51 protein-coding genes, 1 pseudogene and 1 riboswitch (2 of these 53 cut by a window edge) are annotated in these 57,011 nt (G+C 70.9%); of the genes and pseudogenes, 16 read left to right on the top strand and 36 right to left on the bottom strand.

The window, feature by feature from the left end:
* The 3 genes from ACWCXB_RS02535 to ACWCXB_RS02525 form a co-directional block, all read left to right on the top strand.
* A protein-coding gene (locus tag ACWCXB_RS02535) for an aldo/keto reductase (RefSeq protein WP_450718140.1) crosses the window boundary here: on the top strand, window positions 1-715 show its 3' portion. 332 nt of this gene lie to the left of the window's left edge; 715 of the gene's 1,047 nt are visible here — the last part of the coding sequence; the start codon falls outside the window, past its left edge; its stop codon occupies window positions 713-715.
* A 172-nt stretch (window positions 716-887) separates the two neighbouring features.
* Complete coding sequence (locus ACWCXB_RS02530) at window positions 888-2,045, top strand: PQQ-dependent sugar dehydrogenase (RefSeq protein ID WP_450718138.1); 1,158 nt, start codon at window positions 888-890, stop codon at window positions 2,043-2,045.
* Window positions 2,046-2,059: 14 nt separating this feature from the next.
* Complete coding sequence (locus ACWCXB_RS02525; RefSeq protein ID WP_450718136.1) at window positions 2,060-2,236, top strand: DUF6191 domain-containing protein; 177 nt, start codon at window positions 2,060-2,062, stop codon at window positions 2,234-2,236.
* A gap of 86 nt (window positions 2,237-2,322) precedes the next feature.
* Here the strand turns inward: ACWCXB_RS02525 and ACWCXB_RS02520 are convergent, their stop codons facing one another.
* The 5 genes from ACWCXB_RS02520 to ACWCXB_RS02500 form a co-directional block, all read right to left on the bottom strand.
* Window positions 2,323-5,358: a helix-turn-helix transcriptional regulator gene (locus ACWCXB_RS02520; RefSeq protein WP_450718206.1), complete on the bottom strand. Its 3,036-nt coding sequence runs from the start codon at window positions 5,356-5,358 to the stop codon at window positions 2,323-2,325.
* A gap of 97 nt (window positions 5,359-5,455) precedes the next feature.
* Window positions 5,456-5,626, bottom strand: coding sequence for a hypothetical protein (locus ACWCXB_RS02515; RefSeq protein ID WP_450718134.1), 171 nt, complete (start codon window positions 5,624-5,626; stop codon window positions 5,456-5,458).
* A gap of 179 nt (window positions 5,627-5,805) precedes the next feature.
* The gene (locus ACWCXB_RS02510; protein WP_450718132.1) at window positions 5,806-6,372 is read right to left on the bottom strand and encodes a GNAT family N-acetyltransferase; all 567 of its coding nucleotides are present in this window, start codon (window positions 6,370-6,372) and stop codon (window positions 5,806-5,808) included.
* Window positions 6,373-6,428: 56 nt separating this feature from the next.
* Window positions 6,429-8,732 (bottom strand): MMPL family transporter, encoded by a 2,304-nt coding sequence (locus ACWCXB_RS02505; protein WP_450718130.1) that lies wholly within the window; start codon window positions 8,730-8,732, stop codon window positions 6,429-6,431.
* 187 nt (window positions 8,733-8,919) lie between these two features.
* Window positions 8,920-11,013, bottom strand: coding sequence for a phosphocholine-specific phospholipase C (locus tag ACWCXB_RS02500; protein WP_450718128.1), 2,094 nt, complete (start codon window positions 11,011-11,013; stop codon window positions 8,920-8,922).
* A 193-nt stretch (window positions 11,014-11,206) separates the two neighbouring features.
* On the opposite strand from ACWCXB_RS02500, the gene ACWCXB_RS02495 reads away from it, so the two are divergent.
* Window positions 11,207-12,115 (top strand): hypothetical protein, encoded by a 909-nt coding sequence (locus ACWCXB_RS02495; protein WP_450718126.1) that lies wholly within the window; start codon window positions 11,207-11,209, stop codon window positions 12,113-12,115.
* 275 nt (window positions 12,116-12,390) lie between these two features.
* Here the strand turns inward: ACWCXB_RS02495 and gatB are convergent, their stop codons facing one another.
* The 4 genes from gatB to gatC are packed head-to-tail and all read right to left on the bottom strand — an operon-like array spanning window position 12,391 to window position 15,960.
* Window positions 12,391-13,905 carry an Asp-tRNA(Asn)/Glu-tRNA(Gln) amidotransferase subunit GatB gene (gene gatB / locus ACWCXB_RS02490; protein ID WP_450718124.1) on the bottom strand — a complete coding sequence of 505 codons (1,515 nt, stop codon included), beginning with the start codon at window positions 13,903-13,905 and terminating at the stop codon, window positions 12,391-12,393.
* 16 nt (window positions 13,906-13,921) lie between these two features.
* Complete coding sequence (locus tag ACWCXB_RS02485; RefSeq protein WP_450718122.1) at window positions 13,922-14,161, bottom strand: hypothetical protein; 240 nt, start codon at window positions 14,159-14,161, stop codon at window positions 13,922-13,924.
* The gene (gene gatA, locus ACWCXB_RS02480; protein ID WP_450718120.1) at window positions 14,158-15,657 is read right to left on the bottom strand and encodes an Asp-tRNA(Asn)/Glu-tRNA(Gln) amidotransferase subunit GatA; all 1,500 of its coding nucleotides are present in this window, start codon (window positions 15,655-15,657) and stop codon (window positions 14,158-14,160) included. Before gatA ends, ACWCXB_RS02485 begins: the two co-directional genes overlap by 4 nt.
* A gap of 6 nt (window positions 15,658-15,663) precedes the next feature.
* Window positions 15,664-15,960 (bottom strand): Asp-tRNA(Asn)/Glu-tRNA(Gln) amidotransferase subunit GatC, encoded by a 297-nt coding sequence (gatC, locus tag ACWCXB_RS02475; protein ID WP_355363428.1) that lies wholly within the window; start codon window positions 15,958-15,960, stop codon window positions 15,664-15,666.
* Window positions 15,961-16,290: 330 nt separating this feature from the next.
* Here gatC and ACWCXB_RS02470 point away from each other — a divergent pair, with 330 nt between their 5' ends.
* Window positions 16,291-17,373: an endonuclease/exonuclease/phosphatase family protein gene (locus ACWCXB_RS02470; RefSeq protein WP_450718118.1), complete on the top strand. Its 1,083-nt coding sequence runs from the start codon at window positions 16,291-16,293 to the stop codon at window positions 17,371-17,373.
* Between the two features lie 45 nt (window positions 17,374-17,418).
* Window positions 17,419-17,619, top strand: a pseudogene (locus ACWCXB_RS02465) (hypothetical protein); the annotation flags it as partial.
* Here the strand turns inward: ACWCXB_RS02465 and ACWCXB_RS02460 are convergent.
* The 5 genes from ACWCXB_RS02460 to ACWCXB_RS02440 all read right to left on the bottom strand — a co-directional run bounded on the left by ACWCXB_RS02460 (window position 17,550) and on the right by ACWCXB_RS02440 (window position 24,006).
* Window positions 17,550-17,732 (bottom strand): hypothetical protein, encoded by a 183-nt coding sequence (locus tag ACWCXB_RS02460; RefSeq protein ID WP_450718116.1) that lies wholly within the window; start codon window positions 17,730-17,732, stop codon window positions 17,550-17,552. The pseudogene ACWCXB_RS02465 and the gene ACWCXB_RS02460 overlap by 70 nt on opposite strands.
* Before the next feature lie 29 nt (window positions 17,733-17,761).
* The gene (locus ACWCXB_RS02455) at window positions 17,762-19,885 is read right to left on the bottom strand and encodes a putative bifunctional diguanylate cyclase/phosphodiesterase (RefSeq protein WP_450718114.1); all 2,124 of its coding nucleotides are present in this window, start codon (window positions 19,883-19,885) and stop codon (window positions 17,762-17,764) included.
* 240 nt (window positions 19,886-20,125) lie between these two features.
* Complete coding sequence (ligA, locus tag ACWCXB_RS02450; RefSeq protein WP_450718112.1) at window positions 20,126-22,309, bottom strand: NAD-dependent DNA ligase LigA; 2,184 nt, start codon at window positions 22,307-22,309, stop codon at window positions 20,126-20,128.
* Window positions 22,310-22,321: 12 nt separating this feature from the next.
* The gene (locus ACWCXB_RS02445) at window positions 22,322-23,320 is read right to left on the bottom strand and encodes a methionine synthase (protein ID WP_450718111.1); all 999 of its coding nucleotides are present in this window, start codon (window positions 23,318-23,320) and stop codon (window positions 22,322-22,324) included.
* Entirely contained in the window at window positions 23,317-24,006 is a 690-nt protein-coding gene (locus ACWCXB_RS02440) for an SDR family oxidoreductase (protein ID WP_450718110.1), read from the bottom strand. Before ACWCXB_RS02440 ends, ACWCXB_RS02445 begins: the two co-directional genes overlap by 4 nt.
* A 211-nt stretch (window positions 24,007-24,217) precedes the next feature.
* On the opposite strand from ACWCXB_RS02440, the gene ACWCXB_RS02435 reads away from it, so the two are divergent.
* A complete protein-coding gene (locus ACWCXB_RS02435) occupies window positions 24,218-25,024 on the top strand; it encodes an alpha/beta fold hydrolase (RefSeq protein ID WP_450718108.1) in 807 nt (268 codons plus the stop codon).
* On the opposite strand, the gene mnmA is transcribed toward ACWCXB_RS02435, so the two are convergent.
* The gene (gene mnmA, locus ACWCXB_RS02430; protein WP_450718106.1) at window positions 25,009-26,145 is read right to left on the bottom strand and encodes a tRNA 2-thiouridine(34) synthase MnmA; all 1,137 of its coding nucleotides are present in this window, start codon (window positions 26,143-26,145) and stop codon (window positions 25,009-25,011) included. The two genes, ACWCXB_RS02435 and mnmA, sit on opposite strands and share 16 nt — an antisense overlap.
* Before the next feature lie 85 nt (window positions 26,146-26,230).
* Between mnmA and ACWCXB_RS02425 the strand changes: the two genes are divergently transcribed.
* A complete protein-coding gene (locus tag ACWCXB_RS02425; RefSeq protein ID WP_450718104.1) occupies window positions 26,231-26,917 on the top strand; it encodes an N-acetylmuramoyl-L-alanine amidase in 687 nt (228 codons plus the stop codon).
* A 112-nt stretch (window positions 26,918-27,029) separates the two neighbouring features.
* Here ACWCXB_RS02425 and ACWCXB_RS02420 read toward each other — a convergent pair whose 3' ends face one another.
* The 3 genes from ACWCXB_RS02420 to ACWCXB_RS02410 form a co-directional block, all read right to left on the bottom strand.
* Window positions 27,030-28,193: a cysteine desulfurase family protein gene (locus tag ACWCXB_RS02420; RefSeq protein WP_450718102.1), complete on the bottom strand. Its 1,164-nt coding sequence runs from the start codon at window positions 28,191-28,193 to the stop codon at window positions 27,030-27,032.
* Window positions 28,194-28,304: 111 nt separating this feature from the next.
* On the bottom strand, window positions 28,305-28,580 hold the full coding sequence (locus ACWCXB_RS02415) for a DUF4190 domain-containing protein (protein WP_450718100.1): 276 nt from the start codon (window positions 28,578-28,580) through the stop codon (window positions 28,305-28,307).
* 16 nt (window positions 28,581-28,596) lie between these two features.
* The gene (locus ACWCXB_RS02410; protein ID WP_450718210.1) at window positions 28,597-28,758 is read right to left on the bottom strand and encodes a hypothetical protein; all 162 of its coding nucleotides are present in this window, start codon (window positions 28,756-28,758) and stop codon (window positions 28,597-28,599) included.
* Window positions 28,759-28,867: 109 nt separating this feature from the next.
* Between ACWCXB_RS02410 and ACWCXB_RS02405 the strand changes: the two genes are divergently transcribed.
* On the top strand, window positions 28,868-29,551 hold the full coding sequence (locus ACWCXB_RS02405) for a TetR family transcriptional regulator (RefSeq protein WP_450718098.1): 684 nt from the start codon (window positions 28,868-28,870) through the stop codon (window positions 29,549-29,551).
* Here the strand turns inward: ACWCXB_RS02405 and ACWCXB_RS02400 are convergent.
* The 11 genes from ACWCXB_RS02400 to ACWCXB_RS02350 all read right to left on the bottom strand — a co-directional run bounded on the left by ACWCXB_RS02400 (window position 29,548) and on the right by ACWCXB_RS02350 (window position 41,190).
* Window positions 29,548-30,075 (bottom strand): hypothetical protein, encoded by a 528-nt coding sequence (locus tag ACWCXB_RS02400; RefSeq protein WP_450718096.1) that lies wholly within the window; start codon window positions 30,073-30,075, stop codon window positions 29,548-29,550. The two genes, ACWCXB_RS02405 and ACWCXB_RS02400, sit on opposite strands and share 4 nt — an antisense overlap.
* Window positions 30,076-30,255: 180 nt before the next feature.
* On the bottom strand, window positions 30,256-31,119 hold the full coding sequence (locus ACWCXB_RS02395; protein WP_450718094.1) for a thioesterase family protein: 864 nt from the start codon (window positions 31,117-31,119) through the stop codon (window positions 30,256-30,258).
* A gap of 91 nt (window positions 31,120-31,210) precedes the next feature.
* Window positions 31,211-31,870: a trimeric intracellular cation channel family protein gene (locus ACWCXB_RS02390; protein WP_450718092.1), complete on the bottom strand. Its 660-nt coding sequence runs from the start codon at window positions 31,868-31,870 to the stop codon at window positions 31,211-31,213.
* Between the two features lie 151 nt (window positions 31,871-32,021).
* Complete coding sequence (locus ACWCXB_RS02385) at window positions 32,022-33,197, bottom strand: ABC transporter ATP-binding protein (protein WP_450718090.1); 1,176 nt, start codon at window positions 33,195-33,197, stop codon at window positions 32,022-32,024.
* A 14-nt stretch (window positions 33,198-33,211) separates the two neighbouring features.
* Entirely contained in the window at window positions 33,212-34,330 is a 1,119-nt protein-coding gene (locus ACWCXB_RS02380; RefSeq protein ID WP_450718088.1) for an ABC transporter ATP-binding protein, read from the bottom strand.
* The gene (locus ACWCXB_RS02375) at window positions 34,327-35,325 is read right to left on the bottom strand and encodes an ABC transporter permease (RefSeq protein WP_385411935.1); all 999 of its coding nucleotides are present in this window, start codon (window positions 35,323-35,325) and stop codon (window positions 34,327-34,329) included. The genes ACWCXB_RS02380 and ACWCXB_RS02375 overlap by 4 nt, the downstream gene beginning before the upstream one ends.
* A 116-nt stretch (window positions 35,326-35,441) precedes the next feature.
* The gene (locus tag ACWCXB_RS02370) at window positions 35,442-37,208 is read right to left on the bottom strand and encodes an ABC transporter substrate-binding protein (RefSeq protein ID WP_450718086.1); all 1,767 of its coding nucleotides are present in this window, start codon (window positions 37,206-37,208) and stop codon (window positions 35,442-35,444) included.
* Window positions 37,209-37,362: 154 nt separating this feature from the next.
* Window positions 37,363-38,361 (bottom strand): ABC transporter permease, encoded by a 999-nt coding sequence (locus ACWCXB_RS02365; RefSeq protein WP_450718084.1) that lies wholly within the window; start codon window positions 38,359-38,361, stop codon window positions 37,363-37,365.
* Between the two features lie 353 nt (window positions 38,362-38,714).
* Window positions 38,715-39,500 carry an enhanced serine sensitivity protein SseB C-terminal domain-containing protein gene (locus ACWCXB_RS02360; protein ID WP_450718082.1) on the bottom strand — a complete coding sequence of 262 codons (786 nt, stop codon included), beginning with the start codon at window positions 39,498-39,500 and terminating at the stop codon, window positions 38,715-38,717.
* Between the two features lie 112 nt (window positions 39,501-39,612).
* Window positions 39,613-40,377 carry an enhanced serine sensitivity protein SseB gene (locus tag ACWCXB_RS02355; protein WP_450718080.1) on the bottom strand — a complete coding sequence of 255 codons (765 nt, stop codon included), beginning with the start codon at window positions 40,375-40,377 and terminating at the stop codon, window positions 39,613-39,615.
* 129 nt (window positions 40,378-40,506) lie between these two features.
* Window positions 40,507-41,190 carry an AAA family ATPase gene (locus ACWCXB_RS02350; protein ID WP_450718078.1) on the bottom strand — a complete coding sequence of 228 codons (684 nt, stop codon included), beginning with the start codon at window positions 41,188-41,190 and terminating at the stop codon, window positions 40,507-40,509.
* Between the two features lie 128 nt (window positions 41,191-41,318).
* Window positions 41,319-41,416, top strand: a riboswitch (glycine riboswitch).
* 150 nt (window positions 41,417-41,566) lie between these two features.
* Here ACWCXB_RS02350 and gcvT point away from each other — a divergent pair.
* From gcvT to ACWCXB_RS02330, 4 genes are all read left to right on the top strand, one after another.
* On the top strand, window positions 41,567-42,682 hold the full coding sequence (gene gcvT, locus ACWCXB_RS02345) for a glycine cleavage system aminomethyltransferase GcvT (RefSeq protein WP_450718076.1): 1,116 nt from the start codon (window positions 41,567-41,569) through the stop codon (window positions 42,680-42,682).
* 66 nt (window positions 42,683-42,748) lie between these two features.
* The gene (gcvH, locus tag ACWCXB_RS02340; protein WP_385411919.1) at window positions 42,749-43,123 is read left to right on the top strand and encodes a glycine cleavage system protein GcvH; all 375 of its coding nucleotides are present in this window, start codon (window positions 42,749-42,751) and stop codon (window positions 43,121-43,123) included.
* Window positions 43,124-43,147: 24 nt separating this feature from the next.
* Window positions 43,148-44,407 carry a serine hydroxymethyltransferase gene (gene glyA / locus ACWCXB_RS02335; protein ID WP_450718074.1) on the top strand — a complete coding sequence of 420 codons (1,260 nt, stop codon included), beginning with the start codon at window positions 43,148-43,150 and terminating at the stop codon, window positions 44,405-44,407.
* Between the two features lie 157 nt (window positions 44,408-44,564).
* Window positions 44,565-45,932: an L-serine ammonia-lyase gene (locus ACWCXB_RS02330; protein WP_450718072.1), complete on the top strand. Its 1,368-nt coding sequence runs from the start codon at window positions 44,565-44,567 to the stop codon at window positions 45,930-45,932.
* Window positions 45,933-46,189: 257 nt separating this feature from the next.
* On the opposite strand, the gene ACWCXB_RS02325 is transcribed toward ACWCXB_RS02330, so the two are convergent.
* Complete coding sequence (locus ACWCXB_RS02325; RefSeq protein ID WP_450718070.1) at window positions 46,190-46,405, bottom strand: EF-hand domain-containing protein; 216 nt, start codon at window positions 46,403-46,405, stop codon at window positions 46,190-46,192.
* Window positions 46,406-46,500: 95 nt separating this feature from the next.
* On the opposite strand from ACWCXB_RS02325, the gene ACWCXB_RS02320 reads away from it, so the two are divergent.
* Window positions 46,501-47,142, top strand: a complete 642-nt coding sequence (locus tag ACWCXB_RS02320; protein ID WP_450718068.1) for a GNAT family N-acetyltransferase — start codon at window positions 46,501-46,503, stop codon at window positions 47,140-47,142.
* A gap of 150 nt (window positions 47,143-47,292) precedes the next feature.
* On the opposite strand, the gene ACWCXB_RS02315 is transcribed toward ACWCXB_RS02320, so the two are convergent.
* From ACWCXB_RS02315 to ACWCXB_RS02290, 6 genes are all read right to left on the bottom strand, one after another.
* Window positions 47,293-48,468 carry a YncE family protein gene (locus tag ACWCXB_RS02315; protein WP_450718066.1) on the bottom strand — a complete coding sequence of 392 codons (1,176 nt, stop codon included), beginning with the start codon at window positions 48,466-48,468 and terminating at the stop codon, window positions 47,293-47,295.
* Window positions 48,468-49,295: a polysaccharide deacetylase family protein gene (locus ACWCXB_RS02310; protein WP_450718064.1), complete on the bottom strand. Its 828-nt coding sequence runs from the start codon at window positions 49,293-49,295 to the stop codon at window positions 48,468-48,470. Before ACWCXB_RS02310 ends, ACWCXB_RS02315 begins: the two co-directional genes overlap by 1 nt.
* Window positions 49,296-49,649: 354 nt before the next feature.
* A complete protein-coding gene (locus ACWCXB_RS02305; protein ID WP_450718062.1) occupies window positions 49,650-50,165 on the bottom strand; it encodes an ATP-binding protein in 516 nt (171 codons plus the stop codon).
* 262 nt (window positions 50,166-50,427) lie between these two features.
* Window positions 50,428-51,195 (bottom strand): enoyl-CoA hydratase/isomerase family protein, encoded by a 768-nt coding sequence (locus ACWCXB_RS02300; protein WP_450718060.1) that lies wholly within the window; start codon window positions 51,193-51,195, stop codon window positions 50,428-50,430.
* A 111-nt stretch (window positions 51,196-51,306) separates the two neighbouring features.
* Window positions 51,307-52,557, bottom strand: a complete 1,251-nt coding sequence (locus ACWCXB_RS02295) for a L,D-transpeptidase (RefSeq protein WP_450718058.1) — start codon at window positions 52,555-52,557, stop codon at window positions 51,307-51,309.
* Between the two features lie 202 nt (window positions 52,558-52,759).
* Window positions 52,760-53,986, bottom strand: a complete 1,227-nt coding sequence (locus ACWCXB_RS02290) for an Ig-like domain-containing protein (RefSeq protein WP_450718056.1) — start codon at window positions 53,984-53,986, stop codon at window positions 52,760-52,762.
* Window positions 53,987-54,211: 225 nt separating this feature from the next.
* On the opposite strand from ACWCXB_RS02290, the gene glgX reads away from it, so the two are divergent.
* Window positions 54,212-56,587, top strand: a complete 2,376-nt coding sequence (gene glgX / locus ACWCXB_RS02285; RefSeq protein ID WP_450718054.1) for a glycogen debranching protein GlgX — start codon at window positions 54,212-54,214, stop codon at window positions 56,585-56,587.
* A 70-nt stretch (window positions 56,588-56,657) separates the two neighbouring features.
* A protein-coding gene (locus tag ACWCXB_RS02280; RefSeq protein WP_450718052.1) for an ABC transporter ATP-binding protein crosses the window boundary here: on the top strand, window positions 56,658-57,011 show its beginning. The gene runs 1,590 nt beyond the window's last position; 354 of the gene's 1,944 nt are visible here — the first part of the coding sequence; the start codon lies at window positions 56,658-56,660; its stop codon lies beyond the right edge, outside the window.

Below are 57,011 nucleotides of genomic sequence, written 5' to 3'. Positions count from 1 at the left end.
GCGGCTCGGGACCGATGTGATCGACCTCTACCAGCTCCACCGGGCGGATCCCGAGATTCCGGTGGAGGAGACGTGGGGAGCCATGGCGGAGCTGGTGTCCGCGGGGAAGGTGCGGGCGCTCGGGTTCTGCGCGGTGGGGGCGCGGGCGACGCGGAGGCCGGGTGCGGGACCAGCGGGATCGGCGGGATCGGCGGCGCCGAGGGGGCGGACGGGAGGGCCGTACGAAGGAACGATCCGCCAGTTGGAGCGGGTGCAGCAGGTCTTCCCGGTCAGCGCGGTGGAGGCGGAGCTGTCGGTGTGGTCGCCCGAGGCACTGTCGGAGCTGCTGCCGTGGTGCGAGGCGCGCGGGGTGGGCTTCCTCGCCGCGATGCCGCTGGGCAACGGCTTTCTGACGGGAACGCTCACCCCTGGCGAGGGCTTCGAGCCGGATGATCTGCGGGCACGGCATCCCCGCTTCACCGCCGAGATGATGGCGGCGAACCAGCCGCTGGTGGCCGGGCTCCGGCGGGTCGCGGAGCGGCACGGTCCCGGGACGACTCCGGCGCAGGTGGCACTGGCCTGGGTACTGGGGCGCGGACGGCACGTGGTGCCGGTGCCGGGGGCCAAGCGGGAGTGCTGGGCCGTGGAGAACGCGGCGGCCTCGGATCTCGAGCTGACCGTGCGGGATGTCGCCGAGATCGCGGGACTGCCGCCGGCCAGGAGATCCTGGGACTAGGAACCCGTCGTACGCGGTGCGTCGCACTCCTCGTCGTACTCGTCTTCGGGTTCGTGTGCGGAGATCGGGAACCTCGGGCGGTGCTGCGGTGTATGAACAGTAGACGTGCGGCTCACGGAGATCGCGCAGACCGCTCACCCGCGAAGGGACAAGATCAGTGCAACGTCCAGCTGTGACGGCCGTGCTGGCCGCTGCCACCCTGCTCCTCGCCGCCGGGTGCTCGGCCGACGGCGGAGCGGACCAGGCGGGTGGCCGCCAGGGCGCGCCTTCGAGCCCGGCCTCCCCGTCCGCCACGGCCGACGGCCCCGCTGCGAAGGCCCCGCCGGCGAAGGGGTCCGTGAAGGTGACGGCCACGCTGACCGAGGACCTGAAGTCGCCGTGGGGCCTGGCGGCCCTGCCCGACGGCGATCTGCTGGTGTCGTCGCGCGACGAGGGCACGATCACGCGGATCGATGTCGACACCGGCAGGAAGACCGGGATCGGGTCGGTGCCGGGCGTCGCACCGGCCGGTGAGGGCGGCTTGATGGGTCTGGCCGTCTCCCCGTCGTTCGCCTCGGACCATCTGGTGTACGCGTACTTCACGACGGAGTCGGACAACCGCATCGCCCGCATGCTGTACGACGAGAGGAAGCCGGCCGGGCAGCAGCTCGGCGCGCCCGACACGATCCTGCGGGGCATCCCGAAGGGGGTCATCCACAACGGCGGCCGGATCGCGTTCGGCCCGGACAAGATGCTGTACGCGGGCACGGGCGAGACCGGCGACAGAGGGCTCGCACAGGACAAGGATTCGCTGGGCGGCAAGATCCTCCGGATGACCCCGGACGGGCAGCCGGTGCACGGCAATCCGTCGGCGGACTCCGTGGTGTATTCGTACGGGCACCGCAACGTGCAGGGCCTCGCCTGGGACTCCGAGAAGCGGCTGTGGGCCGCCGAATTCGGGCAGGACACCTGGGACGAGCTGAATCTCATCGAGCCCGGCAAGAACTACGGCTGGCCGGAGGTCGAGGGCAAGGGCGGCGGGTCCGGCTTTGTGGACCCGGTGGCCCAGTGGCGGACGAACGACGCGTCGCCGAGCGGAATCGCCTACGCCAAGGGCTCGATATGGATGGCTGGCCTGAGGGGCGAGCGGCTGTGGCGGATCCCGCTGGCCGGTGCGGAACCTTCCGCGGATCCCCAGGCGTTCCTCCAGGGAGAGTACGGCCGACTGCGTACGGTCCTGCCGGTCGGCGGGGCGGGCGGCGGCGCGGTCTGGCTGGTCACCAGCGAGACGGACACCAGGGGCACACCCGAGGCGGGGGACGACAGGATCCTGCGGCTCGAGGTGAAGTGAGAGGTGGGTGGCTCGTGTTCAACCTGATCGAGGAGCTCTTCGCACCCGGCCGCAAACACACCGAGGACGAGCGCAACCGGCTGCAGCTGACGCGGGTGGATGTCGGCGACGGCGATCCGGGGCACGGTGAGATAGACCTGGCCTCCGGGAAGGTCCTCATACGCACGCGGCGCGAAGCACCGCAGGCCTGATCGGCCTGGCCGGGGCCGGGGCGGGACTCCGCCCCCGCCCGGGCAGCCGCACCGCTGGAACGGCTCGGCGGCGGCGCGCCGCGCGTTCAAGCCGTCGCGGGGAAGAGGCGGAGCCGGTGGGCGAGGGCGGCTGCTTCGCCTCGGCCGGTCACGCCCAGCTTGGCCAGGATGTTGGAGACATGGACGCTCGCGGTCTTGGGTGAGATGTAGAGCTCTTCGGCGATCTGGCGGTTGGTGCGGCCCGCCGCGACCAGGCGCAGCACGTCCTGTTCCCGTGGCGTCAGCCCGAGGTCCTCCGCCGGGGCGGGCGCAGGGGCCGGGACGGTCTCGGGGCCAGGCCCGGTGAGCCGTAGCCGAAGGCGGGCGCGCTGGGCGAGCTGGGTGACGGCTTCGGCGAGCGGGCGGGCGCCGAGGTGTTCGGCCGTCTCATGCGCCTGGTACAGGAGTTCGGCCGCGCGTTCGCGCTCCCCCGCGGCCAGGAGCGCCTCGGCGGTGCGGTGACGGACGCGGGCCACGTCGTAGGGACGGTCGACCATGGTGAAGGCGTCCAGCACCGTGGTCCAGGTGTCCGCGGTGCCCCGGCCCTCGGCTCGTAGGAGTTCGGCGCGGAGCCACTGCTCGTAGGCGGTCCAGACCGGCGCGCGGGTGGGGAGGGCCTTGGCGGCGCGCCGGATGCGGGCGACGGCTTCGGCGCGGCCCTGCGCGGCGGCGGGCAGCCCGCGGGCGTCGGCCTCGGCGGTGGCGGCGGCGAGCAGCAGCGGCCAGGCGTAGCGCTGGGTGCCGGGCGGGAAGCCGGCGGCCACGGCCCGGTCCAGTTCGGCGCGGGCGTCGAGTATGCGGCCCTCTCCCGCGGCGACGCCGACAGCGATGCGGGCGAGGGGTATCGACTGCTGCGGCTGCGGGTCATGCGTGCCGAAGTGGTCCTGGGCGGCGGCAAGCCGAAGGGCGGCCTCGGCCATGTCGCCCCGGGCGAGCGCCAGATAGGCGAGCCGCCCGGCCCCGGCACCGCGCGGCTTGGCGCTCTGCCCGACCCGCTCGGCCTGCCCGGCGGCCTCCGCCGCCTCGTCCCAGCGGCCGAGTGCGTACAGCGATTCGGACAGATTGCCCCACACCCACGCTTCGACGTCCAGCAGTCCGAACTTCCTGGACAGGACGAGGCCTTCTTCGAGGATGCGGACCGCTTCCCCGGAGCGGCCGACGCCTTCGAGGCTGGAGGGGAGGTTCACATGGCTACGGCCCACCAGGGCGACGAAGCCGAGTTCGGCGACGCGGTCCTTGACCTCGTACAGATCGGCGAGCCCGGCGTCGATGTCGCCCGCGTCGACCGTCAGGCCGCCGAGGGTGATCCGGGCGGTCATCTCGATCTCACGGGCACCGACCATGCGGGCGTACTCGACGGCCCGTTCGGCGGCGGCGAGGGCGTCCGGCCCCGGTTCGTGCAGCATGGACCAGCCGGCGACGCCGGCGAGGACTTCGGCGTGCACCTCGGACGGCGGGAGTCCGCGCATCAGCTCCTGCGCGGTGGCGAGTTCCTTCCAGCCGTCGCCGCGGCCCTGGCTCTGTATCAGCCGGGAGCGCTGGACCCAGAACCAGGCGGCGCGCAGCTCGTCGTTCTCCTCCTCCAGCAGCCGCAGTGCCCGCTTGGTGATCTTCAGGGCGCGTTCCCGCTCGCCGCACAGCCGGCCCGCGACCGCCGCCTCGGCCATGAGGTCGAGGTAGCGCAACGGGGTGGTGACCGGGTCGCAGCCGCACGGAGGGTAGACCTCGGCGTAGTCGGCGGGCCGCAGTCCGGCGCGTACGTCCTCGGGGGCGGTGTCCCACAGCTCCATCGCCCGTTCCAGCAGCCTCAGTTGCTCGGAGTAGGCATGCCGGCGGCGGGCCTCGACGGAGGCGTGGAGGACGGCCGGAAGGGCCTTGGCCGCGTCGTGGGCGTGGTACCAGTAGCTGGCGAGCCGGGCGGCGCGCTGGTCGGCCGGGACGAGCGCCGGGCCGGCTTCCAGTGCCTCGGCGTAGCGGCGGTTGAGCCGGGAGCGTTCGCCGGGGAGCAGATCGTCGCTGACGGCCTCGCGGACCAGCGAGTGGCGGAAGCGGTAGCCGTCCCCGTCGGCGGTGGCGAGCAGGATGTTGGCCCCCACGGCGGCGCGCAGTGCCTCGATCAGCTCGTCCTCGCCCAGTCCGACGACGGCGGCCAGCAGCGGGTACTCGACGGTGGAGCCGCCTTCGGCGACGACCCTGGCGACCCGCTGGGCGTGCTCGGGCAGCCCTTCGACGCGGACGAGCAGGAGATCGCGCAGGGAGTCGGTCAGTCCGGAGCAGGAGCAGCCGTCGTTCGCGGCGACGGCGAGTTCCTCGACGAAGAAGGCGTTGCCGTCGGAGCGTTCGAAGATGTCGTCGACGAGGGACGGGGCGGGCTCGTCGGCGAGGATTCCGGCCATCTGACGGGCGACCTCGTCGCGGCTGAAGCGGGGTACTTCGATGCGCTGGACGGTGCGCAGCCGGTCGAGTTCGGCGAGGAGGGGCCGCAGGGGGTGCCGGCGGTGGATGTCGTCGGCGCGGTAGGTGGCGATGACGACGAGCCGACCGCGGCGCTGGGTGCGGAAGAGGTAGGCGAGGAGATGGCGGGTGGAGGCGTCGGCCCAGTGCAGGTCCTCCAGCACGACCACGACGGCGCGTTCGGCGGCCAGGCGCTCCAGGAGGCGGACAGTGAGTTCGAAGAGCCGGGCCATGCTCTCCTCGTCGTGCCTGCCCGGTTGGCGCGACGGATCGCCCACCTCGGGGAGCAGCCTGGCGAGTTCCTCCTCCCGCCCGGCGGCCGCAGCGGCGAACTCGTCCGGCAGCTGCCGGCGCAGGCTGCGCAGGGCGGTGGAGAAGGGGGCGAAGGGCAGCCCGTCGGCGCCGATCTCGACGCAGCCTCCGATGGCGAAGACGGCCTCCCTGCGGCAGGCCTCGTCGCGGAACTCCTCGATGAGCCGCGTCTTGCCCACCCCGGCCTCGCCGCCGACGAGAAACGCCTGCGGCTCGCCCGCGGTGGCGCGGGCGAGCGCATCGGTGAGTGCGGTCAGTTCGCCGGTGCGGCCGACGAAGACGGGGCTGACGGACCTGATCTCCACGTCGCCGAGCATCGCACAACCGTCCGGACCGGCGGCACCTGTTATCGGGGTGGTGACGGCACCGGTCGTCGGCACGACGGTCGTCGGGGTGGCCGTCATGGCACGGGCCTCAGGCGGCCCGCTCGAACCGGCTCCGCGTACTCACCTGCCCCTCGGGGTCGTTCTGGGCGGACCGGCGGGCGGACCGGCGGGCCCGGCGCACCTGGCGGGCCCGCCGCTCTTCGTCGGCCCGGCGGATCAGCTCGGCCTGGTTCAGCTTGTGGATCTCGTAGTGGAACATGCGGTTCTCCTGGTGACGAGGTGTCGGCGGCTCGTACGAGCCTCGCGTTCTGCGATGCCTCAACTCTCGTCTCCCAGGGGGTGCGACCACATCGGGAGAGTGCCGCATCTTCGCGGCCCGGGGGCCTTAGACGGCGGGGGCCGGTGCAACGGTCCGTCCTAAGGCACCCCCGTCGAACCTTAGGAACGGTCCTTCGCAGCGCGCCGTTCGCGCCATTCGGGGGCGAGGACGGACCAGACCTCCATGTCGTGGCGGATGCCCTGCCAGGGGAAGCTCTCGCGCAGGACTCCGTCGAGGGTGAAGCCGAGCCGCTTGGCGACGCCGATGGAGCGGTGGTTGGCGGAGGAGGCGAGCCATTCGACGCGGTGCATGCCGCGCTCGTCCACGGCCCAGTCGATGAGGTGCTCGACGGCCCGGCTGACCAGCCCACGGCCGGCCGCGGACGGCTCCAGCCAGACGCCGACCTCGCAGGACTCGGTCTTCGTGTCGAAGATCCGGAAGAGCACACCGCCGACGATGGTGCCGTCGAGCCGGATCACACAGAGCCGGCCGGTGTCGGCGGCCTGCTTGTCGGCGTAGCTCTGGAGGAAGGAGCGGGCGGTTTCGGTGTCGGTGACCGTCACCGTGAAGGGCACCCAGGGTCCGGCGTACTCGCGTGCCCGCTCGACATGGGCCAGGAACTCCTCGGTCTGCCAAGGGCCGATGGGCTGCAGCTCAGCGCCTTCTCCGAGGGGTATGGAAAACATGCCTCTCCTTCACAGTGGTGTCGGACTCACGGTGGTGCGGGACCCGGTGGTGTCGGCTACCGCGCGAGCGGACTGTCCTCGTTCACACGCATTGCGGGGATCTTCGCATGGGTACGCGTGCGGTTCTCGGGAGTTTCGATGCTGATCCGCGGCAGCCGCCGGTCCAGCCAGCGGGGCAGCCACCAGTTGGCGCCGCCCAGCAGGTGCATCAGCGCGGGCACCAGGAGCGTGCGAAGGACGAAGGCGTCCAGGGTCACGGCCGCGGCGAGCCCGATGCCGAACATCGAGATGACCCGGTCGCCGCTGAGGACGAAGGCGAGGAAGACGGAGATCATGATGACGGCCGCGGAGTTGATCACGCGGCTGGTCTCGGCGAGGCCGACCCGGACGGCCCGCCGGTTGTCCTTGGTCTCCAGCCACTCCTCGTACATCCGGCTGACGAGGAAGACCTGGTAGTCCATGGAGAGCCCGAAGAGGACCGAGACCATGATCACGGGCAGGAAGGGCTCGATCGGCCCGGCGTTGCCCAGGCCGAGCAGTTCGCTCCCCCAGCCCCACTGGAAGACGGCGACGACGACGCCGAAGGCGGAGGCGACGGCGGCCACGTTCATCAGGGCGGCCTTGAGCGGGATGCCGAGGGAACGGAAGGCCAGGAGCAGCAGCAGACAGCCGAGCGCGATCACGACGCCGACGAACAGCGGCAGCTTGCCGACGATGATCCCGGCGAAGTCGTCGTAGCTCGCCGTCACTCCGCCGACATGGACGTCCAGGGAGGTGCCGCTCTCGGCCGCGGGCAGGACGTCGGTGCGGAGCCGGTCGACGAGTTCGCTGGTCTCCTGCGACTGCGGCGACGTCTTCGGTACGACGGTGAGGAAGGCCGTGTCGGCGCTGCCGTTGTAGGTGACGGGCCCGACGGACGCGATGCCCGAGGTGCCCCGGAGCAGGGTGGGAAGCCCCTCCAGCGCCAGCCGGTCGTCTGCGCCGTCGAGCTCGGCGACGAGGGTGAGCGGGCCGTTGACGCCGGGCCCGAAGCCCTCGGCGATCAGGTCGTACGCCTTGCGGGTGGTGCTGGACGCGGGGTTGTTGCCCTGGTCGGAGGTGCCGAGATGGAGCGAGAACGTCGGCAGCGCGAGCACCAGCATCACCACGGCGGCGAGCGCGCCCAGCCGCTTCGGGTGGCGCTCGACGAAAACGGACCAGCGGGCTGCGAAGCCGGTCGGGAGCTCGGGCCGGGGGCCGCGTCTGGCGAGCCGGCGGCGCTCGGGGCGGCTCAGTGCACGCATCCCGATGAAGGACAGCAGCGAGGGCAGCAGGGTCACGGAGGCGGCGACGGTGAGGAGGACCGTCAGACAGGCGGCGATCGCCACTCCGTTGAGGAAGGAGAGGCGCAGGACCAGCATGCCGAGGAGTGCGATGCAGACGGTCGCTCCGGCGAAGACGACCGCTCGCCCGGTGGTCGCCACGGCGTTCTCGGCGGCCTCGGCGACGGGCAGTCCGCGTCTGAGGCCCTTACGGTGCCGGGTCACGATGAACAGGGCGTAGTCGATGCCGACGCCGAGGCCGATCAGCAGACCCAGCATCGGCGCGAAGTCGGCGACGTCCATGGCGTGGCCGAGCAGCACGATGCCCGCGTACGCGGTGCCGACGCTGACCAGTGCGGTGGCGATGGGCAGCAGGCTGGCGGCGAGCGATCCGAAGGCGAGGAAGAGGACGACGGCGGCGACGGCCACGCCGACGATCTCGGCCATGTGCGCGGAGGGCGCTTCCGTCAGGGCGGTGACGCTGCCGCCGAGCTCGACCTGGAGCCCGTCGTTCTCGGCGGCCTTGGCCGTGTCGACGACGGCCTGAGCCTGCTTCACGGGGATGTCGTCGGCCTGCTTGTCGAACGTGACGGTGGCGTAGGCGGTGCGCCCGTCCTCGCTGATCTGCTCGGCGTCGGACGAGCGAGCGGCACGCTGATGACCACTCTTATCCGCTTTACCCGCTTTGCCGTTGCTGCCCGCCTTCTTGGCTTTCTTTGCAGCCCCGGCATCGGCCTCGTACGGACCCGTGACCGAGGCGACCCCGTCCAGTCCGGCGATCTCGTCGAGCGCGCGGGACATGCGCTGCTTGACGGCGGCGGCGCGGACCGTGCCCTGCGGCGTGTGCCAGACGATGGTGTCGCTCGCGCCGCCCTGCCCGTGGAAGGCGTCCTCGAGGAGCGCGACAGCCCGGCCCGATTCGGTGCCGGGGACCTCGTAGTCGTTGGAGTACGCGGCGCCCGCGAAGGACGCCGCGGCCGAGACGCCACCGAGGGTGAGCAGCCAGAGCAGGACGGCGACAAGGCGGTGCCTGATGCACCACCGGGCAATGGCTGCCAACGGACGAGCTCCCCTGATGGTTCGTGGGTCTTTACTGGGAACTGCCCGCAAAGAACACATGACCTGCAGGGAATCACTCTGTCAGGCGATAATGATCGTTAGCGTTCCTTTGCCCGGTTCGTGGCGATACTCACAGGGGCGCGCGGAAGCAGGGGGCTCACATCCCGCTCCCGCGCACCCCGGGGCGTCAGCCGGAGACGCTCGGGCGTCCGTTCTCGATGTGGCCCATCAGGCGCCGGCGGAAGCCGGTGTCGCCGTCCGCGGTGACCTCGATGTCGTACCAGCCGTGTGCGTCGGCCGCCGAGTGGACGACGGTGCGGCTGCGGCCGGGCTTCACGGTGAGCTCGCGGGTCCAGTCCCGCAGATCCTCGTCGTCGACGTAGCCGAGCGGGCGAACAGTGAAGGTGACGGCCCGGTCGCCTTTGTTCCGGAGCGTGAGGTGCAGATCGCGGTCGTGGTGGTCGATGCGCGAGGTGACCTCGGCGCCCGCGCCGGCGGCGCGGCCTGAGAACTCACGGCGGAAGCCGTTCGGCCCGGTGATGGTGAAGCGGTACGCCTCCCCGGCCGGCACGCTCCACTGTGCGGTGCCCCTGACGTCCTTGTGCTGCGGTACGGGGAACTCACCGGCGTACGGGTAGAGCGCGAAGTGCGCGCTCGCACGCCCCGTGTTGCTGAGCGCGACCGTCACCCTGCCGTCGCCGAGCCGCGCCGAGGCGTCCGGCTGGTACGGCAGCGGGCGCGCGGGCCGGCTGCCGGGCTCCTGCACGGGCATGTGCTGCACCAGCGGCGGCTGCGGCCGCCAGCGGCCCGTGAACGCCGGGATCGCGCCGGGCTGCTCCACGTCGGGCAGCGGCCGGCCGCGCCGGAAGTCGAAGGCCGAGGTGAGATCGCCGGTGACGGTACGCCGCCAGGCGGTGATGTTGGGCTCCTCGACTCCGGTCCACTTCTCCAGGAAGCGGATCACCGAGCTGTGGTCGAAGACCTCGGAGCAGACGTAGCCGCCGACGGTCCACGGCGAGACGACGAGCAGCGGCACGCGGATGCCGAGGCCGGTGGGCTTGCCCTGCCACCGCTCCTCCGTGTTGTCGGCGGGCGGCACCGGCGGCGGCACGTGGTCGAAGAAGCCGTCGTTCTCGTCGTAGTTGATCAGTACGACGGTGTGCCGCCAGACGTCGGGGTGCGAGCCGAGGGCGTCCAGCACCTTGTAGACGAGGGTGGCGGAGGCGATCGGCGAGGACGAGCCGGGGTGCTCCGAGTCGATCGCGGACGGCACCAGGTACGACACCTCGGGCAGCGTGCCCGCCGCCACGTCCGCGCGGAACTGCTCGGCGAGCGATCCGGTCTCACCGCGGCGCAGCCCGCGCTCGAAGAGCGAGCGCTCCTGCTCGGTGAGCGTGGCGACGCCCTCCTCCAGTGCCGCGAGCAGCCGGGCCCGCTCGGCGGTGTCGGAGGTGTCGCGGACCTTCGCGTAGAAGGCCTCCATGAAGGTGAAGTCGCCGGCCTTGGCGAGGGCCTTCCGCGCGATCTTCTTGAAGGTGGTGAAGAACTCGATGTTGTTGTCGGTGAAGTTCTCCCACTCCTGGTACGTCTTCCAGGTGCGCCCGGCCTTCTCCAGGCGCTCGGCGTACGTCGGCCATGCGTACCCGGGGTGGCTGCCCTCGGCGTACGCGGCGTTGGTCACGGCGCGGCTGCCGTCGGCCTCGAAGCCGGTCCAGCCGCTCCACAGGTGGTTGCGGTTGGGGCTCGTCGACGTGTGGATCGAGGAGTGGTACGCGTCGCAGATGGTGAACGTGTCCGCGAGCTCGTAGTGCAGCGGGATGTCACGGCGGTCGTAGTACGCCATGGTCGCGGCGGTCTTGGCCGAGACCCAGCCGTCCATCCAGCCGTCGCGCCAGGCCTTGGCGCCGCCGCTCCAGGAGTGGTCGAGGTCCCCTATGTACTGCAGGTCCTTCTGCTGCGCCTCGGCGGCGTCGCGCACCGGGAAGGGCAGGACGGTGCGCAGTGGGCCGGGCTGCTCGAAGACCGCCTTGCCCGAGGGCAGTTCGACGGCGTTGCGGTCGCTGAAGCCACGAACACCGCGCAGGGTGCCGAAGTAGTGGTCGAAGGAGCGGTTCTCCTGCATCAGGATCACCACGTGCTTGATCGCGCGCAGACCGCCGGACAGCGGCTCCGCGGCGAGCGCGGCCTGCAGGGAGGGCGGCAGCAGGGACCCGGCCGCCGCGGCACCGAGGGCGCCCCCGCCGAGTGCGAACAGCCGTCGCCGTGAGATGTCCGTGGCCAAGTGATCCTCCTGAGTCGCGCGTTACCGCCCGGAAGCTAGTGAGAGCAGATGGCGGAGGAAAGACCCATGGACGACAGCCGAATGAACGTCCAAGAGGACCTCCGGGGAGTCCAGTCGAGATCGCGCCACTGATCGAGGGGTGCAAAGATCCGGAAATGGCAGCGTTGTCAGCGTCACCTGGCAGCATGGACACATGACCAATACGGGGGCATCGAAGACCATCACCGTCAGGACGCCCGCGGAAGCGGCCGGGCTCGCGGAGCAGCTGCACGATGCCCCGGAGGGGCACTTCGACCGCCCACCGGTCGCGGTCGTGGCGTACGAGACGGGGGCGCCGCCGGTGGAGCGGCGCGAGGCCTTCCGCGAGGTGTACGACGCGATCGTGGCCCGGATCGGCGAGCCGACGCTCTACGGGGGATCGGTGCAGGGGCCCAGCATCCGCTGGCGCGACGACCGCCGGCTGGTGCTGCTGTCCGGGGACCGGCTCGGCGCCCGGCTCTCGGTCCACCGGCCGGAGGCGCTCGAGGCCGAGGAGTACCGGAGCTTCGAATGGGGCGGCGCCTGGTCGGCGGCCGAGCCGCACGACTTCGATCTCCTGCCGTACTGCTGGCAGTTGTACCGGGGCGGGCCGGGTGAGCGCCCGGTGGCCCGCCCAGCTGCCCGGCTCGCGGGGTGCTGGGAGCATCTGGAGTCCGCCCTGGAACTGATGCTCGCGGCCTGGGTCGAGCAGCTCCCGGTGCAGGTGCCGGGCGACTGGGCGGGATTCACGATCCTGTCCGGCCGGGACTGGGGGCGCCATCTGGTCGTTTCGTACAGCCCGGACGAAGGACTGGGAGTGGCCGTCGACGACCGGGACGCGGATCAGGGGCAGGAGCGCGAGCGGCTCATGCGGGAGCGCGGCTGGCAGACGAGCGACCGCGGCTGGTGGCAGTCGGCGTTCCTGGAGGCGGACGAGCGCTCGGCGGGCGCGGCCGCGCGGCTGACCGTCGCCGAGCTGCGGGCACGGGGTGCGGTCTCGCCGGACGAGCTGGTGACGCGGGACGTCGGGGTCAACGACCGGGGCGAGCTGTGGCTCCCGGGCCTGGGGATACGGACGTACTGACACCCATCGCCCGAGCGGGGTGGGCTTCTGGCTGATGAGCCTGGTGATGCCGCTGCTCCCCGCGATCGGCCGGCCGTACGGTGTCGCGCTCGCAGCCGGTGTGCTGACCGACCGTGTTCTCTACGGTCGGCCGACCGAGGCCGCCAGGTCCTGAGCCGGGACCCGGGCCCCGGGGTCGGGGACCCGGAAAGCCGAGGGGCGGGACACCTCTCGGTGCCCCGCCCCAACGCCCGTACAGCCGCGTACCGCTGTACGGGTACGGGTACGGCTGCGGATCAGCCCTCGGTCACGCCGAGCTTCTCCAGGATCAGCTCCTTGACGCGGGCCGCGTCGGCCTGGCCGCGGGTGGCCTTCATGACCGCGCCGACCAGCGCGCCGGCCGCCGCGACCTTGCCGCCGCGGATCTTGTCCGCGATGGCGGCGTTGCCGGCGATCGCCTCGTCGACGGCCGCACCGAGCGCGCCCTCGTCCGAGACGACCTTCAGGCCGCGCTTCTCCACGACGGTGTCGGGGTCGCCCTCGCCCGCGAGGACACCCTCGATGACCTGACGGGCCAGCTTGTCGTTGAGCGAGCCGTCGGCGACCAGGGCGGACACCCGGGCGACCTGCTCCGGGGTGATGGCCAGCGCGTCGAGCGAGACGCCCGACTCGTTGGCGTTACGGGCCAGCTCGCCCATCCACCACTTGCGCGCGGACACGGGGTCGGCGCCCGCGTCGACCGTGGCGACGATCAGGTCGACCGCGGCCGCGTTGAGGATCGCCTGCATGTCGTGCGCCGAGATCCCCCACTCCTCGCGGAGGCGGTTGCGGCGCACGCGCGGCAGCTCGGGCAGCTGGGCCTTCAGCTCCGCGACCCACTGGCGGGACGGGGCCACCGGGACGAGGTCGGGCTCCGGGAAGTACCGGTAGTCCTCGGCCTCCTCCTTCACCCGGCCGGAGGTCGTCGAGCCGTCCTCCTCGTGGAAGTGGCGGGTCTCCTGGACGATCGTGCCGCCCGACGAGAGCACCGCCGCGTGGCGCATGACCTCGAAGCGGACCGCGCGCTCGACCGACCGCAGCGAGTTGACGTTCTTCGTCTCGGAGCGGGTGCCGAACTTCTCGGTGCCGTTCGGCCGCAGCGACAGGTTCACGTCGCAGCGCATCTGGCCCATCTCCATACGGGCCTCGGAGACACCGAGGGCCCGGATGAGCTCGCGCAGCTCGGCGACGTACGCCTTGGCGACCTCGGGGGCACGCTCACCGGCGCCGACGATCGGCTTGGTGACGATCTCGATGAGCGGGATGCCGGCGCGGTTGTAGTCCAGCAGCGAGTGCTGGGCACCGTGGATTCGGCCGGTGGCGCCGCCGACGTGCGTCGACTTGCCGGTGTCCTCCTCCATGTGGGCGCGCTCGATCTCCACACGGAAGACCTCGCCGTCCTCCAGCTGGACGTCCAGATAGCCGTTGTAGGCGATCGGCTCGTCGTACTGCGAGGTCTGGAAGTTCTTCGGCATGTCCGGATAGAAGTAGTTCTTCCGGGCGAAGCGGCACCATTCGGCGATCTCGCAGTGGAGCGCGAGACCGATCTTGATGGCCGACTCGACGCCGACGGCGTTCATCACCGGCAGCGAGCCGGGCAGGCCGAGGCAGGTGGGGCAGGTCTGCGAGTTGGGCGCGGCGCCCAGCTCGGTCGAGCACCCGCAGAACATCTTGGTCCTGGTGCCGAGTTCGACATGGACCTCGAGACCCATGACGGGGTCGTACGACGCGAGGGCGTCCTCGTACGACACCAGGTCGGTGGTGACAGTCACGGTGAAACTTTCCCTCTCAGCCGAGCAGGACGTCGTCGTCGCCCAGCCGCTTCAACTCGCGGTAGAGCAGCGCGATGCCGGTCACGATGGCGGCGGCGGACACGGCGGCGTCGATCAGCCGGAGCGTGTCGTGCTCCATGCGGGCCTTCTTGGCCTGCTTGACGACGCTGATCGCACCGAAGGCGGTGGTGCCGATGGACAGGTACGTACCGGTCTTGGACTTCTTGAAGCCCTTGGCCTTCTGCAGCGTGCTCACAGTGACGGTGCCTCCTCCAGCAGCGGATGCCCCCACTTTTCCACGAAGGCGGCCTCGACGGCGGCACCCACCTTGTAGAGGCGGTCGTCCTTCATGGCGGGGGCGATGATCTGCAGACCGACCGGGAGGTTGTCCTCCGGGGCCAGGCCGCAGGGCAGCGACATCGCCGCGTTGCCGGCCAGGTTGGTCGGGATGGTGCACAGGTCGGCGAGGTACATCGCCATCGGGTCGTCGGCGCGCTCGCCGATCGGGAAGGCGGTGGTCGGGGTCGTCGGGGAGACGATCACGTCGACCTGCTCGAAGGCCTTCTCGAAGTCCTGCTTGATGAGCGTGCGGACCTTCTGGGCACTGCCGTAGTAAGCGTCGTAGTAGCCGGACGACAGGGCGTACGTGCCGAGCATGATGCGGCGCTTGACCTCGTCGCCGAACCCGGCCTCACGGGTGAGGGCGGTGACGTCCTCGGCGGACTTCGTACCGTCGTCGCCGACGCGCAGGCCGTAGCGCATGGCGTCGAAGCGCGCGAGGTTCGAGGAGCACTCGGACGGCGCGATCAGGTAGTACGCCGAGAGCGCGAGGTCGAAGGACGGGCAGTCCAGCTCGACGATCTCGGCGCCCAGCTCCTTCAGCAGTGCAACGGACTCGTCGAAGCGCTGCACCACACCGGCCTGGTAGCCCTCGCCGCGGAACTGCTTGACCACGCCGACGCGCATCCCGGCGACGGAGCCGCTCCGCGCAGCCTCGACGACCGGCGGGACCGGCGCGTCGATGGAGGTCGAGTCCAGCGGGTCGTGCCCGGCGATGACCTCGTGGAGCAGGGCCGCGTCCAGGACCGTACGGGCGCAGGGCCCGCCCTGGTCGAGGGACGAGGAGAACGCCACCATGCCGAAGCGGGAGACGCCGCCGTAGGTCGGCTTGACGCCGACGGTGCCGGTGACGGCGGCGGGCTGGCGGATGGAGCCGCCGGTGTCCGTGCCGATGGCGAGCGGGGCCTGGTACGAGGCGAGGGCGGCGGACGAGCCACCGCCGGAGCCGCCGGGGACACGGGTCAGGTCCCAGGGGTTGCCGGTCGGGCCGTACGCGCTGTTCTCGGTCGAGGACCCCATGGCGAACTCGTCCATGTTGGTCTTGCCGAGGATGACGACGTCGGCGGCCTTCAGCCTCTTGGTGAGGGTCGCGTCGTACGGCGGGATCCAGCCTTCGAGGATCTTGGAGCCGACGGTGGTCGGGATGCCCTCGGTGGTGAAGATGTCCTTCAGCGCGAGCGGCACACCGGCCAGCGGGCCGAGCTTCTCGCCCGCGGCGCGCTTGGCGTCCACGGCACGGGCCTGGGCCAGGGCGCCCTCACGGTCGATGTACAGGAAGGCGTTGACCTTCTCGTCCACCGCCTCGATCCGGGCGAGGTGCGCCTCGGCGACCTCGACGGCCGTGAGCTCGCCGGAGGCGATCTTCGCGGCGATCTCGGCCGCGGTGAGCTTGATGATGGTGCTCTCCGTCATGACTGTTTAGTCCTCCCCCAGGATCTGCGGCACCTTGAAACGCTGCTGCTCCTGTGCCGGGGCGCCGGAGAGCGCCTGCTCGGGGGTGAGCGACGGACGGACTTCGTCCGGGCGCATGACATTGGTCAGCGGCAGCGGGTGGGAGGTCGGGGGTACGTCTTGGTCGGCGACCTCGGAGACGCGGGCGACCGCGCCGATGATGTCGTCGAGCTGTCCGGCGAAGTGGTCGAGCTCTTCGCCCTTCAGCTCCAGACGCGCCAGCCGGGCGAGGTGGGCGACCTCCTCGCGCGTGATGCCAGGCATGCAGCGATCCTCAGGGGTGAGTGTGATGGTTTTGGCCCAATCCTATGGGCCAGGCCCCGCTGCCCGCGAAACGCTTTCCCCCACGCACCGGCGCGGGCCCTTCCCGGCCGCCGCCCGTCCGGTGCCTGACCGGCGCGGGACCGGCGCGGGACCGGCGCGGGACCGGCCCGGAACGGTGCCTGACCGGCGCGGCGCCCGCGTTCTGCCGCTCTCCCGAGACCGGTCATGTCCCGTTCATGTCCAGGGCGCCGTCACCTGTCTCACTGGCTCAAGTTGTCCACACAACTTCTGGCGCCGGGGCCACCCCGGGGCGGAGAGGACCGGAGTCAGGTGTCCCCACTCGGAACCGCCGCTGCCGAAGGCAGCAGCACACTCTCGCTGCTCTCACCCACCAGCCGGCAACACGAGGGCGACCGGCTGACCTTCCGCTGGACCACGGACGCGCTCCACTCCGACGACTCCTGGCTGGGCGTGTCGTCCCACGGCAAGGTCGGCGGCACCGCGCCCGCCGGTCCGGGCGCGCACCCGGCGCGGATCACCGTCGCCGTGAAGGGCAGCGCGGGCGGGACCGACAACGTGACCGTGCAGGTCCCGGTCCGGGCCGCCGCCGGGCGGGCCCGGCTGACGGTCGCCTCGCTGAACCTGTGGGACGCGGGCCGGAACGTCGACGACGCCCACGAGAAGCTGCTGCGGCTCGTCCTCGGGCAGCGGCTCGACGCCGTGGCACTCCAGGAGACCGGGGGCACCGCCGCCGGGCCGCTCGCCGAGGCGCTGGGGTGGTACGCGTACGACACTCCGGCCGGGGTGGGGCTGATCAGCCGCTTTCCCCTCGACAGGACGTCGGCTCCGCTCACGGACCTGCCGGCGCTGGCGGCGACCCTCCGGCTGCCGGATGACCGGACCGTACGGCTGTGGGCGGCCCAGCTCGACGAGGGCGCGTACGGGCCGTACGCCCGCAAGGCAGGACTGAGCCCCGCCGAGGTCGAGGCGACCGAGCTGAGCAGTGTCCGGTACCGGCAGGCAGGCGCGCTGCTCGCCGCGATGAAGTCCGACCTCGCGGCCGGCACGACGCCGGTGGTCCTCGCGGCCGGCCTCGCCTCGCCGTCGCACCTGGACCGCAGGGGCAGGGGCGGGGTCCGCTGGCCGGTGACCGTCGCCCTCGCCAGGGCCGGGCTGACCGACGCCTTCCGCGAGGAGCACCCGCAGGCGGCGCGCGAGCCGGGCTTCACCTGGTCGCCCGTGCGCCCGGACGAGCCGCAGGACCGGATCGACCAGGTCCAGTACGCCGGGCCGCTGCTGGTCGAGGGCGCATACACGCTCTGCACCGGCCGGCCGCGGCCGGTCCCGGACGCCGCCGGCAACGGCTGGCCGTCCGACCACGCCGCGCCCGCCGTCACCTTCTCCCTCCGCTGAGCCGCACAGCCTCCGTCCCACGCCGAACCGGAGGACTCCCACGCCATGGCGCAGCTGAGCCGCCGCGCGTTCGTCGGCGCGTCCGCCACGACGTCGCTGCTGCCGCCGACGGCCTTCCCTGGGCGGACGCCTCGGCCGCCTCCGGACCCCGCGGCTGCCGAATGCGGTCAAGCAGTTCACGGGCACCCGTTCACGGTCGCTCCAGGCGCGTCGAAGACGTACACCTGGGACACATCCGAGACCGACGGGCGGTACGACTTCACGGTGATGGGCCCGGACGGTTCTGTACGCCGCTTCTCGGGCCCGGTCGCCCGCCAGGGCAGCGAGGCGGTCGCGTCGGCGCCCTCGGTGGCGGGCACGGTGCGCGCGGCGGTCCGAACCGGGCGCCCTAGTTCACGACGTGCCCCGACGGGCTGTCCGCGTCCGTCGGCGTGGCGGCCGGGAGCTCTCCCACAGGGCGGCGCCAGCCGTGCTCGCCACGGGCGCGGAGCCAGGCCGTGGTCTCCTGCGGTGGCATGGCGGCGGCGACCAGCCAGCCCTGGACGGCGTCGCAGCCCAGGTCGCGCAGCCGCTCCCAGGTCTCATCGTCCTCGACGCCCTCCGCGACGACGAGGAGGCCGAGCGAGTGGGCGAGGTCGACGGTGCAGCGGACGATCTCGGCGTCCTCCGCATCGACCGCGAGACGGGCCACGAACGAGCGGTCGATCTTCAGCTCGCTCACGGGGAGCCGGCGCAGATGGACCAGCGACGAGTACCCCGTGCCGAAATCGTCCAGCGACATCTTCACCCCGTGGCCCGTGAGCCCGGCCAGGGTGTCCGCGGCGCGCTGCGGGTCCTCGAGCAGCACATGTTCCGTTATCTCCAGCTGGAGCGCCCCCGCCGGGACGCCGTGGCGCGCCAGCCGTGCCGCGACCGCGCCCGCGAAACCCGCGGTGTGGACGTCACGCGGCGACACGTTGACGGCGACCGGCACGAAAAGGCCCTGGGCCCGCCACTTGGCGACCTGGCCGAGCGCGGTCTCCAGCACGTATTCCGTCAGATGGGGCATCAGCCCCGAGGACTCGGCGATGGCGATGAACTCGTCGGGCGGGACCCGGCCGCGGTCCGGGTGCACCCAGCGCACCAGCGCCTCCAGGCCCGCCACATGGCCGTCGAAGCCGACCTTGGGCTGGTAGTGCAGCTCCACGTCGCCCGCGTCCAGCGCCCGGCGCAGATCGCCGAGCAGCCCGAGCCGGTCCGGCGTGTTCGAATCCCGCTTGGATTCGTACACCTCGACACCCGTACGGTCCCGCTTCGCCTGGTACATCGCCACATCCGCGCGTCTCAGCAGACCTTCGGCGTCCAGGGCGTGGTCCGGGAACACGGCGAGGCCGGCGCTCGCCTCGAGAACCAGTGTGAGCCCGTCGAGGTCGAGCGGCGAGGAGAGCTGGCCCACCAGATGCCGGGCGACACGCTGCGCGCTGGTGGTGGAGTCGGCCGTCGGGAGGAGCACGGCGAACTCGTCGCCGCCGAGCCGTGCGGCCTCCGCCCCGCGCGGCAGGGCGAGCCGTAGCCGATCGGCTATCTGGAGCAGCAGCCGGTCGCCGGCCAGATGGCCGAGGGTGTCATTGACCGAACGGAAACGGTCGAGGTCGATCAGCACGAGCGCGGACCGGGCGCCGACGCCCTCGGCCTCCTCCAGCGCCGCCCAGGTGCGCTCCAGCAGCCACTGACGGTTCGGCAGGCCCGTGAGCGGGTCGCGCAGCTGCTCCTCGGCCCGTGCGCGGGCGATCCAGAGGGTCGAGTCGAGGGCGATCAGCGGCACGGCGAAGAGCGGCAGCAGGATCGGCAGGGCGGTCGCGACCACACAGATCAGCGGGGCGATACCGAGCAGGGCGACCGCGACAAGGCCTTGCCGCAGCAGGGCTGTACGGGCGACGGTGGGCAGCCCGCCGCCCTGCGGTGCCAGCGCGTACCAGAGCAGCATCCGGGTGACGGCGAGGTACGCCGCCGCCGCGAGCACCACCTCGGGGACCGCGTCCACGCCCCACGTCAGGGGCTGCCAGGGCTGCTCGACGGTCGGTGACTCCCCGAACGCCATCAGGACCAGCGCCGCGGCGGCTATGCCCAGGATGTCCGCGGCTCCGTGCAGCACCCCCTGGCGCCAGCGGTGCCGGCGGGCGGTGCCGACCAGCACCACGACGGCCAGGCTGACGAGCCCCGCGGGCACCCAGCCGAACAGCAGCAGTACGGCGAGGGTGAGGGCGGCACCGGAGCCGGTGCCGCCCCACCAGCGGTCGCGGCCGAGCGCGACCAGATGGCCGACGATGATGCCGGTGAGCAGGGCGAGGGACCAGCCCTCGGCGCCGCCGGGGAAGATCGCGTGCCCGTCCCGCAGGGCGCTGATCAGACCCGTCGTCAGGACGACGGCTGCGAGCCCCACGATCACGAAGGGCATGCCGGCGGTGATGCCCGCAAACCCCGTGAAACGACGCGGCCGTGAGACCGGGGCGGCGCTTTCGGTCGGTTTCATTCCCGTCCCTCTCACAGCCGGCGGTGCCGATGCCACGCGATGGCCCCCTTGTCATGCCACCACGGCCGGAAGCTCACCACGCAGCCATGCACGACAGGCGCACACCTCAACAGTAGGCCGCAGAAGGCTCTGACGGGCAGCGCTCTACAGGTCTTGCCCGAATGCGACCCGGCCACCCTTATCCATCTGATATGCGCCGAACGGGTGATCTTTGCCGGGAGTTGGGTCCGAGCATCCGTGCTACTCCTCGGCCGGCATCGCGGCCTCACGGGCGGCCTCCGGCCCCTGTTCGAGCAGCACCGTGAAGCCGTCCTCGTCGAGCACCGGCACCTTGAGCTGCATGGCCTTGTCGTACTTCGAACCGGGGTTGTCACCCACGACGACGAATGAGGTCTTCTTGGAGACGGAACCGGTCACTTTCGCGCCGAGGCTCTGGAGCGCTTCCTTTGCGCCATCCCGGGTGTAGTTCTGCAGAGTTCCGGTGACGACGACGGTCAGGCCTTCGAGGGGGCGCGGCCCCTCGTCCTCGCCCGCGCCCTCTTCCTCCGTCCGGACGCCCGCGGCCCGCCACTTGCGCAGGATCTCGCGATGCCACTCCTCCTCGAACCACTGCTTGAGCGAGGCGGCGATGGTCGGGCCGACGCCGTCGACGGCAGCCAGCTCCTCCTCGGTGGCCCGCTCGATCCGGTCGATCGAGCGGAACTCGCGGGCGAGTGCCTCCGCCGCGACCGGGCCTACGTGGCGGATGGACAGGCCGGTGATGATGCGGGCGAGCGGGCGCTCCTTCGCCGCCGCGATGTTCTCCAGCATCGCGAGGGTGTTCTTCTTGGGCTCGCCCTGTTGGTTGGCGAAGACCGTGACGATCTTCTCCTCGCCGGTCTTCGGGTCGCGCTTGGGCAGGCCGCTGTCCTGGTCCAGGACGTACGCCTTGATGGGGAGCAGCTGCTCGACGGTGAGATCGAACAGACCGCCCTCGTCGACGAGCGGCGGGTCGGCGGGCTCCAGGGGCTTGGTGAGTGCCGCGGCGGCCACATAGCCGAAGTTCTCGATGTCCAGGCACTTGCGCCCGGCGAGATAGAAGAGACGTTCACGCAACTGGGCCGGGCAGGAGCGGGCGTTGGGGCAGCGGAGGTCGATGTCGCCCTCCTTCATGGGCCGCAGCGCCGTGCCGCACTCGGGGCACTCGGCCGGCATCACGAACTCCCGCTCGGTGCCGTCCCTCAGGTCCACCACCGGCCCGAGGATCTCCGGAATGACATCGCCGGCCTTGCGCAGCACGACCGTGTCGCCGATGAGGACGCCCTTGGCCTTCACCACGTCCTGGTTGTGGAGCGTGGCGAACTCGACCTCGGAGCCCGCGACCTTCACCGGCTCCACCTGCGCGTACGGCGTGATCCGGCCGGTGCGCCCCACGCCCACCTTGATGTCGACGAGCTTGGTGTTCACCTCCTCCGGCGCGTACTTCCATGCGATGGCCCAGCGGGGCGCCCGCGAGGTCGAGCCGAGGCGGCCCTGGAGCGGGATCTCGTCGAGCTTGACGACGACGCCGTCGATCTCGTGCTCCACCGAGTGACGGTGCTCGCCGTAGTACGCGATGAACTCACGGACCTCGTCGAGGGAGTCCACCACCTTGTAGTGCCGGGCGGTCGGCAGGCCCCACGCGCGCAGCAGCTCGTACGCCTCCGAGAGCCGCTGGATCTCCAGGCCCGCGCGCGCACCGATGCCGTGCACCACCATGTGCAGCGGGAGGGTCGCGGTGACCTTCGGGTCCTTCTGGCGCAGCGAACCCGATGCGGAGTTACGGGGGTTGGCGTACGGCTGCTCGCCCGCGGCGACCCGTCGGGCGTTGAGCTCCTCGAAGGCCTCCATCGGGAAGTAGACCTCGCCCCGGATCTCGACCAGATCCGGCACACGGTCACCGCTCAGCCGCTCCGGAATATCCCCGATCGTCCGCACATTGGGCGTGATGTCCTCGCCGGTGCGACCGTCGCCGCGGGTTGCGGCGCGGGTCAGCCGGCCCATCTCGTACGTCAGATTGACCGCGAGGCCGTCGACCTTCAGCTCGCACAGGAAGTGGTACGACGACGTGCCGACCTCCTTGGCGATGCGGTCCGCCCAGGCCGCCAGCTCCGCCTCGTCGAAGGCGTTGTCGAGGGAGAGCATCCGCTCGCGGTGCTCGACCTTGGCGAGTTCCGTCTCGTACGCCCCCGCGACCTTCTGGGTCGGCGAATCCGGCGTGCGCAGCTCCGAATACTCCTCCTCCAGCGCCTCCAGCGAACGCAGGAGCTTGTCGAACTCGGCGTCGCTGATGACCGGCTGGTCCTTCACGTAGTACCGGAAGCGGTGCTCCTCGACCTGCTCGGCCAGCTGGGCATGCTTCTCGCGCGCCTCGGCGGGCACCGACCCCTGCTGTTCGACAGCCACCTTCGTCCTCCGTCACTCAGGGTTGTCCGCGAGCGATCTCGCCGCTCTGACGCAGTGCGCGAGGGCCGCGCGCGCATACGCGGGCGAAGCGCCCGCGAGCCCGCACGACGGAGTGATCACCACGGACTCGGCGAGAGTCCCCGGATTCAGCCCCAGCCTGCGCCACAGCGTCCTGACACCCATGACGCTACCGGCAGGGTCCGACAATGGACCGTCCGTGGACGCCACGACCCCCGCGAAGAGCTTCGTACCGCCCTCCACAGCCTCACCGATCGCCTCCTCGTCACGCTCGGTGAGAAGGCCGAAATCGAACGAGACACCTGCGACGCCGGCCCGGCGCAGCAGCGCGAACGGCACGTCCGGCGCGCACGAGTGCACGACCACCGGCCCGTCGGCGGCGCCCATCACGTCCCGCAGCCCGCTCTCGACGATCTGCCGGTCCACCGCGCGGTACGTGCGGTAGCCGCTGGCGGTCCTGACATGGCCGCGCAGGACGGCCGTGAGCGACGGCTCGTCGAGCTGCAGGAGCACCTGGGCTCCGGGGACGCGGCGGCGTACCTCGGCGAGATGCGTGCGCAGCCCCTCGGCGAGCGAGCCCGCGAGGTCGCGGCAGGCGCCCGCGTCGCCCAGGGCTGCCTCGCCGCTCCTGAGCTCCAGGGCCGCCGCGAGCGTCCACGGCCCGACGGCCTGGACCTTGAGCGGGCCCTCGTACCCCTGCGTGAACTCCTCCAGCGCGTCCAGGTCCTCCCCGAGCCAGGACCTGGCCCGCCGGGTGTCCCGGCCCGGGCGATCGCTGACGCGCCAGCCGCTGGGCTCGACGTGCGCGTACATCTCGACGAGCAGACCGATGGTCCGCCCGATCATGTCGGCGCCGGGGCCGCGGGCGGGAAGCTCCGGCAGAAAAGGGAAGTCCTCGCAGGACCCGGTGACGGTCCTGGCGGCCTCGCGCGCGTCGCCGCCGGGCATCGAACCGACCCCGGTGGCGGGGCCCCGGACGAAGTCGTCGCTCATCGGCCCGGCCGCACCGTCAGGTCGTTGATCTCCGCGTCGCGCGGCAGATCGAGCGCCGTGAGGATCGCCGTGGCGACCGACTCCGGGTCGATCCACTGCGTCGCGTCGTACTCCTTGCCCTCCTGCTGGTGCACCTTGGCCTGCATGGGGCTGGCCGTGCGCCCCGGATAGACGGAGGTGACCCGGACGCCGTTCGGCTTCTCCTCGTGGCGCAGCGAGTCGGCGAGCGCCTTCAGCCCGTGCTTGGAGGCCGCATAGGCGCCCCACTCGGCATGGGCATTGAGGCCCTCCCCCGAGTTCACGAAGATCACCGTGCCCTGGGCGACCCGGAGTTGGGGCAGCACCAGCCGGGTCAGCTCGGCCGGGGCCACCAGGTTCACATCGAGCTGGGCGTGCCACGTCTTCGGCGTGAGGTCGCCGATCCGGCCCAGGTCCACGATGCCCGCGATGTGCAGGAGGGAGTCGAGCCGCTCGGGCATCGTCTGGTGCGAGAACGCCCAGGAGAGCCGGTCGGGTGCGGCGAGGTCGCCGACGAGGGTGCGGGAGCCGGGGTAGGCCTGGGCGAGCTCCTTGGCGCGCCCCGCGTCCCTGGCCAGCAGCACGAGCTCGTCGCCACGCTCGTGCAGCCGGCGCGCGACGGCCGCGCCGATGCCGGAGCCTGCCCCGGTGATCAGATGTGTAGCCATGCCAGTAATGCTCGCATCACCGGACCCCCGCGCCCGCGGCGGTAGCCGCTGATGTCACGGTCTCCGGGTGGGCGAGTGCCGGCCAGGAAGTCCACCGTACGGTCGACCACCGGCAGCCGGTCCACCATCACCATCGGGCGCCCGCTCAAGATTTTTCCGGAAATCCTGTCCGGCGCCGATGAGTTCGGGGCGCGGCACCGGTCACCAGGACATGGAAAACCCGAACACGACGCTGAGCAGGAACCGGGGAAGGGCGATTTCGGAGGACGGCACCGTCATCGCGTACGAGCGCCAGGGGGCCGGGCCTCCCGTGATCCTGGTGAGCGGCGCGCTGGCCACGGCCGCGGACGAAGCCCCGCTCGCCGCCCTGCTCGCGCACCGGTTCAGTGTGATCACGTACGACCGGCGCGGCCGCGGCGCCAGCGGGGACACCTCTCCGTACGCCGTGGAGCGCGAGATCGAGGACCTCGCGGCGATCGTCGACGCGGCGGGCGGCAGTGCGTCCGTCCACGGGATGTCATCGGGCGGGGCGCTGGCCCTGGAGGCGGCGGCGGCCGGACTGCCCATCACCCGACTGTCCGTCTATGAGCCCCCCTTCCTGACCGACCCGGCCGGCCGCCGGGAGAGCGCCGCCCAGCGGGCGCGCCTGGACGGCCTGCTCGCCGAGGACCGCCGCGGGGACGCCCTGGAACTCTTCCTGGGCGGGACGATGCCGCCCGGGACGCTCGCCCAGCTCCGTCGCTCCCCCCTCTGGGGGGAGCTGGAGGCACTCGCGCACACCCTGGCGTACGACCACGCGGTCATGGGCGACGCCCGGGTGCCGACGCAGCGGCTGCGCGAGGTCACCGCGCGCGTGATGGTGGTCGACGGCGGCGCGAGCCCGGGCTGGCAGCGGGAGACGGTCCGGGTGATCTCCGAAACGCTCCCCCATGGCCGCCACCGCACGCTGACCGGTCAGACGCACGAGGTGGCGCCGCATGTACTGGCGCCGGTGCTGGAGGACTACTTCGCGGCGTAGTCAGCCGTCGCGCGCCGCGTCGTCGTCGCGATCGTCGCCGAGCCGACGACGCGCGTCCCCTCGTACAGGACGATCGCCTGGCCGGGTGCCACGCCCCGCACCGGCTCGTCGAAGGCGACCCGGAGCTCCGTGCCGTCGACGAGTTCGGCGGTCACTTCGGTCTCACCGCCGTGTGCGCGCAGCTGCGCCGTGTACGTGCCCGGGCCGGCCGGGGCGGTGCCGCACCAGCGGGGCTTGATCGCGGTGAGGGCGGTGACTTCGAGGGCCTCGGCGGGGCCCACCGTCACGGTGTTGTTGACGGGCGAGATGTCCAGGACGTAGCGCGGCTTGCCGTCGGGGGCGGGGTGGCCGATGCGCAGGCCCTTGCGCTGGCCGATGGTGAAGCCGTACGCGCCGTCGTGGGTGCCGAGCCTCGTGCCGGTCTCGTCGACGATGTCGCCCTCGGCCTTGCCGAGCCGCTTGGCGAGGAATCCCTGGGTGTCGCCGTCGGCGATGAAGCAGATGTCGTGGCTGTCGGGCTTCTTCGCCACGGCGAGACCACGGCGCTCGGCCTCCGCGCGGATCTCGTCCTTGGTGGTGAGGGTGTCGCCGAGCGGGAACATCGCGTGGGCGAGCTGCCTCTCGTCGAGCACGCCGAGGACGTACGACTGGTCCTTGGCCATGTCGCTGGCCCGGTGCAGCTCGCGGGTGCCGTCCTCGCGGACGACCACCGTGGCGTAGTGGCCCGTGCACACGGCGTCGAAGCCGAGGGCCAGGGCCTTGTCCAGCAGCGCGGCGAACTTGATCTTCTCGTTGCACCGCAGACACGGGTTCGGGGTACGGCCCGCCTCGTACTCCGCGACGAAGTCCTCGACGACGTCCTCGCGGAAGCGCTCGGCGAGGTCCCAGACGTAGAACGGAATGCCGATGACGTCGGCGGCGCGGCGGGCGTCGCGCGAGTCCTCGATGGTGCAGCAGCCGCGCGCGCCGGTGCGGAAGGACTGCGGGTTCGCGGAGAGCGCGAGGTGCACCCCGGTCACGTCGTGGCCGGCTTCGGCGGCGCGGGCGGCGGCGACGGCGGAGTCCACACCGCCGGACATGGCGGCGAGGACACGGAGGGGGCGCTGGCGAGTCTCAGTCATAGCCCTACCAGGGTACGGGGCCGCGGGAACCGAAGGCTCGCGAGTAGACGTTCGGGAAAGTGATCGGGAGTGGGAGAGGGGTGGCATGGGGAGCAGCGGCAAGGCGGCATCGCCGCGCGGCGTCGGCCGACGGGCGGTGCTGATCGGCGGCGGCGCGGCACTCGTCGGGGCGGGAGTGGCAGCCCGGGACGAGCTGAGGCGTGCCTGGTGGCGGCTGCCCGGCATGGAGAAGAAGCGGGTGGAGGGCGAGCTAGACCACGCGGGCGCGGCGTGGACGGCGGCGGCGCGGGCGAACTGGCGGCGGGCGGACCGGCCCGACGACTACACGATCGACCGGGTCGTGATCCATGTCGTCCAGGGCAGCTATCCGACCGCCCTCAAGGTCTTCAAGGACCCGGGGCACGGCGCGGCCGCGCACTATGTGGTGGGCAAGGACGGGCGGATCGCCCAAATGATCCGCGAGCTCGATGTCGCGTTCCACGCGGGGAACCGGGACATGAACGAGCGGAGCATCGGGATCGAGCACGAGGGCTTCGTGGACCGGCCACAGGACTTCACGGAAGCGATGTACACGGCGTCGGCGCGGCTCACGGCCGACATATGCAAGCGGTACGGGTTCCCGGCGGACCGGGAGCACATCATCGGGCACGTCGAGGTGCAGGGGACGGACCACACCGATCCCGGACCGCACTGGGACTGGGACCGCTACATACGGATGGTGCGCGAGGCCATGGCCGCCCCGCCGAAGCCCGCGACGACGACCGCCGGCTGAGTCCTGCCGCCGGCCGAGTCCTGCCGCCGGCACGAGTCCAGCGGTCAGCTCAGCCCTGCGGTCGGCTCAGTCCTGCCGTCAGCTCAGTCCTGCGGTCAGTTCAGTCCTGCCGTCAGCTGAGTCCTGCCGTCCGCGCGCGCTCGACCGCCGGGCCGATGACCTTCGCGACGGCCTCGACGTCCGCCTCCGTCGAGGTGTGGCCGAGGCTGAAGCGGAGTGTGCCGCGCGCCAGGTCCGGGTCGGTGCCGGCGGCGAGGAGGACATGGCTGGGCTGGGCGACACCGGCCGTGCAGGCGGAGCCGGTGGAGCACTCGATGCCCTGGGCGTCCAGGAGGAGCAGTAGCGAGTCGCCCTCGCAGCCGGGGAACATGAAGTGGGCGTTGGCCGGGAGCCGGTTCTCGGGGTCGCCGCCGAGGATCGCGTCCGGTACAGCACTCCGTACGGCCTCGATCAGCTTGTCGCGCAGTCCGCCGATCTCGTGGGCGAAGTCGGCGCGCCGCTCGGCGGCGAGCTGCCCGGCGACGGCGAAGGCGGCGACGGCGGGCACGTCGAGGGTCCCGGAGCGTACGTGGCGTTCCTGACCGCCGCCGTGCAGGACCGGCACCGGGCTGTACTCGCGGCCGAGCAGCAGGGCGCCGATTCCGTACGGGCCGCCGATCTTGTGGCCGCTCACCGTCATCGCCGCGAGGCCGGACGCGCCGAAGTCGACATCGAGCTGCCCGAAGGCCTGGACGGCGTCGGAGTGCAGCGGAATGCCGAACTCCGCTGCGGTGTCGGCGAGTTCGCGGATCGGCATGACGGTGCCGATCTCGTTGTTGGCCCACATGACGGTGGCGAAGGCGACATCGTCCGGGTCGCGCTCGATCGCCTCGCGCAGCGCCTCGGGGTGCACGCGTCCGTACGGGTCGACGGGCAGATACTCCACGTTCGCGCCCTCGTGCTCGCCGAGCCAGTGCACGGCGTCCAGGACGGCGTGGTGCTCGACGGGAGCGGCCAGGACCCGGGTGCGGCGCGGGTCGGCGTCCCGGCGGGCCCAGTACAGGCCCTTCACGGCGAGATTGTCGGCCTCGGTGCCGCCGGAGGTGAGGACGACCTCGCTGGGTCGTGCCCCGAGCGCCTCGGCGAGTGTCTCGCGGGCCTCCTCGACGGTACGGCGGGCCCGCCGGCCCGCGGCGTGCAACGACGAGGCGTTGCCGGTGACGGCGAGCTGGGCGGTCATCGCCTCGATCGCCTCCGGAAGCATCGGAGTGGTCGCGGCGTGGTCGAGGTAAGCCATGGTGCCCACGATTCTACGAGCCGCCGGGCACCGGCTCGCGCCGCCCGGGCACCGGCTCGGTCGGCCGACCGGCCGACGTGGGCAGCGCCGGGGGTCCGTAAGAGCCCGGGATCAGCCGCCGAAGTTCCAGGCGACCGTCCCGTTGCCGTTCAGGAGCACGGCGAGGACGACGAGGTCGGCGACGCCGAGGGCGAGGCCGAGCAGGGCGCGGGCACGGCGGGCCGTCCCGCGCCACAGGGCGAGCCCGGCGAGCACGATCGCTGCGGGGCCGAGGATCACGTTCATCACCAGCAGGCCGACCAGGCCGAGCACAAACGCCGCGACGGCCATGCCGTCGGCGTCCCGCGTCGTCCCGGCGAACCGGCGGGCGGAGGGGGCGAGTTCCATGGTCCAGCTCCCGGGTTCAGTGGGTGCGGCGGCGGGCGAGCCGCTCACGTACGGCGAAGACGAGCAGCCAGGTGCCGATCACGGCGGCGGCGACGGCGGACGCGGGGAGCGGAATCTGAGCCACGGCACCCAGGAGGACTCCCAGCAGAAGGAGCACGGCGACGAGGGCGATCATCATCAGCCTTTCGCGGAACGAGAACGAGAAGAGATCGATTACGAGTACGACTGTTCACTGACTTCTCAGTCTAGTCTTCCCAGAACCGGAGAACGGTTGTTTACTGAATGGCATGAGTCACACCGTCGGCATCCGCCAGGCCCAGAAATTGAAGACCCGTCAGGCGCTCCTGGACGCGGCACTGCGGCTGCTGGAGCACCAGAGCCTGAGCAGCCTCGGCCTGCGCGAGGTGACCCGGGCTGTCGGGGTGGCGCCGACCGCGTTCTACCGGCACTTCGCGGATCTCGCCGAGCTCGGTGTGGCACTGGTCGAGGAGACCCTCGGCAGCCTGCACGGCCTCATCGGCGCGATCCTGGCGGAGACGGGCGACGCGGAGCTGCGGATCGAACGCACGGTGGATCTCATCGCCCGTCATGTACGGGAGCAGCCCGCCCACTTCCGCTTCATCGCGCGCGAACGGCACGGAGGTGTCGGCCGGGTCCGCGCGGCCATCGCGGCCCAACTGCACCGCTTCACCGAGGATGTCGCCGATGCGCTCGCCCGGGAGCCGGTGTCCGAGGGCTGGAGCGAGGCGGACCTGCGGATGCTGGCCGGGATGTACGTCGACCACATGGTGATGACCGCGTCGGCGTTCCTGGAAGCCCTGGAAGCCGGAGAGCCCGGAGAGGCCGGAGAAGCCCGAGAGGCCGGCGGCCCGGACGCAGTACCGGACGCACATGAGGTCGCCCGCATCGCACGCGACCGGCTGCGCCTGGTCACGCTGGGGCGCCGCCACTGGCTGGAGGACCGCGACTAGTCGGGGTCCGATACGTGTCCGACGCGTGCCTCGCCCGCCTCGGCGGGGCGCCCCTCGCCGGCCATGAACCTCCACACCAGCCCGTGACCCAGCACGACCAGCAGGATCAGCAGCACCGCCTCGGCCTGGATCGGCTGCAGGCCGACGACGCCGGCGAGCTCGGGCGCCGCGCCCACCACCGCGATCAAGGCGTAGAACAGAGCCGCGGCCGCCTGCGCCAGGGTCAACTGCACGGACGAGCCGTCCCGGCGGCTGCGCCCGGTCAGACGCAGCGTCGACACGCAGCCGATCACGGCGAGCACGACGAAGCTGAACCGCCAGACCGCCGGGGTCTCGGTCCCGCCGACCTGCGCGAACAGGCCCATGAGCGCGGGCAGCAGGAAGGAGAGATAGATACCGCCGACGGTCCGGCGCAGCGCCGGCTCGCGCAGCCACTCCGGGTGGCCCTGCACCACGTTCCACCAGAGGCCGACCAGCGTGAAGCAGGTGGCTGCGAAGAGTGCGTAGAACGTACTGACATCCACCGGGCCTCCCGCATCGGAGGCGCACACCGTGTCCCGTCCGCCGCCGTGCGGCGAGCCTGCCATGCGGGTACCGCCGACGCCGTGGACCGACACTCGGCACGCACTCGGCCGGGTGCCGATCGCCTGCGACGGGCGGCAGGCCCGGCGGTCACCTCGCCGTCACCCGGCCGGAGCCGGTGATCAGCCGGTCGTCAGCGGCGCCTTCGCCAGCTGGCGGGACTGGGCGACCAGACGGTCCGCACTGTCCCAGACCTCGGCGTCCTCCTCGAGGAAGCCGCCCGCGAGGTTCCGGGTGGTGATGGCGACCCGCAGCGGGCCGGGGGCCGGCCGGCACCGTACGTGGGTGGTGAGTTCGACCGTCGGGGTCCAGCCCTTGAGGCCCAGCTCGAACGAGGTCGGCGGCAGTGCGTCGACCGTGAGCAGGAGCGACAGCGGGTCGGCGTCGCGCCCGTCGGCGAGCCCGAACCAGCCGCGCATCTCGCCCTTGCCGGAGGGCGCACCCACGGCCCAGCCGACGGTGGCGGGGTCGAGCTTGATGTCCAGCCGCTCGGTGATCGCCGAGGAGCCGGGGATGGCGGGCGCGGGGCCGTCGGCCGGGCCGAGGCAGTGTTCGTACGGCGGGATGGCCGGCGGCTTCGCGGTCGTACGGACGTCGTCCGGGAGGGCCTCGAGATCGCCGTAGGTGGCGAGGACGCGGATACGCTCGACCTCGGTGCCGTCCTCCGCGTACTGGAAGAGGGAGGCCTGGCCGGTGGAGAGGGTGCGCCCGGTGCGGATGGTCTCGGTGCGGATCACGGCGGGGGCCGGCGCGGACGGGCTGAGGTAGTGCGCCGAGACGCTGAAGGGGTCCGGGTGCGGCAGGGCGTCGCCAAGGGCACGGCCGAGCAGCGCCAGCAGATAGCCGCCGTTGACGGCATGGATGATCGTCCAGCCGGCGGAGAGCTCCGCGTCGTACACGCCCGGGACGTCCGGGTCGCGCAGGGCGACAGCGGTGTCGCGGTCGAACTCGCTGTTCCCGATGGTTGCCTGTGCCACCTGTGCCATGCCTGAACCGTACAACAGATAACTACTAAGCGGTAGCTTTTCATGGCGAGCGCGAGGGAGCTCAGGCCTCCTCTGGCGAGCGCGAGGGAGCTCAGGCCTCCTCGGCGGCAGAGGACCGACGGTTCCAGGCGCGGGGCGCCCGCCAGTGGAAGCGCATGGCGAGGAGGCGCAGGAGGAAGGTCGACACCACGGCGAGTCCGCTGGTGAGGGCCGTGAGCGCGTCGAAGCGGATGCAGAGCACCACCATCGTGGCGCCGACGATGGCCGGCACGGCGTAGAGGTCGCGGTCCCAGCGGAGCAGCGACGGCACCTCGTTGGCGAGTACGTCGCGCAGCACGCCGCCACCGACGGCGGTGGCGAGGCCGAGAACCGCGGATGAGGTGAGGCCGAGGCCGTACTCGTACGCCTTGGTCGTCCCGGTGACGCAGAAGAGGCCGAGTCCCGCCGCGTCGAACACGTTGACCGCGCCCTGGATGCGCTCGACCTCGGGGTGCAGGAAGAAGACGAGCGCGGCAGCGACGAGCGGCATGACGAAGTAGCCGAGATCCGTGAACGCGGCGGGCGGCACGGCGCCGATGACCAGGTCCCGGAACAGTCCACCGCCCAGGGCCGTGACCTCGGCGAGCACGGCGATGCCGAAGACGTCGAAGTTCTTGCGTACGGCGAGGAGAGCGCCGGAGATCGCGAAGACGAAGATCCCGACGAGGTCGGTCACATGCTGGACGGAGGGCGTGAACAGTTCGTGGAGCACCGGCCAATTGTGCCGCCCCGCTCGAGGGTCCCCGGCCCCACCCTGGCCCCCAGGGGCGCCAATGGGGACCAGGGTTGCCGTCCGGGTGCGGGCCGGTGGGCACACCCCGGGGGGCGGTCCTTGCGGAACCGCTCGCCCCGGGGCCCGGTGACTACTTCTCGGGGGACTCGTCCGACTCCGGAGCCTCGGCCTCCGGCTCGGCGACCGCCGGCTCCTCCGACTCCTCCGAAGCCTCGGGCTTCGTGATCGTCACGATCTCTATCGCCTCGCGGGCCGACGGGAGCACAGGCTCGTCCGGGGCCTGGTCCGCCGCGCCCTCCGGGTGATGACAGGCGACCTGCTGGCCCGGGCGGAGCTCCAGCAGCGGCGGCTCCTGCGTCTTGCAGATCTCCGTCGCCTTCCAGCACCGGGTGTGGAAGCGGCATCCGCTCGGCGGGGAGATCGGCGACGGGACATCGCCCTTCAGCAGGATCCGCTCGCTCTTCGCACCCCGGCGCCGCGGGTCCGGCACCGGCACCGCCGACATCAGGGCCTTGGTGTACGGGTGCATCGGCGACTCGTACAGCGACTTGCGGTCCGCCAGCTCCACGATCTTGCCGAGGTACATCACCGCGATCCGGTCCGACACGTGCCGGATGACCGACAGGTCGTGCGCGATGATGACGTACGTCAGGCCCAGCTCCTCCTGGAGGTCGTCCAGGAGGTTCACCACCTGCGCCTGGATCGACACGTCCAGCGCGGAGACCGGCTCGTCCGCGACGACCAGCTTCGGCTTCAGGGCCAGCGCCCGCGCGATGCCGATGCGCTGCCGCTGACCGCCGGAGAACTCGTGCGGATAGCGGTTGTAGTGCTCGGGGTTGAGGCCCACCAGGCCGAGCAGCCGCTGCACCTCCCTCTTGATCCCGCCCTCGGGCTCGACGCCCTGGAGCCGGAACGGCGCCGAGACGATCGAGCCGACCGTGTGCCTCGGGTTCAGCGAGCCGTACGGGTCCTGGAAGATCATCTGGACGTCCCGCCGCAGCGGGCGCATCTTGGCCACACCCAGGTGCGAGATGTCGGTCCCCTGGAACTCGACCGTGCCGCCCGTCGGTTCGAGGAGACGGGTGATCAGTCGGCCCATCGTCGACTTGCCGCAGCCGGACTCGCCGACCACGCCCAGGGTCTCCCCCGGACGTACGTCGAAGGAGATCCCGTCGACCGCCTTCACGGCACCGACCTGACGCTGCAGCAGCCCCTTCTTGATGGGGAAGTGCTTGACCAGGCCGTCCACCCGGAGCAGCGGCTCGGGCGCGGAGGGCGAGGCGGCGGCCTGCGCCGGAATCGTCACGTCACTCTTCTCGCTCACAGCTTCGGCGCAATCTCTTCGGTCCAGATCCGGGTCCGCTCCTCCTGCGGCAGGTGGCACGCGGACCAATGACGGCCGCCGTCCCCGCCCGTCGCCAGCTTCAGCTCGGGACGAACGGTGCGGGTGATGCCGTCCTTGGGCAGGTCCGCGTACGGGCAGCGCGGGTGGAAGGCGCAGCCGCTGGGGACGTTGATGAGGCTGGGCGGCGATCCCTTGACCGGGATGAGCCGGTCGGTCTGCTCCCGGTCGATGCGCGGCATCGAGCCGAGCAGGCCCCAGGTGTAGGGGTGCTGCGGCTCGTAGAACACCGACTCGGCCGGTCCGCGCTCGACGCAGCGGCCGCCGTACATCACCAGGATGTCGTCGGCCAGCTCGGCGACGACGCCCAGGTCGTGGGTGATGATGATGACCGCGGAGCCGAACTCCTTCTGCAGATCCCGGATCAGGTCGAGGATCTGCGCCTGGACGGTCACGTCCAGTGCGGTCGTCGGCTCGTCGGCGATGAGCAGCTCGGGGTTGTTGACCAGAGCCATCGCGATCATCGCGCGCTGGCGCATACCGCCGGAGAACTCGTGCGGATAGTTGTCGACGCGCTTGCCCGGCTCGGGGATGCCGACGCGGTCGAGGAGCTCGACCGCGCGCTTGCGGGCGGTCTTCTTGTCCACGTTGTTGTGGACCCGGTAGGCCTCCACGATCTGGTGGCCGACCGTGTAGTACGGGTGCATCGCCGACAGCGGATCCTGGAAGATCATCGCCATCTCGCGTCCGCGCAGCCGGCGCACGGAGTCGGGGTCGGCGGAGAGCAGTTCCTGGCCGTTGAGCCAGATCTCGCCGGAGATCCGCGCCTTCTGCCGCCCGTACTGCCCGACGGTGTGCAGACCCATGATGCCGAGCGAGGTCACCGACTTGCCGGAGCCGGACTCGCCCACGATGCCGAGGGTCTTGCCCTTCTCCAGCTGGAAGGTGAGGCCGTCGACGGACTTGACGAGGCCGTCGTCCGTCGGAAAGTGGATCTTCAGGTCGCGCACGTCCAGGAACGCGTCGGACGGTGCGGACTGTCCGGACGCGACCGGCTCGCCCACGGCAGCTCCGGTCTTCGACAGCTTGTCCGTCATGCGAGCCTCACTCGGGGGTCGATCACCGCGTACAGAAGGTCCACCACGAGGTTCGCGATGACGACACAGGCCGCGGTGATGAGCGTCACCGCCAGGATCAGCGGCAGGTCGCGGTCGCTCACCGCCTTGTAGGCCGCGTAGCCGAGGCCGTGCAGATCGAACGCGGTCTCGGTCAGGACCGCGCCACCGACGAGGGCGCCGAGGTCCATGCCGAAGATGGTCAGGATGGGGGTCATGGTGGAGCGCATGGCGTGCTTGCCGAGCACGACCGGCTCCGGCAGGCCCTTGGCCCGTGCCGTGCGGATGTAGTCCTCGCCGAGCACTTCCAGCATGGTGGCGCGGGTGAGCCGCGCGTACATCGCCGCGTAGAGGAAGGCGAGGGTGACCCAGGGCAGCAGCAGGCCGCCGAACCAGCCGCCGAGCGACTCGCTGATCGGCACGTACTCGGCGTTGAGCCAGCCCAGCTGGGTTCGGAAGACCAGCATCGCCAGCATGGCGGTGAAGTAGATGGGGAGCGAGACACCGGCGAGCGCGGTGATCATCGCGATCCGGTCGACGACCGTGCCGCGCTTGAGCGCGGAGAGCACACCGGCGGTGACACCCAGGATCAGCCAGAGCACCGCGGCACCGAGGACCATGGAGATCGTCACCGGGAGGCCGTCGAGGAGCATGTCCCAGACCTCCTGCTCGGTACGGAAGGAGTAGCCGAAGCAGGGCGCCGCACAGTGGATGGTCTCGCCGCCGCCGACGTAGTCGCGGCCGACGAAGATTCCGGATACGAAGTGCCAGAACTGCACCAGGATCGGCTCGTCCAGGCCCAGCTTCTGACGGATGCCCTCAATGGCAGCCGGATCCGCCTGCTTGCCGACGAACATCGCGGCAGGGTCGCTGCCGGTCATCTTGGGGATGAGGAAGAAGATGCCGAACGTCACCAGGGTGACGACGAGCAGCATCACTGCGACGGCGAACAGCCGTCGGACGATATATGCAAGCATGCGGTCGGCCGGGCGGCGGCCGGGGAATCCGATCGGATTCCCCGGCCGCCGCGCACGGCCATCACCTGCCCTTCGGACCTAGCGGCGGGTGGTGCGCCGTTGGAGCGGGTGGAGGGTTACTTGACGACGCCGAGCGACGCGTAGTCGTAGCGGCCGTTGTAGGCGTCGGCCGTGTAGACGTTGGTCAGTCGCGAGCTGCGCCAGATGATGTTCTTCTCGTGGGTGAAGGGCAGGTAGACCGCGGCCTCCGAGACCTTCGTGTTGATCTGCTTGTAGAACTCGCCGGCCTTGTCCGGGTCGGTCTCCTTGAGCGCCTGGTCGAACAGCCCGTTGATCGCCGGGTCGTTCAGCTCCGAGAAGTTGTTGTTACCGCTCTGGAGGATGAAACGGCCGTCCACCAGCGGCTGCATGAAGCCCTGACCGGTCGGGAAGTCGGCGCCCCAGCCCATGATGATGATGCCGTAGCCCTTCTCCTTGACCACCTTCGGCGAACCGATGATGCCGGAGGTCTGGGCACCGTCGAACTGGTCGATCTGGGCGTCGATGCCGACGGCCTTCAGCGACTGCTGGAGGGACTCGGCGGTCGCGATCTCGACCTTCTTGTTGTTGCGGACCGCGATGGTGGTCTTGAAGCCGTTGGGCTTACCGCACTTCTTCAGCGCTTCCTTCGCCTTGGCGAGGTCCGGCTTACCGCCGAGCTTGCCGTACGGGTCGGCCTTCGGGTCGGCACCCTTGATCGCCGGCGGCAGCATGTTGGTGGCGATGTCGCCACCGGCCTGCGGGCCACCACGGGCGGTCTGCAGGGACTTGGAGTCGGCAGCGTAGATGATCGCCTTGCGGCACTCGACGTTGTCGATGACCGTCTGCGGGAAGACCGCGTAGCGGATGAAGCCGGTCTGCGGGTTGTCCGCGTTCTCCTTGTGCTGCTGGAGCACCTTGGCGCGGGCCGCCGCACCGACGCCGGTGGCGTTGAGGTCGAGGTCGTACTCGCCCTCGATCAGACGGTTGTCCATGTCGTCGGCGTTGGTGGTCAGCTTGACGCTGATCTTGTCCGGCAGCGCCTTGCGGATGGTGTCCGTCTTGGCGTCCCACTTGTCGTTGCGGACGAGCAGCATCGACTTGTTGGGGGTGTACTCCTGCCACTTGTACGGGCCGGAGGAGAAGGGCTTCAGGCCGTACTTGGCCTTGGTGTCCATGTCCTGGCGGACCGGGGAGGCGGCGGGCATGGCCAGCATCTGCAGGAAGTCACCGTTGGCGACCGGCAGCTTGAAGATGATGGTCTTGTCGTCCGGGGTCTCGATCGCCTTCAGGCCGAGCTTGTCCGCGGAGGTGTCCTTGTAGGGACCCTTGTACTCGCCCTTGGGGTCGAGGACCTGCTGGAGGTAGATCGGGCCACCGGAGATGACGTCCTGGGCCCAGATGCGCTCGATGCCGTACTTGATGTCCTTGGAGGTGATCGGCTTGCCGTCCTCCCAGGTCACCCCGTCCTTCAGCGTGAAGGTGTAGGTCAGGCCGTCGGCCGAGACCTTGCCGGTGTCGGTGGCGAGGTCGGAGACCAGCTCGGTGGAGCCCTCACCCGGGACGGCCTTGAAGGAGACCAGCTGGCGGGTGTAGTAGCGGGCGAAGTCCCACATGAAGCCGTAGTAGCCGCGCTGCGGGTCCCACGAGTCGGCGTCCTGCGAGCCGATGAACTTCAGCTCGCCGCCCTTCTTGTCCGAGGCGTTGGCGACCTTGTTCACCGCGGCGTTGAAGCCCGCAGCGCCGCTCTTGCCCTTGTTGCCACCGTCGTCGCCACCACCGCACGCCGTGGTGACGAGCATGGTGGCCGCGGCGAGCAGTGCGCCCGCGGCGAGTCGGCGCCGCGCTGGGCTGTTCAGTGTCATGCTCTCGCAACCTCCGAATTAGTGGCGGCCGTTACGGCGGTCCGCCGTTTGGGGATTGGCCACCTGTCGCCAGCGGCAGGGGCGGTCTTGCGGTTCCTTCCGGACGGCTCATCGCGGAGGATCAGGTGCCGAGCGACGAGCGATCGGCAGGCGGTCAGCGAGCTCCCTTCGGGTCGAGCGCGTCTCGCACGCCGTCGCCGAAGAGATTGAACGCCAGTACGGTGACGAAGATCGCGAGGCCCGGGATCACCATGAACAGGGGGTCCGATTCATAGGTGGTGATGGCCGTCGACAGCATCTGGCCCCAGGAAGCAGTGGGAGGCTTCACGCCCGCACCGAGGAAGCTGAGGGCCGCTTCGGTGAGGATGTTGGTGGGGATCATGAGCGTCGCGTAGACGGTGATCGGGGCGATCAGGTTGGGCAGCAGCTCCCGGCGCAGGACGTAGAGGCGGCCGGCACCCAGGCTGCGCGCGGCCTCGACGTACTCGCGCTCGCGCAGCGAGAGGGTCTGGCCGCGGACGATCCGGCCCACGTACGGCCAGCCGAAGAACCCGATCACGACCACCAGGGCGCCGATGCGAACTCCGGACCCGGAGACTCCGAGGAGCTCGTTGGGGAGGACGGAGACCAGGGCGATGGTGAAGAGCAGCTGCGGGAAGGCGAGCATGACGTCCATGACCCGGCTGAGCGCCGCGTCGATCCAGCCGCCGAAGTAGCCGGCCACGATGCCGAGGATCGTGCCGAGGAGGACCGCGAAGACCGCCGCGAGAAAGGCGACGAGGAGCGAGATCCGGGCACCGTAGACGATGCGGCTGAAGACATCACGGCCGTTGACCGGCTCAACGCCGAGGAGGAAGTCGGAGCTGATGCCGCCGTAGGAGCCGATCGGAGTGCCGAAGAGCGGGTCGATCTGGTCCTCGTGGAACTCGTCCGGCGGGTGGCCGAGCAGGCCCACGATCAGCGGCGCGAGGACCGCGACCAGGATCAGGAAGAACACGACGGCACCGCCCGCGAGGGCGAGTTTGTCCCGCTTGAGCCGGGTCCAGGCGATCTGCCACGGGGACCGGCCCTCGATCGCCTTCCGGGGGACATCCGCGGCGACATCAACAGCCGCGGTCTCAGCCGCTGTCGTGTCGTGCAGTGGTGCCGTCATCGTGGTGGGACCCCTCTCGGCCGACTGTGGTCGACCCGCGCCTGCCGCTGTAGCGGCTTGGCTCCAACAGTGGTGCAGTGTGTGCGGGACGAGCACCTAACCGACCGGCTAGTCGCACGCAGGTCCGAAGGTGCTTGTTTCCGGGGAGTCTTCAATGGGTCCGCGATCACCCGCCAGACCTGATGGGGAATGTTTGCGTAAACGTGATGCGGTCAGTCAGCTTCCGTTATCCGGACCGGGAGATCGACTGAGCGGACCACTCGGCCGCTAATCCGTCAGACCGGACATGCGGCGCAAATTCCGTCCATGCCAGGTGAATTGACCCCTGAAGGAGAGGGCGGTCCGTGCGCGGTTCAGTACGCCCGCGGGGCGGCGGGAGGGTATCCGTACCCCGGCTGCTGGGGCGGTGCGCCGTGGGCCTCGCGGTCGTAGAACGGGCGGGCGTTGGCCCGCAGCCACATGGTCACCGGGTCGTACTCGTCGGACATGGCGACGGTGGAGACGGGGAGGCCGTCGGGGACGGCGGCGATCGACTGCTGCATCATCGCGCGGACGGCCTCGACGGACTGCTGCCCCGTGTCGTACAGATCGAGACCGATGGCGAGATACGGGGCGCCGAGTGCGGGCTGCACCCAGGCCCTGCGCAGGGAGCGGACGGCGGGGGTGCGATGGGCGTTCTGCGTGAGCAGGGCGTAGAACTGGGGGATCTCGATGGCGGGCTCGGTCAGCCGCAGTGGCCCCGCGGGCATCCGGTCGAGGCCCGTGGCAATCCGGCGCAGGTCGAGCCAGGGGATGCCGACGCCGCCGCCGGGCGCGTGCGGATTGAGCCAGATGCCCCAGCGGTCGGGGAAGAGGGCTCGGGCGATGTCGGCGCCGGTGACGACCTCGTGCGCGCGGTTCCAGCCGGAGGCGGCGAGCTCCTGGGCGGAGGTGACGCAGGGGGCGTAGCCCTGGCCGTCCACCTCCATGTTCCCGTACTGGGCATCGGGAGAGCCGGACCGACCGTGCCAGAGCAGCATCCAGAGCCGGCTTTCGGCGAGGGCGTGCAGCAATGCCTCGTACGCGTCGTAGCGTCCGGGCGTCACCTGGCGCAGCATGTGCTCGACCTGCCCGGCCGCCGCGGTGCCTGACGCACTCACTGTGGGTCCCGCCCCTCTTCGATCCGCCATGGTGTGTGCGGCCGCACCGGGCAAGTGCGGCGACCACGTCATCAAACCAGCTTAAGCGGCCGTACTCACACCGACTTGACCACTACACGTGCGAGTGGGCGTGCGGCTGCGGGTACTGCCGGGTGTAGAAGGGCCGGACGCGGTTGAGCATCCAGTCGCCCACGGGGTCCTGGGCGATGTCCAGGAGGACCAGGTTGACCGGCCACTTCACGGCCACGCGGCCGAGCGCACGACCGAGGGCGTCCATGGGGGCGGTGCGGTGGTGGCCCTCCCAGGCGGAGAGTTGGACACCGATGAACAGCGTCGGCGCGTCGCCCTCGATGCTGGCCAGAACGCGGCGGGCGGTCTGGACCACGCCGGTCTCCTCGAACTCACCGGCCGCGGCCGCGAGGAAGTCGATCGGCTCGTCCTGCCAGTCCGGCTCGAACAGCCGCACCCGGCCCCCGCCGGCGGGCCCGTCCAGGGGCGTGCGCCCGACCCGGCACAGCTCGGCGACCGCGGGCGGCGGCAGGGGTACGCCGACGGCGCCGCCGGGATTCACGGCGATCCCGAGCTGAGGGGGCAGTCCGCGGGCGAACTCGATCGCGGGCGCGACGGTGCCGGACATCCGGTCGCCGACGCACTGCAGGAACTGCTGCTGCGAGCTGTAGACGGGCACGTAGGGTGCCCCGTCGATGTCCAGGGTCGGCAGGTCGAGGGCGGCGCTCCCGGGTCCGCCGCCGTTGGGCAGCGGCACCCAGACATGGCTCCGCCCGAGCACCTCGAGGAGCCGGCCGCCGGCGCCGGGGTTGCCGAGCGACGCGGCGAGCACCTCTTCGAGCTCATTGGCGGGCCATGTCGTGTCCACTGCGTTTCCCTGCTTCCCCGTCCCGGTGCGGCCCGCGCTCGGGCCGCGATGTCCTGGGCAAGCAGCGTACCGGCCACGCCTGTCAAGCCCGTCCGGCGGATTCGGGGCGCGGGCATGGCCCCCGCCGCCTCACGCCGCCGGGGTGAAGCCGATCCGGGTCAGGACGGTCGCCGCGTCCCGGTCCAGGATCGTGGCGGAGGCGCACCCCGCGGGCAGGCGGCCGCGCTCCGCGTCGCGGACGAGGCGGGAGACCGCGTACCGATGCCGGCTGAAGGCGTAGGGGGACACTCCGCGGCCGCGCTCCCGCTGGCCGGCCCGCGCGACCGACGGGGTGACGTCGAGGAGCAGCAGGTGGAGGGCGCGCCCGCGCCGCCGGGCCTCTCGGGCCAGCCAGCGGCGGACCCAGGACTGGGTGCCGCAGTCGTGGACGACCACACCCGCGCCGGAACGCAGCGCGCGCCACAGCCCGGCGTAGTGGGCGAGACGGACCAGCGGGCGGTACACCGCGTACGGCAGGAACCGCGGCATCCGCTCGTCCCAGCGGTCCCGGGTGTCCTGGGAGTCGATCCCGCCGCCCTCGGCCGCGCGCCGGATCAGCGTGGACTTGCCGCTTCCGGGCAGGCCGGAGATCACGACCACGTCGCCCTGGGCGAACACCAGGCTCCGCGGGCCGCGCCCCCCACGATCCCGCAGGTCACGCACCACGGGCGCGGGCGCCCCCAGCAGCCCGCGCGCGGGCACACCGGGCACGCCGGACCGCACGCGCACACCCGCTGTCGTCGTCATGTAGGCACCTGACCGCTGCAACGTCATCGCTCTCCCCCTTGTCGGGTCATCGTGACCCTGCCCAGGAAGCTTAAAGAAAAGGTAATGACCAACAAGTGATTTGCCGATCGGAGCGCCCGTGCAATGATGTCCGCGCAAACTGCATACCGGCCGCTTGAATCCGCGCGGGAGAGTCCTGGTCACTGTGTGCGCCGGGCGCCGAAGGAGCAAGTACCTCCCTTGAATCTCTCAGGCCCCGTACCGCGCGCGATGAGGCAGATCTGAAAAGCGAGTCGCAGGTCCTGCGGCTCCACCCAAGGTGCAAGTCGTGATCACACGCATATGTGGTCGTGATGAACCTCTCAGGTTTCGATGACAGATGGGGAGGATCGTCCTCGCCAGTCATGCCCTGGGAGCCCTATCCATGAGCACCACCCCCCGTCTCACCGCCCTCGATGCGCTGCATCGCTCGCTGGGCGCGACCATGACCGACTTCGCCGGCTGGGACATGCCGCTGCGGTACGGCAGTGAGCGCGACGAGCACAACGCCGTACGCACCAAGGCAGGTCTCTTCGACCTCTCCCACATGGGTGAGATCACCGTCACCGGGCCGCAGGCCGCCGCCCTGCTGGACCACGCGCTGGTCGGCAACATCGGCGGTGTCGCCGTCGGCCGCGCCCGCTACACGATGATCTGCCAGGAGAACGGCGGCATCCTCGACGACCTGATCGTCTACCGCCTCGGCGAGACCCAGTACATGGTCGTCGCCAACGCCTCGAACGCGCAGATCGTCCTCGACGCCCTCACCGAGCGTGCCGCCGGCTTCGACGCCGATGTACGCGACGACCGTGACGCGTATGCGCTCATCGCCGTACAGGGCCCCGAGTCGCCCGGCATCCTCAAGTCGCTCACCGACGCCGATCTGGACGGACTGAAGTACTACGCGGGCCTGCCCGGCACCGTCGCCGGCGTCCCCGCGCTGATCGCCCGCACCGGCTACACGGGCGAGGACGGCTTCGAGCTCTTCGTCGAGCCCCGGCACGCGGAGAAGCTGTGGCAGGCGCTGACCGAGGCCGGCGCGCCCGTCGGTCTCGTGCCCTGCGGCCTCTCCTGCCGCGACACGCTCCGCCTGGAGGCGGGCATGCCGCTGTACGGGCACGAGCTGACCACCGGGCTCACCCCCTTCGACGCGGGCCTCGGCCGGGTCGTGAAGTTCGAGAAGGAGGGCGACTTCGTCGGCCGTACGGCCCTCGAGGCCGCCGCCGAGCGCGCCGCGACGAACCCGCCGCGCAAGCTGGTCGGCCTGATCGCCGAGGGCCGCCGGGTTCCGCGTGCCGGGATGCCCGTGGTCGCGGCCGGCGAGGTCATCGGCGAGGTCACCTCGGGCGCGCCGTCGCCGACCCTGGGCAAGCCGATCGCCATGGCCTACGTGGACGCGGCGCACGCCACGCCCGGAGCCGAGGGCGTAGGCGTCGACATCCGCGGTACCCATGAGCCGTACGAGGTCGTGGCGCTTCCCTTCTACAAGCGCCAGAAGTAAGCCCTCAGCAGTCTCTCAAGCAGCCCCCATCAGCAGCACTCCCCCGCGTACAGGAGAATTCAGCTCATGAGCAACCCCCAGCAGCTGCGCTACAGCAAGGAGCACGAGTGGCTGTCGGCCGCCGAGGACGGCGTGTCGACGGTCGGCATCACGGAGCACGCGGCGAACGCACTCGGCGATGTCGTCTACGTCCAGCTCCCGGAGGTCGGTGACACGGTGACCGCGGGCGAGTCCTGCGGCGAGCTGGAGTCGACCAAGTCGGTCAGCGACCTGTACTCCCCGGTGACCGGCGAGGTCGTCGAGGCCAACCAGGACGTCGTGGACGACCCGTCGCTGGTGAACTCCGCCCCGTTCGAGGGCGGCTGGCTGTTCAAGGTTCGCGTCGCGGAGGAGCCGAAGGACCTGCTCTCCGCGGACGAGTACACCGACTTCGCCAGCTGACCAGAAACCCTTAGGGATCGCGTGATGTCGCTTCTCAACACCCCTCTCCACGAGCTCGACCCGGACGTCGCCGCCGCTGTCGACGCCGAGCTCCACCGTCAGCAGTCCACCCTGGAAATGATCGCCTCGGAGAACTTCGCTCCGGTCGCGGTCATGGAGGCCCAGGGCTCCGTCCTCACCAACAAGTACGCCGAGGGCTACCCGGGCCGCCGCTACTACGGCGGCTGCGAGCACGTCGATGTCGTCGAGCAGATCGCCATCGACCGCATCAAGGAGCTCTTCGGCGCCGAGCACGCCAATGTGCAGCCGCATTCGGGCGCCCAGGCCAACGCCGCCGCGATGTTCGCGCTGCTGAAGCCGGGCGACACGATCATGGGTCTGAACCTCGCGCACGGCGGGCACCTGACCCACGGCATGAAGATCAACTTCTCCGGCAAGCTCTACAACGTGGTCGCGTACCACGTCGACGACGCCACCGGCCAGGTCGACATGGCCGAGGTCGAGCGGCTCGCCAAGGAGTCCAAGCCGAAGCTGATCGTCGCCGGCTGGTCCGCGTACCCGCGCCAGCTGGACTTCGCCGCCTTCCGCCGGATCGCGGACGAGGTCGGCGCGTACCTGATGGTCGACATGGCCCACTTCGCGGGCCTGGTCGCGGCGGGTCTGCACCCGAACCCGGTGCCGCACGCCCATGTCGTGACCACGACCACGCACAAGACGCTGGGCGGCCCGCGCGGCGGTGTGATCCTCTGCACGGCCGAGCTGGCCAAGAAGATCAACTCCGCGGTCTTCCCCGGTCAGCAGGGCGGTCCGCTCGAGCATGTGATCGCGGCCAAGGCCGTCTCCTTCAAGGTCGCGGCCTCCGAGGAGTTCAAGGAGCGCCAGCAGCGCACCCTGGAGGGCTCGAAGATCATCGCCGAGCGCCTCGTCCAGGACGACGTCAAGCAGGCGGGCGTCTCGGTCCTGTCCGGTGGCACGGACGTCCACCTGGTCCTCGTCGACCTGCGACACTCGGAGCTGGACGGCCAGCAGGCCGAGGACCGGCTGCACGAGGTCGGCATCACGGTCAACCGCAACGCGATCCCGAACGACCCTCGCCCGCCGATGGTCACCTCGGGTCTGCGGATCGGTACGCCGGCGCTCGCGACCCGCGGTTTCCAGGCCGAGGACTTCCGCGAGGTCGCCGACATCATCGCCGAGGTGCTCAAGCCCTCGTACGACGGTGAGGCCCTCAAGGCACGCGTCTCGGCACTGGCCGCGAAGCACCCGCTTTACCCTGGTCTGTAACAGCGGCTGACAGCTGCTGCAACAGCCAGGACAAAAACAAACGGGGCACCGCACGCACTCACCGGTGAATGCGGTGCCCCGCACCACGTACCGCCCGTTCGTTCTTCTGCGTCACCCTGGCAGACAACGGCGTCTACCACCCCCTAGGAGTACCCCCGTGGCCATCTCGGTCTTCGACCTGTTCTCGATCGGCATCGGCCCGTCCAGCTCCCACACGGTCGGCCCCATGCGGGCGGCCGCCCTGTTCGCCCGCCGCCTGAAGAACGAGGGCCTGCTGGCCCACACCACCGCGATACGCGCCGAGCTGTACGGCTCCCTCGGCGCGACCGGTCACGGCCACGGCACCCCGAAGGCGGTCCTGCTGGGCCTGGAGGGGAACTCCCCGCGCACGGTCGACGTCGAGACCGCCGACGACCAGGTCGAGCGGATCAAGAGCAACAAGCGGATCAACATCCTCGGCGTGCACGAGATCGGCTTCGACTTCGACGAGGACCTGGTCCTGCACCGCCGCAAGGCGCTCCCGTACCACGCGAACGGCATGACCCTGTGGGCGTACGACGCCGAGGGCGCGACGCTGCTGGAGAAGACGTACTACTCGGTCGGCGGCGGGTTCGTCGTCGACGAGGACGCGGTCGGCGAGGACCGGATCAAGCTCGACGACACCGTGCTGAAGTACCCCTTCCGCACCGGTGACGAGCTGCTGCGGCTCTCCCGCGAGACCGGTCTGTCGATCTCCGCGATGATGCTGGAGAACGAGAAGGCCTGGCGGTCCGAGGAGGAGATCCGCGAGGGGCTGCTGGAGATCTGGCGGGTCATGCAGGCCTGCGTCTCGCGCGGCATGTCCCGCGAGGGCATCCTGCCCGGCGGTCTGAAGGTCCGCCGCCGCGCCGCCACCACCGCGCGCAAGCTGCGCTCCGAGGGCGACCCGCAGGCCCTCGCGATGGAGTGGATCACCCTCTACGCGATGGCCGTGAACGAGGAGAACGCGGCGGGCGGCCGCGTCGTCACCGCCCCGACGAACGGCGCCGCGGGCATCATCCCGGCGGTCCTGCACTACTACATGAACTTCGTGCCCGGCGCCGACGAGGACGGCGTGGTCCGCTTCCTGCTCGCGGCCGGTGCGGTCGGCATGCTCTTCAAGGAGAACGCCTCGATCTCCGGCGCCGAGGTCGGCTGCCAGGGCGAGGTCGGCTCGGCCTGCTCCATGGCCGCCGGCGCGCTCGCCGAGGTCCTGGGCGGCTCCCCGGAGCAGGTGGAGAACGCCGCGGAGATCGGCATGGAGCACAACCTGGGCCTGACCTGCGACCCGGTCGGCGGCCTGGTCCAGATCCCGTGCATCGAGCGCAACGGCATGGCTGCGGTGAAGGCCGTCACGGCGGCGCGGATGGCGATGCGCGGCGACGGCAGCCACAAGGTCTCCCTGGACAAGGTCATCAAGACCATGAAGGAGACCGGCGCGGACATGTCCGTGAAGTACAAGGAGACCGCGCGCGGCGGTCTCGCGGTGAACATCATCGAGTGCTGAGGACCAGACCTGCGGTGAAGGCCGTCACGGCGGCGCGGATGGCGATGCGCGGCGACGGCATCGCCGGATCACGTTCTACTGGCCGGCGGCCGTGGGGCAGGTGACCGTCTCCGCGGAGCAGGGCGGACAGCGGCCGAGCATCGTGTCGTCCGCAGCGTGTCCCTCGGCCCTGTCCCGCGATCGACCGCGTGCGTACCGCACCCGATGAGGACGGCCCCCGGCGCATGCCGGGGGCCGTCGTCGTACGCCGTTCCGTATCAGTCCTTGTTCAGCGACGCCCAGAACTCGTCGAAGGTCAGCAGGCCGTCGCCGTTGCTGTCCTTGGCCTTGATGACGGCCTCGGCAACGGACTCGGTCACGTGGAAGTCGCCCAGCTGCGCCATGACGCTCTTGTACTCGGCGGCCGAGATCAGCCCGTCGCCGTTCAGGTCGTACCGATCGAAGGCCTTGCGCGCCGATTCGATGTCCGCCACTGGACCACCCCTTCTTGGTGCATTACTGACGGGGGTCAGATTATCGGCGCGAGCCGGGCGGCACGCCCTGGGGGCCGGTGGGGGACCATGGGGGCATGAGCGAGGCGCTGGCACGGATCCTGGCGGCGGCGGCGCGCGGCGAGTACCCGCCGTCGGACGGTACGACCACGGTGATCCCGCAACCGAATCCGCGGGACGCCGGAGTGCTGGCCTTCACCGCGCACTCGGTGGTGTTCACGGACGAGGATCCCGAGTGGATCCGGGCCACCCTGGCGGCCACGGCCAGCGATCCGCTCGCGGCGAGCATGAACCCCACGTTCCTGAGCGCGCTGATGGCCAGAACCGGACGTTCCATGAACACGATCGACCTGCTGACGGTCGCCCCGGCACGGCCGGGCCGTCCGGACATCCCGCTGCGCGAGATCGAGGACCCGGCGCATCCGCGCGTCGCGCGGGCCCGCAAGTTCCGCGACGACGTACGGGTCTGGGGTGCGGACGGCGGCGTGCTGGTCCTGGGCCGCGGGGTCGCCGGCCGCTGGGAGGCCGCGATCGAGGTGGAGCTTGCGGCGCGCGGCGCCGGGCTCGGGGTCGAGCTCGCGCTGGCCGCGCGCCATCTGATCCCGGGAGGCGGTCACGTCTGGGCACAGCAGTCGCCGGGGAACGCCCGCAGTGTGCGGACCTTCCAGCAGGCGGGGTTCCGTCCGGTCGGCTCCGAGGCACTGCTGGTGGCCGGGTGACGGAGAAGCCCTCCGGCCTGCCGTTCGGCGATGCCGTGCGTCCCGTGCACGGCTTCACCGAGCGCCCGCCGGAACGGCTCCCGGTGCTGAGGTGACCGGACGGACCGACGCGGTGGCGGTCACACCCGATGGTGGTCGTGTCCGTCCGGGTCAGCGGAACACGCCCGTATGGCCGAGCGAATAGCGGCCGGGCTGCGGATAGACCGCGAGGCCGTGGGGGCCGCCGCCGACCGGGATCCGGGCCAGCTGCTGCCCGGTCGCCGTGTCGATGGCGTACACCTCGGAGTGGTAACGCCCGGACAGCCACAGCACCTTGCCGTCGGCGGAGACGCCGCCCATGTCCGGGGAGCCGCCGTCGGGGAGCCGCCACTTCTTGGTGAGCTCGTGCCGGGCGAAGTCGAAGACGGAGACGGTGCCCTCGCCTCGGTTGGTGATGTACATCTCCTTGGAGTCGCGGCTGACGTAGAGGCCGTGGGCGCCCTTGCCCGTGGGCATCAGGACCGGCGTGGTGAACTTGTCGCCGTCGAGCACCCACACGCCGTGGGCCGTCATGTCGGCGATGTAGAACGTCGATCCGTCCGGGGAGATCTTCACGTCCTGCGGCATCGCGCCCTGGAACGGCAGCCTCTGCTGGGCGGTCACCTCCATCCGCTCCGTGTCCACCTTGAGCAGCTCACCGGAGAACTCGCAGGAGACGATGAAGTACCGGCCGTCGGCGGAGAAGTCGGCGTGGTTGACGCCGTAGCAGGACACCGGCTCGGTCTTGGCCACGGCCATGGTGTGCGGATCGCGGAAGACCAGCTCGCGGTCGAGGGACGCCATGACGATGGCGTACCGGCCGTTGGGCGTGAAGTAGAGGTTGTACGGGTCATGCACATCGACGGGCCGGCCCGCCTCGCCGGTGGCCGGGTCGATCGGGGTGAGGCTGTGACCACGGTTGTTGTTCACCCACAGGGTCTTGAGGTCCCAGGACGGGACGACGTGCTGCGGCTGGATGCCCACCGGGATGGTGTCGATGACCTTGTACGTGGCCGGGTCGATGACCGAGACCGTGTTGGAGAGGGTGTTGGGGACGTACACCCGCGACGGGAAGCCCGCGACCACGGGCGACAGTCTGCCGGGGCGGTCCGCGGCGTAGACGTCCTTGGGGTCGAGGACCGGGGGCATGCCGGGCAGCCCGGCCTGGACGGCGGCGGGCGTCGGCCGGACCGGTGGCGGGGCGAGCTCCGTCTCGCGCCTCTCCGGGGCGCCGCTGCAGGCCGCGGCGAGGAGGGCGAGTGCGGCGGCGACGAGAAGAGCGGTGGATCGCTTGGTGAGGTGCGGCATCAGGTCAGCAGCTCCGTGGTCGTCACCGCATGCAGTCCGCGGCGGTCCAGTTCGTCGAGAAGGGCGGGCAGTGCGGCGACCGTGTCCCGGTAGCCGAAGTGCAGGCTCACCACCGAGCCGCTCCGGATCGCGCCGGTGACGGTGCCGGTGATGGCGGGAGCCCCCGGCGAGGTGTGGTCGAGCGAGTCGATGTCGTACGAGAGCGTGTGCGGATAGCCCGCCCGGGCGGCCAGGCGCTGGACGAGCGGGGTTGCGTACCGGGTCCGCGACGGGCGGAACCAGCTGCCGATCGAACCGGTGAGCCGCCGCAGCCGCTGTGCGCAGCCCGCGATCTCGGCGTACGCGTCGGGCTCGGCCATCGACAAGATGTCCAGGTGGCGCAGCGTGTGGTTGCCGAGGTCATGGCCGCCGTCGAGGACGCGCCGGGCGAGGTCCGGGTGCTCGTCCAGCCAGGTGCCGACGGCGAGCACGGTGATGCGGGCGCCCGCCCGCTCGGCCTCGGCGAGCAGGGCCCGGGCGGTGGCGGGGTCGCCCCCGCCGTGGAAGGTGAGGGCGACGGCGGGGCGGTCGCGGGGGCCGTTGATGATCTCGGCGGGCAGGCCGGGGAAGCGGCGGGGGCCGGGAGCCCGGCCGGACGTGTGCGGCGGAGCGGCGGGGGACGACGAGGACGCTGAGGGCGACCGGTGCGCGGGCGACGGGGCCGCGGGGGCGGCGGGTGGCTTCGGGGCGGGGCCGGTGTCCGTACATCCGGCGGCGAGGGCTCCGGCGAGGGCCGTGCCCGCGTGTGCACCCGCGCGCAGGGCATCGCGACGACCGATCCGATTCACGCGACCACGGTAAGTGCGATAAGGGCGAAAGATAACGATTTGCACACTCAGGCCGCGTCGGGTCACGACCCGTCACTCGAAGGATCTCCCAGTCGAGCCCATATTCATTCATCGTTTGTGAGGCTGGTGGCTCATTTCACCTTGGATTCACTTTGCCATTGGACTGGTACATACCGATTTGTCCCAGTAGGGACTTTTGGCAGTAAGGCCCCCCGTCTGCCATAGTCGGTGCCACGACCCCCATTGACCCGGGCCAGGTCGTCCACAGCGGTCGTGGATCACACCCCCAAGTCCACGGCCGCACGCATGAAGCCCCCTAGGCGCCGCAGCACGGCAACAGGGGGCTTTCGTGCGTCAGCGGTCGGAGACGCGTATCTCGAACCAGGTCGACTTGCCGCGCGGCAGCAGATCGACCCCCCAGCGGTCGGAGAGCTTGTCGACCAGGAAGAGACCGCGGCCACTGGTGTCCAGCTCGTGCACCGGCATCAGACACGGCAGCCCCCGCGAGGGGTCCCGCACCTCGACCCGGATCCAGCCGCGCCGGCGCAGCATCCGCAACCCGAAGACCCGCGCCCCGGTGTGGCGCACCGCGTTGCCGACGAGCTCGGAGACGAGCAGGATCGCGTGCTCGGCGACCTGCGGGGAGAGTGCCCACTGGCGCAGCACCACACACTGCGTCAGCCTGCGGGCGGTTGCCGCGGATTCGGGACGGGACGGCAGCCGGACCTCCTCGTCCGTCGGGTTCCCGAACAACTCGAGCGCCTTGAGCGCCTGTTCGTCCTCGACGGCCGGCATCCACCGCGCAGCGGTCGCACTTCCGCGCTGCCGCGGTTGCTCCATACCCTCCAGCCCCGCCATGCCCCCCATCATGGCCGCCCAGAGCACCTTTCGTGGCCGTTCCGGAGGAATCGATGCCCCGGAATCTGTGATTCCGGGGCATCGGGTTGGCATATGACAGCGGCAGGTCAGGCGCCTTCACGGCCCCTCTGACCTGCGGTGACGCAGCGCTTACGAATGATCGCCAAGCGCTGCGGACAAGGTCGCCTTAAGGCTCTCTTAAGGCTCGTTTAAGCCACCCACGGGGTTGACGCAAAGGCCCGCCGTGTCCAACTGAGCCCGCGTCAGGGTGATTTCAGAGGAACTTCGCCTTCCCCGGTCCCTCCTCGACGAAGCTGCGCATCCCGCGCTCGCGGTCCTCGGTCGCGAACAGGCCCGCGAACCAGTTCCGTTCGATCGCCAGGCCCGTGTCGATGTCCGTCTCCAGACCCGCGTCGACGGACTCCTTCGCCGCGCGCAGCGCCAGCGCCGGCCCCTGGGCCAGCTTCGCCGCCCATGCGTGCGCCTGCTCGTACACCTCGGCGGCCGGTACGACCCGGTCGACCAGGCCGATCGCCAGCGCCTCGTCGGCCTTCACATGGCGGCCCGTGAAGATGAGGTCCTTGGCCTTGGACGGGCCGACCAGCCGGGCGAGCCGCTGGGTGCCGCCCGCGCCCGGAATCAGCCCGAGGAGGATCTCCGGCTGACCCAGCTTGGCGTTGTCGGCGGCGATCCGGTAGTCGGCACAGAGCGCCAGCTCGCAGCCGCCGCCGAGCGCGTAGCCGGTGACGGCCGCGACGACAGGCTTGGGGATACGGGCGACGGCGGTGAACGAGTCCTGCAGGGCCTTGGACCGCTTGACCATCGCGGCGTGGTCCATCACCTGCATCTCCTTGATGTCCGCGCCCGCCGCGAACACCTTCTCGCCGCCGTACAGGATCACGGCCCGTACGTCGTCGCGGTCCGTCGCCTCGGCGGCGAGCTCGCGCAGCCGGTCCTGGGTGGCGATGTCGAGGGCGTTCATCGGGGGACGGTCGAGTCGGACGGTGCCGACGCCTTCGGAGACTTCGAGAGAAACGGTCATGGCGAGCAGGTTAGTGGGAGGGGGTCTGGGGGTGTCCCCCCAGAAGGCACAGCACGACGGAGGGCCCGGTGCTGTCCATCACAGCGCCGGACCCTCGCACGTCCGTACGTACTACTTGCTCCACTCCGCCCAGGACATGTTCCAGCCGTTCAGCCCGTTCGCCGGGGCGATCGTCTTGTCCTTGGAGTTCTTCACGATCACGACGTCACCGATGATCGAGTTGTTGTACATCCAGGCCGCCGGGGCGTCCTTGTCCCAGCCGCCGCGCACGTCCCGCAGCCCCACACAACCGTGGCTGACGTTCGCCGAGCCGAAGGTCCCGGACGAGGCCCAGTAGTTGCCGTGGATGAAGGTGCCGGAGGCGGACAGGCGCATCGCGTGCGGCACGTCCTTGATGTCGTACTCGCCGCCGAAGCCCACGGTGGCGCCGTTCATCCGGGTCACCGTGTACTTCTCGCTGATGACCATCTGGCCGTTGTACGTCGTCGTCGACGGCGCGCCCGCGGTGATCGGGATGGTCTTGACGACCTTGCCGTCCCGCACGACCTCCATGGTGTGCTTCGAGGCGTCCACCGTGGAGACCTGGCTGCGGCCGATGGTGAAGGAGAACGACTTGGCCTGCTTGCCGTACACCCCGGGCCGGCCCTCGACACCGTCCAGGTTGAGCTTCACGGTCACCTTGGTGCCCGCGGCCCAGTACTTCTCCGGGCGGAAGTCGAGCCGGTCGTTGCCGAACCAGTGGCCCTCTACCGGGACAGCCGGCTCGGCGGTCACCTTGATGGCCTTCTCGACGGCCTCGGGATTGGTGATGCCCCGGGTGAAGTTGATGGAGACCGGCATGCCGACACCGACGGTGGAGCCGTCCTCCGGCGTGTAGTGGCCGACGAAGGTGTTCTTCGGGACGAGTGTGGTGAAGGTGGTGTCCTTCGCGGACTCACGGCCTTCGGCGTCCTTGGCGACCGCGTGCACCTTGTACTTGGTGGCGGCGGCGAGGTGCGCCAGCGGCTCCCAGGCCGCACCGCCCGCGGTCAGCTTGCCCTCGACCTTGTTGCCCTTGTCGTCCTGGACGGTGACCGCGGACAGCTTGCCCTTGTCGGCGGTCACCTTGAGGGCGCCGCTGGTGGCGACCGAGGACGCACCGTCCTTGGGGGCGATGGTCACGACCGCCTGCGAGGCGGTGGTGCCGACCTTGCCGCTGTCCTGCCTGCCCTTGTCATCCGCTGCGTTGCCGGAGTCCCCGCCCCCGCACGCCGTCACCAGAAGCAGCAACGCCCCCAGCACCAGGGCCGGCACACCCGTGCTGCCGCGCCCGCGTCCGCCGCGCACCCCGGCCGATGCCCCCGATATCGGCTGCCCGTTCACGATTGGTTCTCTCCCCTCGCACGGCCTGGCCCCGCCACGGCCCGTGGAGCCCGGCTCGTGGCCGGGCCCTCTACCCCCACGCGCTCCCTGCGCGCACCTGGCGATAGATAATCACACCGCGAGCGGTGGTAACTCCCCACGGATGTCACCGTTCAGTCCCAACATGTCCAGGACCGGTGCGGGCCATGCAGGTCAGGGAGGGTCAGCTCAGCGCCGAACCGGCCTTCCACTCCTCCCAGTCCAGGTTCCAGCCGCTCAGACCGTTCCACGGATCGACCATCCGGTCCGGGGAATTGACCACTTCCACGATGTCCCCGATCAACGTCCGGTCGAAGAACCACCCGGCCGGGGCGTCCTGGCTGCCGCCCTGCTCGTCGCGCAGACCGACGCAGCCGTGGCTGACGTTCTTCGAACCGAAGACGGACGGGTGTGCCCAGTAGTTTCCGTGCAGGAAGGTGCCGGAGGTGGTGAGCCGGATCGCGTGCGGTACGTCCTTGATGTCGTACTCGCTCTTGCCCTTCTTGTTCCGGAATCCGACCGTGGCCCCGTTCATCCGGGTCACGTCGAACATCTCGCTGACCACCATCTTGCCGTTGTACGTGGTCGTCTTCTTCGACCCTGCCGTGATCGGCAGGGTCGCCAGCAGCTCGCCGTCCCGGCGTACCTCCATCGTGTGCCTCTCCGCGTCGACGATGGAGATCTGCGAGCGGCCCACGGTGAAGCCGGTCGTCTTCCGCTGGATGCCGAACACGCCGGGCGAGCCCTCCACATCGCGCAGCCGCAGATCGACGGTGACCTTGGTGCCCGGCTTCCAGTAGGCGCGCGGCCGGAAGTCGAGCCGCTGCCCGTCGAACCAGTGGCCCACGATCTCCACCGGCGGGTCGGCGGTGATGCGGATGGCGCGCTGCACGGCCGCGCGGGCCTCGATGCGCCGGTTGAAGACGAACGAGACGATCATGCCGGTGCCGACGGTGGAGCGGTTCTCCGGATTGAAGTAGCCGATGAAGTGGCGCTCGGGAACCAGGGTCGTGAAGGTGGTGTGCCGGGCCGAGCGGCGACCGTGGCCGTCGAGGGCGACCGCGTCGACCCGGTACTTGGCCGCCAGCGCGAGGCGGGTGCCGGGTTCGGGCAGCCAGCGCAGCCCGTCCTGCGAGATCCGGCCCGGGATCTCGACCGGCTGGGCGTCCTCGATCTGGGTGACCCTGACCCGCTCCAGCCGCCCGCTGGGCAGCTTCACCTCCACCTTGCCGTCGGCCGTGACGCGTTTCGCCCCGTCCTCGGGCGTGATCCTGATGTGGTCGTCGGCCGCCCGCGGCTTGCCGCCGATGTCCAGGTCACCACCCGTGCAGCCGGTCAGCCCGGCCAGCAGTCCTGTCCAGACGAGGGCGGCGGCCAGCGTGGCCCTCGTCCGCTTCACCGCGTTGCTCACAGAGTCCACCTCGTGGGGTCGCAGAGACACAGCTCGTCCCGCCCAACGACCGCCCCCCTCGTAGGGGTACGTGAGCGCGGGTCATGTTGGGAGTAGCACAGTGCGGGCAGAACAGGTGGGAGGACCACGCGCAGGCCCTGTCCGGTCGGTCAGGACCCGGGAGCCGCGGCCGGGACGCCGCGCGCTCAGGACGGAGTGGCCCGACGAGCCGCGGGAGGCCGACACGTGTCGAGCGCAGCCGAGCAGGAGGCAGTGCGGGGAGGAGGGGTGCCGTCCCCTGAAGTGGGACGGCGCCCCGCGCTGAACGGACGGCGCAGGGAGGCCGCAGGCCGGGGGCAGGGTCCCGAGGTCTGGCCGGGGGCGCCGACACCGCTGGGTGCCCGGTTCCGGGTGGGGCCCGACGGGGTCGCGGGCACCAACTTCGCGCTGTGGGCGGGCGGGGCGGAGGCCGTCGAGCTGTGCCTGTTCGACGAGGCGGGGGCGGAGACCCGGGCGCCGCTGACCGAGCTGACGCACGAGATCTGGCACGGCTTCGTGCCGGGCGTACGCCCCGGGCAGCGGTACGGCTTCCGGGTGCACGGCCGCTGGGACCCGTGGACCGGAGCGCGCTGGAACCCGGCGAAGCTGCTCCTCGACCCGTACGCACGGGCCGTCGACGGCGAATTCGGGGGCAGGGCCCGTGGCGGAGCCGCTGACGGCCGCCATGTCCCCCGGATGCAATACGGCACGCTCCCGCCGGAGGTCTACGGGCATGTCCGCGACTGGCCGCAGCAGCATGTCGCCGACACCGTGCGCGACGACCGCGACTCGGCGCCGTTCGTCCCGAAGGGTGTCGTCGTCCACGACGACGCGCCCGACGACGAGTGGGCCGACGACCGGCGGCCCAAAACGCCGTGGGCCGATTCGGTCATCTACGAGCTGCACGTGCGCGGGTTCACGAAACTGCACCCGGACATCCCCGAGGAGCTGCGCGGTACGTACGCGGGCCTCGCCCACCCGGCCGCGATCGGCCATCTCGTACGCCTCGGGGTCACGGCGGTCGAGCTGCTGCCGGTGCATCAGTTCGCGCACGAGGACCATCTGCTGCGGCGCGGGCTGAAGAACTACTGGGGCTACAACTCGATCGGCTACTTCGCGCCGCACGCGGCCTACAGCGCGTCGGGGACGGCCGGGCAGCAGGTCGGCGAGTTCAAGCGGATGGTGCGGGCGCTGCACGCGGCGGGCATCGAGGTCATCCTCGACGTCGTCTACAACCACACGGCGGAGGCGGGCGAGCTGGGCCCGACCCTCAGTCTCAAGGGCGTCGACAACCGCGGCTACTACCGTCTCCAGTCCGACGCCCGCCGCTACGCCGACTACACCGGCTGCGGGAACACACTGCACGTCGTCCAGCCGCATGTCCTGCGGCTGATCACCGACTCGCTGCGCTACTGGGTCACCGAGATGGGCGTCGACGGCTTCCGCTTCGACCTCGCGGCGGCGCTCGCCCGGTCGATGCACGACGTCGACATGCTCTCCCCCTTCCTCGCGGTGATCGCCCAGGACCCGGTGCTGCGCCGCGTGAAGCTGATCGCCGAGCCGTGGGACGTGGGCAACGGGGGCTATCAGGTCGGCGCGTTTCCGCCGCTGTGGACGGAGTGGAACGACCGCTACCGGGATGCCGTACGGGACTTCTGGCGCGGTGCGCTGCCCGACGTGCGGGACCTCGGCTACCGGCTCTCCGGCTCAAGCGATCTGTACGCCTGGGGCGGGCGGCGGCCGTACGCGTCGGTCAACTTCATCACCGCCCACGACGGCTTCACCCTGCGCGACCTCGTCTCGTACGAACGCAAGCACAACGAGGCGAACGGGGAGGGCAACCGGGACGGCACGAACGACAACCGGGCGTGGAACTGCGGCGTGGAGGGCGAGACGGACGATCCGCAGGTCAACGCGCTGCGCCGGCGACAGATCCGCAATCTGCTCACCACCCTGCTGCTGTCCACCGGGGTGCCGATGCTGGTCGCGGGCGACGAGATGGGCCGTACGCAGGGCGGCAACAACAACGCGTACTGCCAGGACAACGAGGTCGGCTGGCTCGACTGGTCGCTGCTGGAGCGGCCGGGGCCGCGCGGGCTGCTGGCGCTGACATCCCGGCTGCTGGCGCTGCGGGGCGCGCATCCGGTGCTACGGCGCAGGGCGTTCTTCTCCGGCCGCCCGCAGACCGCCGACGGACTGCGGGACCTGGCGTGGTTCACCCCGCGCGGCAGGGAGATGACCGAGCAGGACTGGTACGCGCCGGCGTCGACGGTCGCGCTCTATCTCTCGGGCCGGGACATCCCGGGCCGGGACGCGCGGGGGGCGCAGGTCACGGACGACAGCTTTCTGACGGTGCTGCACGCGGGGAGCCGCCCGGTGGCGTTCCAGCTCCCGGGTCCGCCGTGGGCGGAGGCGTACGAGCTGGTCGTGGACACCTCGCTGGAGGACCAGTCGACCGCGCCGGGCACACGGCACCGGGGCGGCGAGACGGTGACGGTGCCGGCCCGGGCGGTGCTGCTGCTGCGGGTCGCGGACGGGGACGGTGACCCGGGCGGGGACGGGGACGCGGACGCGGACGGCTGAGGGGCCCGTGCGCCCGGCGCCCGGAAAACTCGGTGGGCAGTGTCAGTGGTGATCCGTAGGCTCACTCCTGATGCCCAGAACAGATTCAGTCGCCCCGGATGACCGGTCCGCCGTCCGCTCCCTGCTGCGGCTGTGGCCGTACGTACGGCCGGTGCGGGCCCGTGTGTTCACCGCCGCGGTCGTCGCGGTCGTCGCCTCCTGTCTGAGCCTGGTGTTCCCGCTCGTCCTGAAATGGATGGTGGACGGGCCGGTTGCGGAGCGGGATACGGGCGGGGTGTGGCGGGGGGCGCTGTACCTGCTGCTGCTCGGGATCGCCGAAGCGGTGCTCTTCGGCTTCCGGCGATGGCTGGTGGCGCGGCCGCTGGCGGGGGTCGAGGCGGCGATGCGGGCGGATCTGTTCCGGCATCTGCAGCGGCTGCCCGTG

The organism is Streptomyces sp. NPDC001514, from assembly GCF_053597075.1.
This window is presented reverse-complemented; position numbering and strand designations above follow the sequence as displayed.

Bases quoted from the DNA above. Each gene is read 5' to 3' on its own strand.
- ACWCXB_RS02510 (WP_450718132.1), bottom strand. From the start codon at position 6,372: ATGTTTTCCATACCCCTCGGAGAAGGCGCTGAGCTGCAGCCCATCGGC.
- ACWCXB_RS02420 (WP_450718102.1), bottom strand. From the start codon at position 28,193: ATGGCTTACCTCGACCACGCCGCGACCACTCCGATGCTTCCGGAGGCG.
- ACWCXB_RS02375 (WP_385411935.1), bottom strand. From the start codon at position 35,325: ATGCTTGCATATATCGTCCGACGGCTGTTCGCCGTCGCAGTGATGCTG.
- gcvT (WP_450718076.1), top strand. From the start codon at position 41,567: ATGAGCACCACCCCCCGTCTCACCGCCCTCGATGCGCTGCATCGCTCG.
- ACWCXB_RS02305 (WP_450718062.1), bottom strand. From the start codon at position 50,165: ATGATGGGGGGCATGGCGGGGCTGGAGGGTATGGAGCAACCGCGGCAG.
- ACWCXB_RS02395 (WP_450718094.1), bottom strand. From the start codon at position 31,119: ATGGCACAGGTGGCACAGGCAACCATCGGGAACAGCGAGTTCGACCGC.
- ACWCXB_RS02315 (WP_450718066.1), bottom strand. From the start codon at position 48,468: ATGCCGCACCTCACCAAGCGATCCACCGCTCTTCTCGTCGCCGCCGCA.
- gcvH (WP_385411919.1), top strand. From the start codon at position 42,749: ATGAGCAACCCCCAGCAGCTGCGCTACAGCAAGGAGCACGAGTGGCTG.
- ACWCXB_RS02445 (WP_450718111.1), bottom strand. From the start codon at position 23,320: ATGAGCGACGACTTCGTCCGGGGCCCCGCCACCGGGGTCGGTTCGATG.
- ACWCXB_RS02515 (WP_450718134.1), bottom strand. From the start codon at position 5,626: ATGTTCCACTACGAGATCCACAAGCTGAACCAGGCCGAGCTGATCCGC.
- ACWCXB_RS02410 (WP_450718210.1), bottom strand. From the start codon at position 28,758: ATGATGATCGCCCTCGTCGCCGTGCTCCTTCTGCTGGGAGTCCTCCTG.
- ACWCXB_RS02495 (WP_450718126.1), top strand. From the start codon at position 11,207: ATGACCAATACGGGGGCATCGAAGACCATCACCGTCAGGACGCCCGCG.
- ACWCXB_RS02520 (WP_450718206.1), bottom strand. From the start codon at position 5,358: ATGCTCGGCGACGTGGAGATCAGGTCCGTCAGCCCCGTCTTCGTCGGC.
- ACWCXB_RS02405 (WP_450718098.1), top strand. From the start codon at position 28,868: ATGAGTCACACCGTCGGCATCCGCCAGGCCCAGAAATTGAAGACCCGT.
- ACWCXB_RS02365 (WP_450718084.1), bottom strand. From the start codon at position 38,361: ATGACGGCACCACTGCACGACACGACAGCGGCTGAGACCGCGGCTGTT.
- gatA (WP_450718120.1), bottom strand. From the start codon at position 15,657: ATGACGGAGAGCACCATCATCAAGCTCACCGCGGCCGAGATCGCCGCG.
- ACWCXB_RS02455 (WP_450718114.1), bottom strand. From the start codon at position 19,885: ATGAAACCGACCGAAAGCGCCGCCCCGGTCTCACGGCCGCGTCGTTTC.
- ACWCXB_RS02350 (WP_450718078.1), bottom strand. From the start codon at position 41,190: ATGACGTTGCAGCGGTCAGGTGCCTACATGACGACGACAGCGGGTGTG.
- ACWCXB_RS02425 (WP_450718104.1), top strand. From the start codon at position 26,231: ATGGGGAGCAGCGGCAAGGCGGCATCGCCGCGCGGCGTCGGCCGACGG.
- ACWCXB_RS02320 (WP_450718068.1), top strand. From the start codon at position 46,501: ATGAGCGAGGCGCTGGCACGGATCCTGGCGGCGGCGGCGCGCGGCGAG.
- ACWCXB_RS02440 (WP_450718110.1), bottom strand. From the start codon at position 24,006: ATGGCTACACATCTGATCACCGGGGCAGGCTCCGGCATCGGCGCGGCC.
- ACWCXB_RS02370 (WP_450718086.1), bottom strand. From the start codon at position 37,208: ATGACACTGAACAGCCCAGCGCGGCGCCGACTCGCCGCGGGCGCACTG.
- ACWCXB_RS02380 (WP_450718088.1), bottom strand. From the start codon at position 34,330: ATGACGGACAAGCTGTCGAAGACCGGAGCTGCCGTGGGCGAGCCGGTC.
- ACWCXB_RS02300 (WP_450718060.1), bottom strand. From the start codon at position 51,195: ATGACCGTTTCTCTCGAAGTCTCCGAAGGCGTCGGCACCGTCCGACTC.
- mnmA (WP_450718106.1), bottom strand. From the start codon at position 26,145: ATGACTGAGACTCGCCAGCGCCCCCTCCGTGTCCTCGCCGCCATGTCC.
- ACWCXB_RS02435 (WP_450718108.1), top strand. From the start codon at position 24,218: ATGGAAAACCCGAACACGACGCTGAGCAGGAACCGGGGAAGGGCGATT.
- gatC (WP_355363428.1), bottom strand. From the start codon at position 15,960: ATGCCTGGCATCACGCGCGAGGAGGTCGCCCACCTCGCCCGGCTGGCG.
- glyA (WP_450718074.1), top strand. From the start codon at position 43,148: ATGTCGCTTCTCAACACCCCTCTCCACGAGCTCGACCCGGACGTCGCC.
- ACWCXB_RS02415 (WP_450718100.1), bottom strand. From the start codon at position 28,580: ATGGAACTCGCCCCCTCCGCCCGCCGGTTCGCCGGGACGACGCGGGAC.